This is a genomic window from Streptomyces wedmorensis (assembly GCF_000716445.1).
GTDB classification, from domain to species: domain Bacteria; phylum Actinomycetota; class Actinomycetes; order Streptomycetales; family Streptomycetaceae; genus Streptomyces; species Streptomyces wedmorensis.
The window spans coordinates 1-46784 of sequence record NZ_JNWK01000056.1 but is presented as its reverse complement, the minus strand read 5'-3'; the positions used below and the strand labels follow the sequence as shown (position 1 = coordinate 46784).

The 46784-nt window shown below is 72.7% G+C and carries 47 protein-coding genes and 2 pseudogenes; 23 read left to right on the top strand and 26 right to left on the bottom strand.

The window, feature by feature from the left end; genetic code table 11:
* Positions 1-95: 95 nt before the first annotated feature.
* The 3 genes from OO54_RS32790 to OO54_RS32780 form a co-directional block, all read right to left on the bottom strand.
* Positions 96-584 carry a GNAT family N-acetyltransferase gene (locus OO54_RS32790; protein WP_033209693.1) on the bottom strand — a complete coding sequence of 163 codons (489 nt, stop codon included), beginning with the start codon at positions 582-584 and terminating at the stop codon, positions 96-98.
* A gap of 63 nt (positions 585-647) precedes the next feature.
* Positions 648-938, bottom strand: a complete 291-nt coding sequence (locus OO54_RS41875) for a hypothetical protein (RefSeq protein WP_051787394.1) — start codon at positions 936-938, stop codon at positions 648-650.
* 153 nt (positions 939-1091) lie between these two features.
* Complete coding sequence (locus OO54_RS32780; protein WP_033209691.1) at positions 1092-2453, bottom strand: glutamine synthetase family protein; 1362 nt, start codon at positions 2451-2453, stop codon at positions 1092-1094.
* A gap of 248 nt (positions 2454-2701) precedes the next feature.
* Here OO54_RS32780 and OO54_RS32775 point away from each other — a divergent pair, with 248 nt between their 5' ends.
* The 4 genes from OO54_RS32775 (at position 2702) to OO54_RS32760 (ending at position 5087) form a co-directional block, all read left to right on the top strand.
* Positions 2702-3082 (top strand): hypothetical protein, encoded by a 381-nt coding sequence (locus OO54_RS32775; RefSeq protein ID WP_033209690.1) that lies wholly within the window; start codon positions 2702-2704, stop codon positions 3080-3082.
* Positions 3083-3157: 75 nt separating this feature from the next.
* Positions 3158-3835: a thioredoxin-like domain-containing protein gene (locus OO54_RS32770; RefSeq protein WP_017238938.1), complete on the top strand. Its 678-nt coding sequence runs from the start codon at positions 3158-3160 to the stop codon at positions 3833-3835.
* Positions 3832-4461: a DUF305 domain-containing protein gene (locus tag OO54_RS32765; protein ID WP_033209688.1), complete on the top strand. Its 630-nt coding sequence runs from the start codon at positions 3832-3834 to the stop codon at positions 4459-4461. Before OO54_RS32770 ends, OO54_RS32765 begins: the two co-directional genes overlap by 4 nt.
* 206 nt (positions 4462-4667) lie before the next feature.
* The gene (locus OO54_RS32760; protein ID WP_033209687.1) at positions 4668-5087 is read left to right on the top strand and encodes a CBS domain-containing protein; all 420 of its coding nucleotides are present in this window, start codon (positions 4668-4670) and stop codon (positions 5085-5087) included.
* On the opposite strand, the gene OO54_RS32755 is transcribed toward OO54_RS32760, so the two are convergent.
* The 3 genes from OO54_RS32755 to gadC are packed head-to-tail and all read right to left on the bottom strand — an operon-like array spanning position 5072 to position 8092.
* Positions 5072-5878: an alpha/beta fold hydrolase gene (locus tag OO54_RS32755; RefSeq protein ID WP_033209686.1), complete on the bottom strand. Its 807-nt coding sequence runs from the start codon at positions 5876-5878 to the stop codon at positions 5072-5074. The two genes, OO54_RS32760 and OO54_RS32755, sit on opposite strands and share 16 nt — an antisense overlap.
* Positions 5875-6600 carry a DUF998 domain-containing protein gene (locus OO54_RS32750; protein WP_033209683.1) on the bottom strand — a complete coding sequence of 242 codons (726 nt, stop codon included), beginning with the start codon at positions 6598-6600 and terminating at the stop codon, positions 5875-5877. Before OO54_RS32750 ends, OO54_RS32755 begins: the two co-directional genes overlap by 4 nt.
* A gap of 13 nt (positions 6601-6613) precedes the next feature.
* Positions 6614-8092 carry a glutamate/gamma-aminobutyrate antiporter GadC gene (gene gadC, locus OO54_RS32745; protein WP_033209682.1) on the bottom strand — a complete coding sequence of 493 codons (1479 nt, stop codon included), beginning with the start codon at positions 8090-8092 and terminating at the stop codon, positions 6614-6616.
* 214 nt (positions 8093-8306) lie between these two features.
* Between gadC and OO54_RS32740 the strand changes: the two genes are divergently transcribed.
* Together OO54_RS32740 and OO54_RS32735 are read left to right on the top strand one after the other, a co-directional pair.
* Positions 8307-8894 carry a DUF4352 domain-containing protein gene (locus OO54_RS32740; RefSeq protein ID WP_051787392.1) on the top strand — a complete coding sequence of 196 codons (588 nt, stop codon included), beginning with the start codon at positions 8307-8309 and terminating at the stop codon, positions 8892-8894.
* A 67-nt stretch (positions 8895-8961) separates the two neighbouring features.
* Positions 8962-10722 (top strand): NAD+ synthase, encoded by a 1761-nt coding sequence (locus tag OO54_RS32735; RefSeq protein WP_200146807.1) that lies wholly within the window; start codon positions 8962-8964, stop codon positions 10720-10722.
* Here the strand turns inward: OO54_RS32735 and OO54_RS32730 are convergent.
* The 4 genes from OO54_RS32730 to OO54_RS32715 all read right to left on the bottom strand — a co-directional run bounded on the left by OO54_RS32730 (position 10688) and on the right by OO54_RS32715 (position 15574).
* Positions 10688-11926 (bottom strand): MFS transporter, encoded by a 1239-nt coding sequence (locus OO54_RS32730; RefSeq protein WP_033209681.1) that lies wholly within the window; start codon positions 11924-11926, stop codon positions 10688-10690. The genes OO54_RS32735 and OO54_RS32730 overlap by 35 nt on opposite strands.
* 92 nt (positions 11927-12018) lie before the next feature.
* Positions 12019-13041: an endonuclease/exonuclease/phosphatase family protein gene (locus OO54_RS32725; RefSeq protein ID WP_033209680.1), complete on the bottom strand. Its 1023-nt coding sequence runs from the start codon at positions 13039-13041 to the stop codon at positions 12019-12021.
* A 203-nt stretch (positions 13042-13244) separates the two neighbouring features.
* Entirely contained in the window at positions 13245-13907 is a 663-nt protein-coding gene (locus tag OO54_RS32720) for a TetR/AcrR family transcriptional regulator (protein ID WP_033209678.1), read from the bottom strand.
* Between the two features lie 38 nt (positions 13908-13945).
* Entirely contained in the window at positions 13946-15574 is a 1629-nt protein-coding gene (locus OO54_RS32715) for an MFS transporter (protein ID WP_033209676.1), read from the bottom strand.
* A 193-nt stretch (positions 15575-15767) separates the two neighbouring features.
* Here OO54_RS32715 and panB point away from each other — a divergent pair, with 193 nt between their 5' ends.
* From panB to OO54_RS32700, 3 genes are all read left to right on the top strand, one after another.
* Positions 15768-16631 carry a 3-methyl-2-oxobutanoate hydroxymethyltransferase gene (panB, locus tag OO54_RS32710; RefSeq protein WP_033209674.1) on the top strand — a complete coding sequence of 288 codons (864 nt, stop codon included), beginning with the start codon at positions 15768-15770 and terminating at the stop codon, positions 16629-16631.
* 152 nt (positions 16632-16783) lie between these two features.
* Positions 16784-17776 (top strand): ATP-binding cassette domain-containing protein, encoded by a 993-nt coding sequence (locus tag OO54_RS32705; protein WP_033209672.1) that lies wholly within the window; start codon positions 16784-16786, stop codon positions 17774-17776.
* On the top strand, positions 17773-18642 hold the full coding sequence (locus tag OO54_RS32700; protein ID WP_033209670.1) for an ABC transporter permease: 870 nt from the start codon (positions 17773-17775) through the stop codon (positions 18640-18642). Before OO54_RS32705 ends, OO54_RS32700 begins: the two co-directional genes overlap by 4 nt.
* A gap of 15 nt (positions 18643-18657) precedes the next feature.
* On the opposite strand, the gene OO54_RS32695 is transcribed toward OO54_RS32700, so the two are convergent.
* Entirely contained in the window at positions 18658-22146 is a 3489-nt protein-coding gene (locus OO54_RS32695) for an AfsR/SARP family transcriptional regulator (protein WP_033209669.1), read from the bottom strand.
* 101 nt (positions 22147-22247) lie between these two features.
* On the opposite strand from OO54_RS32695, the gene OO54_RS32690 reads away from it, so the two are divergent.
* Positions 22248-23042, top strand: coding sequence for a site-2 protease family protein (locus OO54_RS32690; RefSeq protein ID WP_033209667.1), 795 nt, complete (start codon positions 22248-22250; stop codon positions 23040-23042).
* A gap of 129 nt (positions 23043-23171) precedes the next feature.
* On the opposite strand, the gene OO54_RS32685 is transcribed toward OO54_RS32690, so the two are convergent.
* Both OO54_RS32685 and npdG read right to left on the bottom strand, forming a co-directional pair.
* Entirely contained in the window at positions 23172-23414 is a 243-nt protein-coding gene (locus OO54_RS32685; RefSeq protein ID WP_078905459.1) for a hypothetical protein, read from the bottom strand.
* A 45-nt stretch (positions 23415-23459) separates the two neighbouring features.
* A complete protein-coding gene (npdG, locus tag OO54_RS32680; RefSeq protein ID WP_017238955.1) occupies positions 23460-24158 on the bottom strand; it encodes an NADPH-dependent F420 reductase in 699 nt (232 codons plus the stop codon).
* 101 nt (positions 24159-24259) lie between these two features.
* On the opposite strand from npdG, the gene OO54_RS32675 reads away from it, so the two are divergent.
* Entirely contained in the window at positions 24260-24862 is a 603-nt protein-coding gene (locus OO54_RS32675; RefSeq protein ID WP_033209661.1) for a hypothetical protein, read from the top strand.
* A 128-nt stretch (positions 24863-24990) separates the two neighbouring features.
* A complete protein-coding gene (locus OO54_RS41870; protein WP_106970139.1) occupies positions 24991-26304 on the top strand; it encodes an MFS transporter in 1314 nt (437 codons plus the stop codon).
* 24 nt (positions 26305-26328) lie between these two features.
* Here OO54_RS41870 and OO54_RS32665 read toward each other — a convergent pair whose 3' ends face one another.
* Entirely contained in the window at positions 26329-26562 is a 234-nt protein-coding gene (locus OO54_RS32665) for a hypothetical protein (protein WP_017238958.1), read from the bottom strand.
* Between the two features lie 61 nt (positions 26563-26623).
* On the opposite strand from OO54_RS32665, the gene map reads away from it, so the two are divergent.
* Both map and OO54_RS32655 read left to right on the top strand, forming a co-directional pair.
* Positions 26624-27481 carry a type I methionyl aminopeptidase gene (map, locus tag OO54_RS32660; protein WP_033209659.1) on the top strand — a complete coding sequence of 286 codons (858 nt, stop codon included), beginning with the start codon at positions 26624-26626 and terminating at the stop codon, positions 27479-27481.
* A 114-nt stretch (positions 27482-27595) separates the two neighbouring features.
* Positions 27596-28246 carry a biliverdin-producing heme oxygenase gene (locus OO54_RS32655; RefSeq protein WP_033209657.1) on the top strand — a complete coding sequence of 217 codons (651 nt, stop codon included), beginning with the start codon at positions 27596-27598 and terminating at the stop codon, positions 28244-28246.
* Positions 28247-28371: 125 nt separating this feature from the next.
* Here OO54_RS32655 and OO54_RS32650 read toward each other — a convergent pair whose 3' ends face one another.
* A complete protein-coding gene (locus OO54_RS32650; protein WP_033209655.1) occupies positions 28372-29040 on the bottom strand; it encodes a PhzF family phenazine biosynthesis protein in 669 nt (222 codons plus the stop codon).
* Positions 29041-29404: 364 nt separating this feature from the next.
* On the opposite strand from OO54_RS32650, the pseudogene OO54_RS44170 reads away from it, so the two are divergent.
* The 6 genes and pseudogenes from OO54_RS44170 to OO54_RS32625 all read left to right on the top strand — a co-directional run.
* Positions 29405-29527: pseudogene (locus tag OO54_RS44170) on the top strand (iron ABC transporter permease); the annotation flags it as partial.
* A pseudogene (locus OO54_RS43110) lies at positions 29524-30075 on the top strand (ATP-binding cassette domain-containing protein). The pseudogenes OO54_RS44170 and OO54_RS43110, both read left to right, overlap by 4 nt.
* Positions 30076-30269: 194 nt before the next feature.
* Positions 30270-31427: an iron uptake system protein EfeO gene (gene efeO / locus OO54_RS32640; RefSeq protein ID WP_033209653.1), complete on the top strand. Its 1158-nt coding sequence runs from the start codon at positions 30270-30272 to the stop codon at positions 31425-31427.
* Between the two features lie 31 nt (positions 31428-31458).
* Positions 31459-32727 (top strand): iron uptake transporter deferrochelatase/peroxidase subunit, encoded by a 1269-nt coding sequence (gene efeB / locus OO54_RS32635; RefSeq protein WP_033209647.1) that lies wholly within the window; start codon positions 31459-31461, stop codon positions 32725-32727.
* Positions 32728-32754: 27 nt separating this feature from the next.
* Positions 32755-33636 carry an iron uptake transporter permease EfeU gene (efeU, locus tag OO54_RS32630; protein WP_017238966.1) on the top strand — a complete coding sequence of 294 codons (882 nt, stop codon included), beginning with the start codon at positions 32755-32757 and terminating at the stop codon, positions 33634-33636.
* Complete coding sequence (locus tag OO54_RS32625) at positions 33593-34603, top strand: SCO2278 family lipoprotein (RefSeq protein ID WP_051787390.1); 1011 nt, start codon at positions 33593-33595, stop codon at positions 34601-34603. The genes efeU and OO54_RS32625 overlap by 44 nt, the downstream gene beginning before the upstream one ends.
* A gap of 60 nt (positions 34604-34663) precedes the next feature.
* On the opposite strand, the gene OO54_RS32620 is transcribed toward OO54_RS32625, so the two are convergent.
* Together OO54_RS32620 and OO54_RS32615 are read right to left on the bottom strand one after the other, a co-directional pair.
* Positions 34664-35443, bottom strand: coding sequence for a bifunctional DNA primase/polymerase (locus OO54_RS32620; RefSeq protein WP_033209646.1), 780 nt, complete (start codon positions 35441-35443; stop codon positions 34664-34666).
* Between the two features lie 113 nt (positions 35444-35556).
* Positions 35557-36189, bottom strand: coding sequence for a TetR/AcrR family transcriptional regulator (locus OO54_RS32615; protein WP_033209645.1), 633 nt, complete (start codon positions 36187-36189; stop codon positions 35557-35559).
* Positions 36190-36353: 164 nt separating this feature from the next.
* Between OO54_RS32615 and ddaH the strand changes: the two genes are divergently transcribed.
* Positions 36354-37184 (top strand): dimethylargininase, encoded by an 831-nt coding sequence (gene ddaH, locus OO54_RS32610; RefSeq protein ID WP_342450941.1) that lies wholly within the window; start codon positions 36354-36356, stop codon positions 37182-37184.
* A gap of 18 nt (positions 37185-37202) precedes the next feature.
* Here ddaH and OO54_RS32605 read toward each other — a convergent pair whose 3' ends face one another.
* The 4 genes from OO54_RS32605 to OO54_RS32590 all read right to left on the bottom strand — a co-directional run bounded on the left by OO54_RS32605 (position 37203) and on the right by OO54_RS32590 (position 41910).
* Positions 37203-38186: a small ribosomal subunit Rsm22 family protein gene (locus OO54_RS32605; RefSeq protein ID WP_033209642.1), complete on the bottom strand. Its 984-nt coding sequence runs from the start codon at positions 38184-38186 to the stop codon at positions 37203-37205.
* Between the two features lie 227 nt (positions 38187-38413).
* Positions 38414-38866 (bottom strand): hemerythrin domain-containing protein, encoded by a 453-nt coding sequence (locus OO54_RS32600; RefSeq protein ID WP_033209640.1) that lies wholly within the window; start codon positions 38864-38866, stop codon positions 38414-38416.
* 65 nt (positions 38867-38931) lie between these two features.
* Positions 38932-40206: a Bcr/CflA family multidrug efflux MFS transporter gene (locus OO54_RS32595; protein WP_033209638.1), complete on the bottom strand. Its 1275-nt coding sequence runs from the start codon at positions 40204-40206 to the stop codon at positions 38932-38934.
* A gap of 69 nt (positions 40207-40275) precedes the next feature.
* Positions 40276-41910: an alkaline phosphatase D family protein gene (locus OO54_RS32590; protein ID WP_033209636.1), complete on the bottom strand. Its 1635-nt coding sequence runs from the start codon at positions 41908-41910 to the stop codon at positions 40276-40278.
* A 102-nt stretch (positions 41911-42012) separates the two neighbouring features.
* Between OO54_RS32590 and OO54_RS32585 the strand changes: the two genes are divergently transcribed.
* The gene (locus tag OO54_RS32585) at positions 42013-42789 is read left to right on the top strand and encodes an SDR family oxidoreductase (RefSeq protein WP_033209634.1); all 777 of its coding nucleotides are present in this window, start codon (positions 42013-42015) and stop codon (positions 42787-42789) included.
* Between the two features lie 140 nt (positions 42790-42929).
* On the opposite strand, the gene OO54_RS32580 is transcribed toward OO54_RS32585, so the two are convergent.
* The gene (locus tag OO54_RS32580; RefSeq protein ID WP_033209701.1) at positions 42930-43253 is read right to left on the bottom strand and encodes a nuclear transport factor 2 family protein; all 324 of its coding nucleotides are present in this window, start codon (positions 43251-43253) and stop codon (positions 42930-42932) included.
* Between the two features lie 176 nt (positions 43254-43429).
* Here OO54_RS32580 and OO54_RS32575 point away from each other — a divergent pair, with 176 nt between their 5' ends.
* The gene (locus OO54_RS32575; RefSeq protein ID WP_033209632.1) at positions 43430-43945 is read left to right on the top strand and encodes a DUF1203 domain-containing protein; all 516 of its coding nucleotides are present in this window, start codon (positions 43430-43432) and stop codon (positions 43943-43945) included.
* A 281-nt stretch (positions 43946-44226) separates the two neighbouring features.
* Here OO54_RS32575 and OO54_RS32570 read toward each other — a convergent pair whose 3' ends face one another.
* The 4 genes from OO54_RS32570 to OO54_RS32560 all read right to left on the bottom strand — a co-directional run bounded on the left by OO54_RS32570 (position 44227) and on the right by OO54_RS32560 (position 46317).
* Positions 44227-44730, bottom strand: coding sequence for a hypothetical protein (locus tag OO54_RS32570; RefSeq protein WP_033209698.1), 504 nt, complete (start codon positions 44728-44730; stop codon positions 44227-44229).
* A gap of 2 nt (positions 44731-44732) precedes the next feature.
* Positions 44733-45266 (bottom strand): hypothetical protein, encoded by a 534-nt coding sequence (locus OO54_RS47715; RefSeq protein ID WP_051787388.1) that lies wholly within the window; start codon positions 45264-45266, stop codon positions 44733-44735.
* A 16-nt stretch (positions 45267-45282) separates the two neighbouring features.
* Complete coding sequence (locus OO54_RS47710) at positions 45283-45717, bottom strand: hypothetical protein (protein ID WP_245236737.1); 435 nt, start codon at positions 45715-45717, stop codon at positions 45283-45285.
* Between the two features lie 333 nt (positions 45718-46050).
* On the bottom strand, positions 46051-46317 hold the full coding sequence (locus OO54_RS32560) for a hypothetical protein (RefSeq protein ID WP_053194489.1): 267 nt from the start codon (positions 46315-46317) through the stop codon (positions 46051-46053).
* Positions 46318-46784 lie beyond the last annotated feature (467 nt).

Sequence of the window (46784 nt, the reverse complement as noted above, 5' to 3'; positions counted from 1 at the left end):
GTTCCTTATCCGACAGGATCAACTCGGCCTTCGGCCGCCCCGTACGTGCCATAGGGCAAGCCTATACATCTGAACAGAATTCCTGACTCAGAAGACTAGAGCGCCAGGTAGAAGTGGCGGAGCTTCTCGTCCTCCGCCACGCAGCGCATCCCGGCGGCCTCCATCACCCGGTGCGAGGCAGGGTTGTCCAGGTCGGCGCCGCCCTTGACCCCGGCGGCGCCGGCCGTGCGGGCCACCTCGATGAGGGCCCGCAGCGCCTCGGAGGCGTAGCCGTTCCCGCGGACGTGGGGCAGCAGCCCGTATCCGACGGTCGCGACCCCGATCTCGTCCGGCGGGCCGTGGAACCCGATGCCGCCGACGGTGACGCCGTCGAGCCGTACCTCGTAGGTGCGGAACACCCCGGGATCGCCCCGCTCGACGACCCCGCGCAGGAAACCGTCGGCCGCGCGGACGTCGCCGGCGCCGGGGTAGCCCTCACCCCACAGGTCGTCAGGACCGGGCTCCCGGCCGATGACGCGTTCGGCCTTCTCGACGGTCAGGGGATGCAGCGTGAGCCGCGCGGTGGCGACGGTATCGATCTTCACCGCCGCAGTCTCGGCCCTGCCCCGCGCCCCGGGCAACGGATTTCTCCGCGGTCCGGCGCGGCGCTACCGGCGCGCCGCCCAGCGCCGCAGCCGCGCCGTCCCCTCCCGCTTGCGCGCTCGGGTCGCGCCGATCTCCCCGGAGGCCGCCGCGAACGCCGTGACCGGCGTCCACCTGCGCCGTCCTCCGGGCGAGGTCCACCGCACGGCCGGGAGGTCCGTGACGCCCGTGACGGCCGTCCGCGGTATCACCCGCGTCCACAGGTACCCGCGGACGACGAGCCGCTCGGCCTCGCAGCGAACCCCCGCGCGGTACCCGCGCCGGGCGAGCGCGGCGCACCCGAGGAGGACGGCCACCGCCGCCGCCCGCTCCCACCCGGTCCCCGCCCCCCGCCCCGTACGCGACACAGCCGAGCCCGGCCGCGAGACCGGGCACCGTGTTGGCCACCCGGTTGACGGGCGCGGGCACGAGTTCCGTACCGGCGGGACGTCGGGGAACGGCCACCTCCCCTACAGCACCGGCAGGTTCTTGCGGAGTTCGAAGGCGGTGACCTCGGAGCGGTACTCCTCCCACTCCTGCTTCTTGTTGCGGAGGAAGAAGTCGAAGACGTGCTCGCCGAGGGTCTCGGCGACCAGTTCGCTCTTCTCCATGAGGGCGATGGCCTCGCCGAGGTTCTGCGGGAGGGGCTCGATGCCCATCGCGCGGCGCTCGGAGTCGGAGAGGGCCCAGACGTCGTCGTCGGCGCCGGCGGGGAGCTCGTAGCCCTCCTCGATGCCCTTGAGGCCGGCGGCGAGGAGGACGGCGTAGGTGAGGTAGGGGTTGGCGCCGGAGTCGATGGAGCGGACCTCGACGCGGGAGGAACCGGTCTTGCCGGGCTTGTACATGGGGACGCGGATGAGGGCGGAGCGGTTGTTGTGGCCCCAGCAGATGTAGGAGGGGGCCTCGCCGCCGGAGCCGGCCGTGCGCGAGGAGCCGCCCCAGATGCGCTTGTACGAGTTGACCCACTGGTTGGTGACGGCGGAGGTCTCGCCGGCGTGCCGGAGGAGGCCCGCGATGAAGGAGCGGCCGACCTTGGAGAGCTGGTACTCGGCGCCCGACTCGTAGAAGGCGTTCCGGTCGCCCTCGAAGAGCGAGAGGTGGGTGTGCATGCCCGAGCCGGGGTAGTCGGAGAACGGCTTCGGCATGAACGTGGCCTGCACGCCCTGCTCCAGGGCCACCTGCTTCATGACCAGGCGGAAGGTCATGATGTTGTCGGCGGTGGAGAGCGCGTCGGCGTAGCGGAGGTCGATCTCCTGCTGGCCGGGCGCGCCCTCGTGGTGGGAGAACTCCACCGAGATGCCCATCGATTCGAGCATGGTGATGGCCTGGCGGCGGAAGTCCATGCCGACGTTCTGCGGGGTGTGGTCGAAGTAGCCCGAGTTGTCGGCCGGGGTGGGCCGGGTGCCGTCGAGCGGCTTGTCCTTCAGGAGGAAGAACTCGATCTCGGGGTGGGTGTAGAAGGTGAAGCCGAGGTCGGAGGTCTTGGCCAGGGCGCGCTTGAGGACGTAGCGCGGGTCGGCGAAGGACGGCGAGCCGTCCGGCATGAGGATGTCGCAGAACATCCGGGCCGTGCCCGGGGCCTCGGCGCGCCAGGGCAGGATCTGGAAGGTGCCCGGGTCCGGCTTGGCGATCATGTCCGATTCGTAGACGCGTGCGAAGCCCTCGATCGCGGAGCCGTCGAAGCCGATGCCCTCGTCGAAGGCCTGCTCCAGCTCGGCGGGGGCCACCGCGACCGACTTCAGGAAGCCGAGCACGTCGGTGAACCACAGGCGCACGAAGCGGATGTCACGCTCCTCGAGCGTACGGAGCACGAATTCCTGCTGCTTGTCCATTTCCACACCCATCCTCGCTGGTCAGGCCGCCTGCTCCCACCGCCTCGGGTACATCGGGGGGCACCTGAGCATCCCACCACATGGTTTCGCGCACGTTGCACACCCATAGTGCCTGCTCGGGTGTGACACAGGTAACGCGGAACGGCTGATTCCGGGTGCTTGTTCGCCCGTCCGGCGCCTGCGCTCCGGCCACCCGGTGGTACCCCGTTCGGCCCATAGGGGCCCCGCGCCCACTACGATCTGCGCCCATGGGGGCCCCACGGCTCGTACGCCTGTCCGGAGACGCGCGTCCCATGGCACTGGCGAGTGCCGTGGCGACGCTCCTCGCCGCGCTCTTCCTCTGTCTGGGCGCGGGGCCGGACCGGCAGGATCCCCATCACGAGCCGGGCGAGAGCCTGCGGGCGGTGACGGTGGTGGGCGAGTACGTCTGCCCGTACGACCGCGGTGGCTGCTCGCTCTTCCCCTCCCTCTCCCCCGCGGTGCTCAGCGCGCCCCCGCTCGACCCGCCGCTGGACGCGGCGGGCGGACCCCCGCGGCTCGCGGCGCCCCCGGGCGACGGCCCGGCGCGCCGCTCCGGCGCCCAGCCGCGCGCTCCGGACCTGCACGTCCTTCAAGTTCTCCGGACGTGACGGCGGCGGGCGCACCGCCCCCGCACGTCCACCCCGAACTCCACCCCACCCCCCCTGAAGAAGGACGACATCACCATGGCCGCCACCCGCTCCGCCAACGCCGACCGCCGCGCCCGAATAGAGGAGATGCGCCGCGCCGAGCAGGCCCGTGAGCGCCGCAACCGTCTGATCACCATCGGCGTCTCCGGGGTCGTCGTCCTGGGCCTCGTCGGCTTCGGCACCGTCGTGCTGATGAAGAAGTCCGACGAGCAGGACGCGAAGGAGGCCGCCGCCAAGGCCCCCATCACGGCCGAGAAGTCCTGGGACGCGAAGAAGCTCGGCCGCAACCACGTCGAGACGGCCGTGAAGTACGACATGAAGCCGCCGGTCGGCGGCGACCACCACCCGGTCTGGATGAACTGCGACGGCGTGGTCTACAAGGAGAAGATCGCCGAGGTGAACGCCGTGCACTCGCTGGAGCACGGCGCCGTCTGGGTGACGTACAACAAGTCGGCCTCCCAGGCCGACGTGAAGCAGTTGGCCGACAAGGTCGGCAAGACGAAGTACACGCTGATGAGCCCCGTGGACGACCAGGCCGGGGCGATCATGCTGTCCGCCTGGGGCAAGCAGGTGACCGTGGACGGCGCCGACGACCCGCGGGTCGACGCGTTCTTCACGAAGTACGTGCAGGGTCCGCAGACCCCGGAGCCGGGCGCCGCCTGCACCGGCGGGATCGGTGCGGACGGCGCGGGCGGTTCGGGGATGGGCCAGTGAGGCTCAACCGTACGCAGGGGGCGGCGGTCACCGCCGTCGCCCTCGCGCTGCTCTTCGCCGGGGGCGCGGTGACCGTCGCCTCCGCCGACCGCGAGGAGGAGTCGCGCACCCCCGACTCCGCCTCGGCGGACGCGGGTTTCGCGCGGGACATGGCGGTCCACCACCAGCAGGCCGTCGAGATGTCGTTCATCGTCCGGGACCGGACGAAGGACGAGGAGGTCCGCAGGCTGGCGTACGACATCGCCAACACGCAGGCCAACCAGCGGGGCATGATGCTCGGCTGGCTGGACATGTGGGGGCTGCCCAAGGTCCAGTCCGGGGTCGAGCCGATGACCTGGATGGGCATGGGCGGTTCCGGTGACACCGGTCCGCTGGACGGGGCGCTGATGCCCGGCATGGCGACCAACGCCCAGCTGGACGAGTTGCGCAAGGCCAGTGGGCGGGAGGCCGAGGTCCTGTACCTGAAGCTCATGACCGAGCACCACCGGGGCGGGGTCCACATGGCCGAGGGCTGCGTCTCGAAGTGCTCGGTGGACATCGAGCGGAACCTCGCGCAGGGCATGGTCGACGCCCAGCAGTCCGAGATCGCCCTGATGGCGGACATGCTGAGGAAGCGCGGGGCCTGACCCCGGGCGGCACCGGACGGCCCGGCAGGGCCTCGCGCGGCCCCGCACGGCCCCCGTGACCCCTGGTGGTCGCGGGGGCCGTGCGTACCCGGGGGCCGCCGCGGTCGGGGGCGTACGCCGACAAGTCGCGGGCGTCGGGCCCCGCGCAGACAATGAGTGGGCTCGGGGAGTTCGTACGACGAAGTTCGACGAAAGGTTCACACCCCATGACCACGGCGAAGGACATCATGCACACCGGGGCCCGCTGGATCCCGGAACACGAGACGCTCGACCGGGCGGCGCAGTTGATGCGGGACCTGAACGTGGGCGCGCTCCCCGTCGCCGACGCGAACGAACGCCTCTGCGGCATCGTCACGGACCGGGACATCGTGGTCCGCTGCGTGGCCATGGGCCACGACCCGTCGAGGATCACCTGTGGTGAGATCACCCAGGGCACGCCGCGCTGGATCGACTCCGGCGCGGACGTGGGCGCCGTCCTCGAGGAGATGCAGAGCCACCAGATCCGGCGCCTGCCCGTCATCGAGGACAAGCGGCTCGTCGGCATGATCAGCGAGGCCGACCTGGCCCAGCACCTGTCGGACGAGGAGCTCAAGGCGTTCTGCGCGAGCGTCTACGCCGCTTCCTGAACCGTCCCGAGGACCGCCCGGGCGACCGCGTCCGGGCGGTCCCGCATGACCAGATGGCCCGAGGGTTCGGCCGCCTCGTAGCGGGCGCCGAGCTCCCGGGCCAGTGCGCGTTGGCGGCGCTCCCAGCGGGCGGAGCCGTCGGGGGCCGCGAGGACGGTGACGGGGACGTCCGGCGGGAGGGGCCGGCTCTCCCTGAGGGCGAGGAGCCCGGCGGCGACGGCGCCGTAGTGGGCGTTCTCCAGGAGGGCGCCGCGCAGCACGCGCGAGGTGCCGTAGACGCGGCGGATCAGCGCGGTGGGCGTCGGGTCCCGGCGGACGGCCAGCCGGCGGACGGCCGGGCCGAGCGCGGCGGGGACCCCGGCGGCGCAGAGGACGGCGCCGACGGCTCGGGACACGGCGGCCGTACGGGAGGGGCGGGGGTGTTCCTCCACCGAGGCGTCGACGAGGACGACGGCGGCCGTGCGGTCCGGGTGGAGCCGGGCGAAGGCCTCCGCGTGGAACCCGGCGATGGAGTGGCCGACGACGGTGACGGGGCCGGGGTGGCCGAGGCCGTCGAGGACCGCCGCGATCCGGTGCGCCTCGCCCGCGGCGGTCGGCGGGTCCGTCGCCGGGGCGGAGAGGCCGTGGCCGGGGCGGTCGAAGCGGACGACGGTGCGGTGCGGGGCGAGGAGCGGGACGACCGGGTCCCAGTCGAACCAGCTCAGGCCGAGGCCGGCGCTCAGGACGCAGACGGGGCCGGAGCCCTCGACGACGACGTGGTGGGCCGCTCCCCCGATCCGTACGAAGGTCATCGTTCCTCCCGGGCGAGGGAGTACGCGAGGACGGCGAGCCAGACGGCCACCAGGAGGACCTGGAGCCGCTGGCCGGCGCCGAGCGACCAGACGCCCTTGCCGGCCTCGAAGGCGGCGACGGCGGCGAGCGTCCACGCGGTGGCGGCCAGCTCCAGGACGACGAGGGCGGGACCGGTGCGGGCCAGCGGCCGCCAGTGGCCGTAGCGGCGGGCGGCCACGGTCAGGGCGACCATCGCGGCGAGGGCGCCGGTCATGGCGAGGCTCGAACTGACGGCATGGGCCGTATGGGTGGCGGGCACGAGCCCGGCGGTCTCGCGGGCCGCGCACTCCGGGTCCGCGGTGGGGGTGCAGCTGAGCGGCAGCCGCGAGTCGGCGACGGTCGCGGCCCCGAAGACGGCGAGCGCGACCCAGCCGCCGAGGGCCCAGCGGCCCCGCGCGCGGGGCCGCCGGCCGGGCCGGGTCCCCTCCGGGGCGGGGGCGGGTCCGCGCCTGACCGCGGCGGCGAGTCCGGTGGCCGCCCCCGCCAGGACCAGGAGGCCGGCCGTCAGGTCGGTGGCGCGGAAGAGGCCGCCGAGCGGCTGGTCGGCGGCGGCGAGTTCGGAGACGTACGTGCGGACCGGGTCGAGCCCGGTCCGCACGAGGACTTCGAGGACCCAGGCGGTGTACGCGAGCGCGCCGAGGGCCAGCAGGACGGCGGCCGCGCGCGTGACACTCCGGGGCATGGTGGGTCGAACGCTAGGGCGTGGAGGAAGGTTCCCGGTGGTCGGGGTGGACCCAGCCGGGTTTGCGGTACTTGAGGAACGCCGCCGGGATCACGATGCCGAGGAGCAGCAGGCCGCCGCCGACGATCAGCAGGTAGCGCCAGAGCGGCTGGTCGCCGAACTGGTCCGGCGGGACGAAGCCGATGACGAGGGCGGCGACCGAGGCGACGAAGCCGATGCCGGCGACCCACTCGACGGCGGGGACGCGGAAGCCGCGTTCGACGTCCGGCCGGGTCCTGCGGAGCTTGACGACGGCCACGAACATCAGCAGGTAGGCGATCAGGTAGATCTGCACGGTGATGACGGAGAACATCCAGTACGCGCTGGAGACGTCGTCGCTGAAGGCGTAGAGGACGCCGATCAGGGTGGTGATGACGCCCTGCGCGATCATGATGTTCTGCGGGGCGCCGTCCTTGTTGAACTTCTGCAGCGAGGGCGGCAGATAGCCCTCCTGCCGGGAGAGCAGGACGAGGCCCTTGGCGGGTCCGGCGAGCCAGGTGAGCATGCCGCCGAGGGCGGCGCAGACCAGCATGAGGCCGACGACCTTGGTCATCCAGCCGATGGAGAAGTGGTCGAAGAAGGCCTGGAAGGCCTGCATCAGACCGGCGGTGAGGCTGAGCTGCTCCGCGGGCATGACCCAGGCGATGGCGAGGGCCGGAAGGATGAAGATCAGCAGGACCAGGCCGGTCGCCAGGAACATCGACTTGGGGTATTCGCGCCGGGGCTCGCGCAGCGAGGAGACGTGGACGCCGTTCATCTCCATGCCCGCGTAGGACAGGAAGTTGTTGACGATGAGGACCAGGCTCGCGAGGCCGGTCCACGGCGGCAGCCAGTGGTCGGCGCTCATGGGCTGCGCGGACGGGTTGCCCTGGGCGAGGAAGGCGATGCCGAGGGCGACGAGCAGCACGCCGGGGATGAGGGTGCCGATGATCAGGCCGAAGGAGGAGAGGCCGGCGATCGTCCTGGTGCCGCGCGAGGAGATCCAGACGCCGCTCCAGTAGATGACGACGATGACGATCGCGACGTACAGGCCGTTCTCGGCGAGGGAGGGGTCGATGACGTACGCGAACGTCGAGGCGACGTACGCGAGCAGGCTCGGGTAGTACGCGATGGTCATGGCGAACTGGCACCAGACCGCGAGGAAGCCCAGCGGCTTGCCGAGCGCCTCGCTGACCCAGCGGTAGATGCCGCCGCTCCAGCCCGAGGCGAGTTCGGCGCCGACCAGGGCGGTCGGCAGCAGGAACACGAGGGCGGGGAGCAGGTAGAGGAAGATCGCGGCGAGTCCGTAGATGGCCATGGACGGCGAGGGCCGCAGGCTCGCGACGGACGCGGTGGTCATGAAGGCGAGGGTCAGCCAGGAGATGAACTGGCGCTTCGTGCCGTCGTCCTGGACGACTCCCCCGTCGGTCGTGGTGGAGGGTGCCGACTCTGCCGGGTCGTCAGTGGTCGTCATGGGCCCATGATCAACGGGGCCCGGCGGCCCCGCATGTCGGCGGAGTCGACCGCCGGTCTGACGTCGATGTCCCGTATCGACTCGAAGGACCTCGCATGACCACGCCCACGGACGCACCCGACTCGAACCCCTGGGGTCCGCCGCGGCCGGGCCTGCCCGACGGGGCGGGGCGACCGACCGGGGGCAGGCGGTCGCCGGGATCGCGCTCGGTGCCGTGACGATCGCCGTGTCGGTGACGTGGCTGGTCGTCCTCGTGGTGGCGGCGCGGGTGGTCGAGCGCACGGACGAGGCGACGCGCGATCAGGAGGCGGTCTCCGCCGCACCGGACGAGCCGGGCGCCACGGCCGGCGGCGAGACCCCGCCCGGGATCCCGCCGGAGCCGGAGCCGACGGAGGCCGAACCGGCGGTCCTGGCGTTCGGCGCGACCCACACGTACGAGGACGGGGTGAAGGTCACCGTCTCCAAGCCCGCGCCCTACCGGCCCGACGCGTTCGCCGCGGGGTACGAGAAGGGCGACACGGCGGTGCGGGTGACGATCACGATCGTCAACGGCAGCGGGAAGGCCATCGACGTCACCACCGCGCTTCCGGACGTGCGCGACGCGGAGGGCGCGCAGGCGAGCGCGGTCTTCGACGGCAGCAGGGCGACCGAGATGTTCCGGGGGAAGGTGCTGCCGGGCAAGCGGGTCAAGGCCGGTTTCGCCTTCGCCCTGTCGGCCGGCGCGGACGGCGAGGTGCGGCTGGAACTGGCGCCGCAGCTCCTCGTGTACGAGCCGACGATCTGGACCGGTCCGGTGAAGTAGTCCCGGATCGGCCCGGCCCGGGCCGGATCCCAGGACATAGCGTCGGTCTGACGATTACACTGGGCGGGTGCCTCAACTACGCCTCGCCCTGAATCAGATCGACTCGACTGTCGGAGACCTCGCCGGGAACGCCGAGGCGATCGTGCACTGGACCCGGCACGCCGCCGGGCAGGGCGCGCATCTCGTGGCGTTCCCCGAGATGGCGCTGACCGGATACCCCGTGGAGGACCTCGCGCTGCGCTCCTCCTTCGTGGAGGCGTCCCGGGAGGCCCTGCGCGGGCTGGCCCGGCGCCTCGCCGACGAGGGGTTCGGGGAGCTGCCGGTGGTGGTCGGCTACCTGGACCGCTCGGAGCGGGCCCAGCCGCGGCTGGGCCGGCCGGCCGGGTCGCCGGAGAACGCCGCCGCCGTGCTGTACCGCGGCGAGGTGGCGCTGCGGTTCGCCAAGCACCACCTGCCGAACTACGGCGTCTTCGACGAGTACCGCTACTTCGTGCCGGGCGACACCCTGCCGGTCGTCCGCGTCCACGGCGTCGACGTGGCCCTGGCGATCTGCGAGGACCTCTGGCAGGAGGGCGGCCGGGTGCCGGCGGCGCGCTCGGCGCGGGCCGGGCTGCTGCTGTCGGTGAACGCCTCGCCGTACGAGCGGGACAAGGACGACACCCGGCTCGAACTGGTCCGCAAGCGGGCCCAGGAGGCCGGGTGCGTCACCGCGTACCTGGCGATGACCGGCGGCCAGGACGAGCTGGTGTTCGACGGCGACTCGATCGTCGTGGACGCTGCCGGGGAGGTGATCGCGCGGGCCCCGCAGTTCGTCGAGGGCAGCGTGATCCTCGACCTGGAGCTGCCGGCGGCCGAGGCCGACGCGCCCGAGGGGCTGGTGGACGACGGGCTGCGGATCGACCGGGTGGTGCTGTCCGACGAGCCGCTCCCGGCGTACGAGCCGGAGTTGACGGGCGGGTACGCGCACCGGCTCGAGGACGACGAGGAGGTGTACTCGGCGCTGGTCATCGGGGTCCGCGCGTACGCCGCGAAGAACGGTTTCCGTTCCGTCCTGATCGGCCTGTCCGGCGGCATCGACTCGGCGCTCGTGGCCGCGATCGCCTGCGACGCGCTCGGCGCGGAGAACGTGTACGGGGTGTCGATGCCCTCGAAGTACTCCTCCGACCACTCGCGCGGCGACGCGGCCGAGCTGGCCCGCCGCACCGGGCTCAACTACCGGACGGTGTCGATCGAGCCGATGTTCGACGCGTACATGGGGTCGCTCGGCCTCACCGGCCTCGCGGAGGAGAACCTCCAGTCCCGGCTGCGCGGCACGACCCTGATGGCGCTCTCCAACCAGGAGGGCCACATCGTCCTCGCGCCCGGCAACAAGTCCGAGCTGGCGGTGGGTTACTCGACGCTGTACGGCGACTCGGTCGGCGCGTTCGGGCCCATCAAGGACGTGTACAAGTCGGACGTCTTCCGGCTGGCGCGCTGGCGCAACCGGGCGGCCGAGGACCGCGGCCAGACGCCGCCGATCCCGGAGAGCTCGATCACCAAGCCGCCCAGCGCCGAGCTGCGCCCCGGCCAGGTCGACACGGACTCGCTGCCGGACTACGAGGTCCTCGACGCGATCCTCGCGCTGTACGTGGACCGGGACCGGGGCAGGGACGAGATCGTGGCCGCCGGGTTCGACGAGGAGCTGGTGACGCGGACGCTGCGGCTGGTGGACACGGCGGAGTACAAGCGGCGCCAGTACCCGCCGGGCACCAAGATCTCGGCGAAGGGCTTCGGCAAGGACCGCCGGCTGCCCATCACGAACCGCTGGCGGGAGACGACGACCGGCTGACCGCCGGCCCGTCCGCCGTGAGGGGGCTTCCCGCGACGACGCGGGAGGCCCCCTTCCCCGTACCTGTGCGGTCGAGGAGGCCCGCCACCGCCGCGATCACCAGGCCGACGACGGTGAGGCCCGCGCCGACCAGGGCGGGCGAGGTCCAGCCCCATCCGGCGGCGACCGCGGCCCCGCCCGCCCAGGCGCCGCCCGCGTTGGCGAGGTTGAAGGCGGAGTGGTTGGACGCGGAGGCGAGCGTCGGGGCGTCCTTCGCCTTGTTCATGACCAGCATCTGGAGCGGGGTGGTGGTCATGAAGCCGACCGCGCCGAGCACGACGACGGTGACCAGCGCCAGCCAGGGCACGTGGACGGTGAAGCGGAAGGCGACCAGGGCGAGGACGAGGGCCGTGAGCGAGCCGTACAGCGTCGGGCGGAGCGCCCGGTCGGTCAGCGGGCCAGCGGCGAGCGCGCCGCCGGTCATGCCCAGGCCGAAGAGGGCGAGGACGACCGTGACGGTGGAGTCGCCGAAGCCCATCACCTCGGTCGTCATCGACGCCAGGTAGGAGTAGACGGCGAAGACGCCCGCGAAGCCGAAGACGGCGGTGAGCAGGCCGAGCAGCACCTGCGGCCGGCCGAGGGCGCGCAGTTCACGGCCGAGGCCCTGCCGTTCGTCGACGGGTACGTGCGGGACGAGGCGGGCGAGTGCGGCCATGGCGAGCAGGCCGATCACGGAGACCACGAGGAAGGTGGCCCGCCAGCCGAGGTGCTGGCCGAGCAGCGTCGCGGCCGGTACGCCGAGGATGTTGGCGACGGTGAGGCCGAGGAACATCGTGGCGACGGCACGCGCCTGCCGGTCCTCGCGCACGAGCCGGGCGGCGACGACCGCGCCGAGGCCGAAGAACGCGCCGTGCGGGAGCCCGGCGAGGGCCCTGCCGGCGACGAGCCAGCCGAAGCCGGGGGCGAGCGCGGAGGCCAGGTTGCCGACGGTGAAGAGGGCCATCAGCAGGAGCAGCATCCGCTTGCGGGGGATCCGCGAGCCGAGCGCGGTGAGCAGCGGGGCGCCGACGACGACCCCGATCGCGTAGGCCGAGACGAGGTGTCCGGCGGTGGGGACGGAGGTGCCGAGGTCGTCGGCGACCTGCGGGAGCAGGCCCATCATCACGAATTCGGTGGTGCCGATGCCGAAGGCGGAGACGGCGAGCGCGAGCAGCGCCAGGGGCATGGGGAAGGCCTTTCCGGAAGATAGTTCTTCGACGGAACAAAGCCTCTCAGATGGTTTCTTCCCGTCGGCGTCCGGAACGTGAAGCGGAGGTTTCAGAGCTTCACGCGGGCGGCGATCGGCAGGTGGTCGCTCATCGTCCGCGGCAGGGCCCAGGAGGACACCGGCTCGACGCCCTTGACCATGATCTGGTCGATCCGGGCCATCGGGAACGAGGCCGGCCAGCTGAAGCCGAAGCCGTCGCCGGCCGCGCCCTGGGTGGAGCGCAGCTGCGAGGTGACGGCGTTGAGGGCGCGGTCGTTCATGGTGCCGTTGAGGTCGCCGAGGAGGACGATCCGCTCGTGCCGGTCGTCGGCGATGGCCTCGCCGAGCGCGTTGGCGCTGCTGTCGCGCTGGTTGGCGGTGAAGCCGGCGTTCATCTTGACCCGCACGGACGGCAGGTGGGCGACGTACACGGCGACCTCGCCCTGCGGGGTGACGACGGTGGCCCGCATCGCGCGGGTCCAGCCCATCCGGATGTCGACGGGCTGCGCGGCGCGCAGCGGCAGCTTGCTCCAGAGCCCGACCGTGCCCTGCACGGAGTGGTACGGGTACGCCTCCGCGAGGCCGCGCTCGTACGTCGGGACCATGTCGCCCTTGAGTTCCTCCAGGGCCAGCACGTCGGCGCCGGAGCCGGCGAGCTCGCGGGCGGTGCCCTCGGGGTCCGGGTTGTCGGCGTTCACGTTGTGGGTGGCGACGGTCAGGTCGCCACCGGGGGTCGACTTGTCGGCGACGAGGCCGCCGAAGAGGTTGAGCCACACCACGGCCGGCAGCAGCAGGGCGATCAGGGCGGTGGCGGAGCGGCGTACCAGGGCGAGGACGAGCAGCAGCGGCAGGAAGAGGCCGAGCCAGGGCAGGAAGGTCTCGGTGAGGCTGCCCAGGTTGCCGATCTTGTTGGGGATGTCGGAGTGGAACACCATCAGGAGGGTGAGGGCCACCGCCGCGAGGGCGAGCAGGATGCCGCGGCGCCAGATGCCGGGATCGCGGCGCAGCCGGTCGAACGCGGCCCCGAAGCGGGACCCGGAGCGCCCGTTCCCGGCGTCGCCGTGCTCGGTCTCCGTCATGTCCACCCGCGCCATCGCACTGTCCTCACTGCTGCCTTGCCGTCTTGCGTGACCCGTGTCGACACTAGGCGATCCCGGGTCCGTCGTACTCCCCCAGGGACGACACAGGGGCGTGGCGGGTTCCTGCAGGTGGCGCGGGCGCCGCCCCTGTGACAGAACGCGCACATTCGCGCGGCTCGGCACCTTCGCGCCGGTCGGCACCTTCGTACCGCTTCTGATCAGGCACGGGGGCGCAGGCCCTCCATCACCGCGTCGACGACGCGTTCGGCGAGGTCCGGGTCCAGGGTGGCGCCGGGGCGGATGACGGTGCGCAGCAGCAGGGGGCCGGTGAGGAGGTCGTTGACGAACTCGACGTCGAGGTCGTCGCGGATCTCCCCCTGCTCCATGCCGCGCCGCACGGCGTCCAGGCCGAGCTTGCGGCGCGGTTCGATGACGGTGTTCTGGTACGCGTCCCAGAGCTTGGGGTAGCCCTGCATCTGCGAGAACACGCGGTGCAGGACGGCGGAGCTCCGCTTGGCGAGGCCGCGCTGCCGCAGCGACTCCAGGAGCGCGACGAGGTCGTCCCGCACCGAGGTGCCGGGCAGCACCGGGTCCGGGGGCTCCACCGAGCGGACCAGGTCGACGAAGAGCTCCTCCTTGCCGGCCCACCGGCGGTAGATGGTGGCCTTGCCGACGCCGGCGGTGCGGGCGATCCGCTCGACGGACAGGTCGGCGAGCGGAACGCCCTCGTCCAGGAGTCCGGCCGCCGCGTCGAAGATGGCCTGCTCCACCGCCTCGCTCCGGGGCCGCCCCCGGCGGGCGGGCCCGGGCTCGGCGGAGGCGGGCGCGGGCGGCTGCCCCTCGTCGCGGGGGTCCTGGGTCCCGCCGTCCTGCAGCGACACGTGCGCTCCGCCTCTCGTCCGGGGTGGTGGCCCGGTGGTTACCGTCGGGCCGATTCTCCCGCCTCGCCGCCGGGCCCGGATACCGAGGCCCGCCCGGTGTCGCCGGCTCCGGGCGTCGTGGCGGAGCCCGTCGGCTTACGGCCCGGGAGGAAGGCGGCGACCACGGCGGCGCCGGCCAGGGCGATCACGGTCGAGGCGATCGCGGTGACGTGCATGGCGTCGAGGAAGGCGTCGTACGCGGGGGCGACCAGGTCACGGCCCGCCGGGCCGAGCTTCTCCGCGACGGCGAGCGTGGCCTCGACGGACTCGCCGGCCGTGGCGCGCAGGGCGGCCGGGACGGCGCCGAGGTGCCCCTCGATCTCGCCTCGGTAGGTGGAGGAGAGCACCGAGCCGAGGACGGCCACGCCGAGCGCGCCGCCGACCTGCCGGAAGGTGTTGTTGATCGCCGAGCCGGAGCCCGCCTTCTCGCGGGGCAGCGCCTGCATGATCGAGACGGTGACCGGCGGCATGATGTGGGCCATGCCCGCGCCCTGGAGGAAGAACACGACCTCCAGGACCCAGACCGGAGTCGAGGCGTCGAAGACGGCGAAGGCGGCGAGGCCGAGGGCGACGAGCAGCATGCCTCCGGTGCACACCGCCTTGGCGCCGAAGCGTTCGACGACGAGCCGGGCCCGGGGCGCGAAGACCATCTGCGCGACGGCGAGCGGCAGGATGAGCAGCCCGGACTGCAGGGCGCTGTAGCCGCGGACGCTCTGCAGGTAGAAGGCGGAGAAGAAAGTGACGCCCATGAGGGCGAAGAAGACGAGCGCGATCGCGGCGACGGCCGCGGAGAACGCGGGCTTCCGGAAGTGGCTCATGTCGATGGCCGGGTGGTCGCTGCGCTTCTCGTACAGCACGAACCCGGCGAGGACCGCGAGGCCGCCGAGGGCCGGGGCGAGGACGGTGACGTCGGTGAAGTCGGCCAGCTCGCCGCCGCGGATGATGCCGTACACCAGGAGGACGAGGCCGACGACGGAGAGCAGCACGCCCGGTATGTCGATCCGGCCGGGCGCGGGGTCCCGGGAGTCGGGGACGAGCCAGAGCATCAGCGCGAGGGCCAGGACGACGACGGGCACGTTGACGAGGAAGATCGATCCCCACCAGAAGTGTTCGAGGAGGACGCCGCCGGTGATGGGGCCGATCGCGATGGCGAGGCCGACGCTGCCGGCCCAGATGCCGATGGCCTTGGGCTGCTCGTCGCGCTCGAAGACGTTCATGAGGACGGCGAGGGTGGCCGGCATGACGAACGCGGCGCCGAGGCCCATCACGGCCCGGTAGGCGACGAGCTCGCCCGGGGTGCCCGAGAAGGCGGCGAGGGCGGAGCCGATGCCGAAGACGGTGATGCCGAAGAGCAGCACCTTCTTGCGGCCGAGGCGGTCGCCGAGCAGGCCGGAGGTGAAGAGGAGTCCGGCGAAGACCAGCGTGTAGGAGTTGATCGACCACTCCAGCTCGCTCTGGGTGGCGCCGATGCCGGTGGGCGCGGGGGCGGCGATCGTCCTGACCGCCACGTTCAGGATCGAGTTGTCGAGGACGACGATGAGCAGGCTGAGCATGAGGACGCCGAGGACGGCCCAGCGGCGCCGGTGGACGGCCTCGGGCACGCGGGACGGGGCGGGCTGCGGTGACATGCCCACCACCCTAGGGTAATTTCGATACGAGACCGTCTCGTATCGAAATTCCTGACCGAGGCTTTACGTTGCGCCGGTGTGAACAGCGCCACTCGCGCCCACTTCCCCGGCCGCCCGGCGAGGTGCCACCATGGATGTGGTCCGGGGACGCCGTGAGGGCGCCTCGAGATGACACAACAAGGAGCCGTTCACCATGACGCTTCAGGCTGCCCAGAAGACGCCCGCCGACAGCAGCAAGGCGCTGTACGGCGGCAAGGGCTCGCGCCGCATCACCGTCCACGACATCGCCGCCGCCAAGGTCCGCGGCGAGAAGTGGCCCATGCTCACCGCCTACGACGCCATGACCGCCTCCGTCTTCGACGAGGCCGGCATCCCGGTGATCCTCGTCGGGGACTCCATGGGCAACTGTCACCTCGGCTACGACACCACCGTGCCCGTCACGATGGACGAGATGACGATCCTCTCCGCGGCCGTCGTCCGGGGCACCAAGCGCGCCCTCGTCGTCGGCGACCTCCCCTTCGGCTCGTACCAGGAAGGGCCCGTCCAGGCCCTGCGCAGCGCCACCCGGCTGATCAAGGACGCGGGCGTCCACGCGGTCAAGCTGGAGGGCGGCGAGCGCTCGCTGGCCCAGACCGAGCTGCTCGTCCAGGCCGGCATCCCCGTCATGTCCCACCTGGGCCTGACCCCGCAGTCCGTGAACACCATGGGCTACCGGGTGCAGGGCCGCAGCGACGAGGCCGCCCACCGGCTGCTCAGCGACGCCAAGGCGGCGCAGGACGCGGGCGCGTTCGCCGTCGTCCTGGAGCTCGTACCGGCCGAACTGGCCGCCGAGGTCACCCGCTCGCTGCACATCCCGACCATCGGGATCGGCGCCGGCTCCGGCACCGACGCCCAGGTCCTCGTCTGGACCGACATGGCCGGCCTGACCGGCGGCAAGGTCCCGCGCTTCACCAAGCAGTACGCGAACCTCCGCGAGACGCTCGGCGACGCCGCGCGCGCCTTCGCCGAGGACGTCTCCGGCGGGGCGTTCCCCGCCGAGGAGCACACCTTCCACTAGCACTCCCCCGGTCCGTCCGGTCCGGTAGCGCGCGTCCGGACGGACCGGCCCGAGCCATCGCGGCACCACCTACAGCCCGCCGACATCCCCCATCGGCGGGCTGTAGGCCTTCTGTAGGAAGACTGTCGGTGGCACCTGGTCTAGTAACGACCATGACGCGATCACACACCAACGCCGTCGAGGTCCGGGGCCTCGTGAAGCACTTCGGCGAGACGAAGGCCCTCGACGGGGTCGACCTCGACGTACGGGAGGGTACGGTCCTCGGCGTCCTCGGCCCGAACGGCGCGGGGAAGACCACCCTCGTCCGCTGCCTGTCGACCCTGCTCGCCCCCGACTCCGGGACCGCCACCGTCGCCGGCTACGACGTGGTGCGGCAGCCCCGCCAGCTCCGCCGCACCATCGGCCTCACCGGCCAGTACGCCTCGGTCGACGAGAAGCTGTCCGGCTTCGAGAACCTCTACATGATCGGGCGGCTGCTCGACCTCTCCCGCAAGGACGCCCGGAGCCGCGCCGACGAGCTCCTGGAGCGCTTCTCCCTCACCGAGGCCGCCAAGCGGGCCGCGATGACCTACTCCGGCGGCATGCGGCGCCGGCTCGACCTCGCCGCGTCGATGATCGGGAAGCCCGCCGTCCTCTACCTGGACGAGCCGACGACCGGCCTCGACCCGCGGACCCGCAACGAGGTCTGGGACGAGGTCCAGCGGATGGTCTCCGAGGGCGTCACCGTCCTCCTCACCACCCAGTACATGGAGGAGGCGGAGCAGCTCGCGAACGAGCTGACCGTCATCGACCGCGGCCGGGTCATCGCCAACGGCAAGGTCGACGAGCTGAAGGCCAAGGTCGGCGGCCGCACCCTGAAGATCCGCGCCGTGGACCCGGCCGACCTCGGCTCCATGGCGGCCGCGCTGCGCGAGACCGGGCTCGACGGCGTCGCCGGTTCGACCGTGGTGCCCGACGAGGAGGCGCTGTACGTGCCGATCCTCACCGACCAGCAGCTGACCGCCGTCGTGGGCCTGCTCGGCGCGCGCGGCTTCGGCATCGCCCACATCGGCACCCACCTGCCCAGCCTGGACGAGGTGTTCCTCGCGATCACCGGCCAGAAGTCGACCGTGTCCGACGCGCTTCCCGAGGAGGTCGCCGCATGAGCGCCACCACGACCACCACCCAGCTGTCCAAGTCCCCCGTCGGCACCCCCGGGCCCGGCCCGGCCCCGGCGCGCAAGACCTCCGGCGAGGGCCGGATCGGCCTGCGGGCCAACCTCCGCCACATCGGCGCGCTGGCCCGGCGCAACGCCCTCCAGATCAAGCAGGACCCGGAGTCGATGTTCGACGCCGTCCTGATGCCGATCATCTTCATCCTGCTGTTCGTGTACGTCTTCGGCGGCGCGATCGCCGGCAAGGGCAACAACGACGCGTACGTGAACTACGTGACCCCGGGCCTGATGGCGATGATGGGCATGAACATCGCCATGGGCGTCGGAGTCGGCATCAACGACGACTTCAAGAAGGGGGTGATGGACCGGTTCCGGACGATGCCGATCGCCCGCTCCTCCGTCCTCATCGCCAAGATCGTCGTAGAGGTCGGCCGGATGATGATCGCCACCGCGATCCTGCTCGGCACCGGCTTCCTGCTCGGCCTGGAGATCAAGACCTCGTTCGTCGAGCTGCTCGCCGCGATCGGCCTGTCGGTGGTGTTCGGCGCCTCGCTGATGTGGATCTTCATCCTGCTCGGCCTCACCATGAAGACGGCCCAGGCCGTCCAGGGCATGGCCATGCTCGTCCTGATGCCGCTCCAGTTCGGCTCCTCGATCTTCGCCCCGCCGACCTCGATGCCCGGCTGGCTGGAGACCTTCACCGACTACAACCCGCTGTCCAACCTGGCCGACGCCGCCCGTGGCCTCATGAACGGCGGCCCGGTCGCCCACTCGGTGTGGATGACCCTCGGCTGGGCCCTGGCCATCACCGTCGTCACGGCGCCGCTGGCGGTCTCCAAGTTCCGCAAGAAGACCTGACACCGGAGCGGGGGCTCAGGACTCGGCGCGCTCTCTGATCGCGTCGGCGGCGCGACCGAGCAGGGCGGCGGCCTCCTCCAAGGAGAGGCCGCCGCCTTCGGCGTGCGCCACGGCGAACTCGGCCTCGCCGATCACGGACCTGACCAGTTCGGTCGCCTGCTCCAGGTTCTCCCGCTCCAGCGGCGGCGGCAGGTGCTCCGGCGGCACCAGACCGTCCCGGGCGCCGAGCAGCACCGCCCCGGTCCGCGCCGTCCCCGGCTCGCCCAGCCCCGCCAGCGCCCAGGCGGCGCTGACCAGATGGACCGCCGGCATCTGCGGGGCGACCATCATCGACAGCGGACTGAGGGAACGCTCGTACGCCCGCGCGGCGAGGTCGAGCCCCGGCCCGTACCGCCCGTCCAGGTTGTCCAGCCAGCCCAGGCCGCCGATCGCGAAGCCCTCGAAGATGGCGAGGGTCGCGGAGTCGAACTCGCGCCGCAGCAGGTGGAGGTGCTCCCGGGCCTCGGCGGTCCGGCCGGTGCGGCCGAGCGCCAGGGCGAGGAACAACCGGGCACCCAGCACGGGTTCGTGGCCCCATCCGTGGCTGCCGTCCAGGATCCCGCGCAGGATCGCCTCGCCCTCCTCGAGCCGCCCGGTCTCGACGAGGGTGCCCGCGTACCGGGCCCGCAGCAGCGCCATCTGCGACTGGGCGCCGATCCGCTCCGCGTAGCCGATGGCGGCGGCGAAGTCCTCGGCCGCGCCCGCGAATTCGAGCCGTCGCTCGCGGGCCTCGGCGCGGGAGGACAGCGCCTCGGCCGCGCCCCAGGCGTCGCCGAGACGGACGAAGATCTCCAGGCTCTCCTCGGCGTCGGCGCCCGCCTTGTCGGCCCAGTCGGACCGGTTGGCGAACATGTTGGCGCGCATCTGGAGGGCGTTGGCCAGCTCCCAGTCGTAGCCGTGCCGGCGGCAGGCGTCGACGGTCGCGTCGAGGAGCTCCCGCAACCGGCCGGCCTCGCCGATGATGAGGACCGCGAAGACCCCGAAGGAACCGGGCAGCCGACAGGTCTGGGGCAGGCCCGGCTCGTAGACGGCGGTCATCTCCCGCAGCCGCCGCACCCCTTCGGGGGTGGTCCAGCGCCCGGTCTCGTGGTCCATGTTGAGGAGTTCCACCAGCCGCACCCCGCGCCTCGCCTCCCAGCGCTGCTCGTCGGAGAGCGGCGGCGGCAGGGCCGTGCACGGCTCGTGCAGGGGTACGACGGCGGCGGCGGGCGGCGCGAACGGGTCGGGCCCCATTGCGGCGGCGGCCCGCGCCCAGTGCAGGGCGTCGGCGCGCAGGTCGCGCATCTGCCAGTACCAGAGCAGCGCGTGGACGAGGACGAGCGCCTCGTCCTCGTCGTGGGCGGCGACGGCGCGACACAGCGCGGTGCGGATGTTGCCGTACTCGGCCCCGAAGCGGGCGATGGCCTCGACCTGTCCGGCACCGCGCAGTTCAGGGTCGGTACGGCGGGCCAGCTCGCGGTAGTACGTGAGGTGGCGGTGCTCGGTCGCGGCCCGCTCCCCCGCCTCGTCGAGCCGCTCCCCGGCGTACTCCGCGACGGTCTCCAGGAGCCGGTACCGCATGCCGGCCTCACCCGGCACGGCGACCACGAGCGACTTGTCGACGAGGGAGCCGAGCAGGTCGAGGACGTCGGCGGGGGCGGGGAGGGAGGTACGGGCATGGGCGCCGGTTTCGGTGCGGGCGCCGGCGCCCGCCGCTGCGGCTTCGGCTTCGGCTTCGGCTTCGGCTTCGGCACCGGCGTCGGGGGCTCCGCAGACCGCTTCCGCGGCCTCCAGTTCGCTGCCGCCGGTGAACACCGACAGGCGGCGCAGGACGGCCCGTTCGGGCGCGTCGAGGAGGTCCCAGGACCAGTCGACGACCGCGCGCAGGGTCTGCTGGCGGGGCAGCACGGTCCGGGCGCCGGAGGTCAGCAGCCGGAAGCGGTCGTCGAGCCGGTCAGCGATCTGGCGCAGGGTCAGCATCCGCAGCCGGGCCGCGGCCAGCTCGATCGCCAGCGGCAGCCCGTCGAGACGCCGGACGATCTCGGCCGCCGCCTCCGGGTCCTCCTCGGTCCGGAAGCCGGCGCGGACCGCCGCGCCCCGCTCCCCGAACAGTCGCAGCGCGGTCTCGGCCGGCAGCGGCCCCAGCGGGCGCAGCACCTCCCCCGGCACCCCCAGCGGCTCCCGACTCGTCGCCAGGACCCGGAGTCCGGGGCAGCGGGCGAGCAGGGTCTCGGCCAGGCCGGCGGCGGCCCCGACGAGATGCTCGCAGTTGTCGAGGAGCAGCAGCATCCGGCGCCCGGCGCAGTGCTCGACGAGCCGGGCGAGCGGGTCGTCCCCGGCGCGCAGTTCCTCGGCTCCGGCGCCGCGCAGGACGGTCTCGCGGGCGCCCACGGCCGCGAGGACGGCCTCGGGCACGGCCTCCGGATCGCGGACGGCCGCGAGTTCGGCCACCCAGATCCCGTCCGGCCACGCCTCGGCCCCCCGTTCGGCCGCCTCCTGCGACAGCCGCGTCTTCCCGGCCCCGCCGGTCCCGAGCAGGGTGACGAGCCGCGCTCCGCGCAGGTCCTCCCGGAGCGCGGCGATCTCCTCGTCGCGCCCGACGAAGCTGGTCAGCCGGGCCCGGAGGTTCCCGGGACGGCCGGCGGCCCGCGGGCCCGCGGGGGCGGAAGCGGCGCCGGAACCGGACGGTCCGGGGGCGTGGGCGGCGGCCTGCCGCGCCGGACCCGCCTCGGGGGCCGGCGCGGTCTCCGGTGCCGGGTGCGGCACCGGGGCCAACAGTTCCGCGTGGAGGGCGCGCAGGGCCGGCGAGGGGTCCGTGCCGAGGCGGGTGGCGAGGGCGCGGCGGACCGACTCGTACGCGGCGAGCGCCTCGGCGGCCCGCCCGGTGTCCCTGAGGGCGCGGATCCGCAGGGCCTGGAGGAGCTCGTCCAGGGGGTGGGCCGTGCACAGGGCGGTCAGTTCGGGAAGGGCGGCGGACGCCCCGCCGAGGGCGAGGGCCGCGTCGAGCCGGGCGCGGCGGGCGTCGAGCCTGCGGGCCTCCCAGCGGGTGGCCTCGGCCTCGCGGTCCGGCAGGTCGGCGAAGGCGGGCCCGCGCCAGAGCCCCAGGGCCTCGTCGAGGACGGTGGCGGCCCGGGCCGGGTCGCCGGCGCCGAGTGCGGCGACGCCTTCGGCGGCGAGGCGTTCGAAGCGGCGGGCGTCCACGTCCTCGGGGCGGGCGTCGAGCCGGTAGCCGCCCTCGGCGGAGACCACGCCGTCCCGGCCGACGGCCTTGCGCAGCCGCCCGACGAGGGCCTGGAGCGCGGCGACGGCGTCGGCGGGCGGCTCGTCGCCGTGCCACACCTCGTCGACGAGGTCCGGCACGGGCACCGTCCGGCCGGCCCGCAGGACGAGGACGGTCAGCAACGCGCGGACCCGCGGGCCGCCGACGGTGACGTCGGCGCCGTCGGGCGCGTGGGCGAGGGTGGGGCCGAGCACGGAGTAGCGCACGGGCCCCATTCTCCGTGAGACGGTCCCCGGCCGAGGAACTCGCCCCGTCACCCGGTACGTTTCCCCCGCAGACCAGCCCTCCGTCCCTGGGAGTTCCCGCGATGACCACGGCCACCACCCGGCGCCACGAACGGCGGATCAGCCCCGTCTTCCTGGCGATCCTCGCCGTCATGGCCGTGACCGGCTGGGCGGTGTGGACGGACTTCGCCGCCTTGCCCGGCCTGGCGGTCTTCCTCTTCGTGACCTCGGCGTGGGTGGTGTCCCTCTGTCTCCACGAGTACGCGCACGCCCGCACGGCGCTGCACGGCGGGGACATCACGGTGGGCGCGAAGGGCTACCTGACGCTCAACCCGCTCGCCTACACGCACGCGGTGCTGAGCGTCGTCCTGCCGGTGCTTTTCGTGATCATGGGCGGCATCGGTCTGCCGGGCGGGGCGGTCTTCATCGAGCAGGGCCGGATCAAGGGCCGCTGGAAGCACAGCCTGATCTCGGCGGCGGGCCCGCTCGCGAACGTGCTGTTCGCGCTGGTGTGCACGGCCCCGTTCTGGCTGGACGCCCTCGACGGCGTCCCGCTCGCGTTCCGGTTCGCGCTGGCCTTCCTGGCGTTCCTCCAGGTGACCGCGGCGCTCCTGAACCTGCTGCCGGTGCCGGGGCTCGACGGCTACGGGGTGCTGGAGCCCTGGCTGTCGTACAAGGTGAAGCGGCAGATCGAGCCGTACGCCCCGTACGGCTTCTTCATCGTGATCGCGCTGCTGTTCGTGCCGGCGGTCAACGACGCGTTCTTCGACGCGATCGACGCGCTGATGCGCTCGCTCGGGGTGCCGGAGCTGAGCCGCTACTGCGGTTCGCAGCTCTTCCGGTTCTGGGAGGAGACCCCGGAGTCCTGCCAGGTCTGAGCCGGGTCCGGGCCGGGTCCGGTCGTGAACCACAGCCGGCTCCGGCCGTGGTTCACGACCGGTTCGAAGCCGCGTCCTGGGCCCGGTCCGGGGTCCACCGGACCGCTCGTCCGGGATCCGCCGGACCGCCTAGGCGTCGGTGGCCTCGGCGGCCTTCTCGGCCTTGGCGCGGCGGATGTAGTACCAGGCCATGTTGGAGGACAGGCCCGCGAGGAGGACCCAGATCACGCCCAGGAAGTTGCCCTGGACGAAGGAGACGACGGCCGCGGCGACGGCCAGGGCGCAGACCACGAGGGCGTAGAGGGCGAGGCGGGGCATGGGGGACGGCTCCTGTCCGGGTACGGCTGATGGTGCCCGTCCAGTGTCCCCCATGCCCGGAAGCGTCCGGTCTCCGGCTCCGCGCCCGGCGGGGGCGGCTCAGATGTCGGTGACCCGCAGCCCGGCGTGGGCCTTGTAGCGGCGGTTGACCGAGATGAGGTTCGCGACGAGCGACTCGACCTGGTGGGCGTTGCGCAGCCGCCCGGCGAAGACGCCGCGCATGCCGGCGATGCGGCCGGCGAGGGCCTGGACGATCTCGACGTCGGCGCGCTCCTCGCCGAGGACCATCACGTCCGTGTCGATCTCCTCCAGGGAGGCGTCCTGGAGGAGGACGGCGGAGAGGTGGTGGAAGGCGGCGGTGACCCGGGAGTCCGGGAGCAGCGCGGCGGCCTGCTCGGCGGCGGAGCCCTCCTCGGGCTTCAGGGCGTAGGCGCCCTTCTTGTCGAAGCCGAGCGGGTTGACGCAGTCGACGACGAGCTTGCCGACGAGCTCCTCGCGCAGGGACTCCAGGGTCTTGGCGTGCCCGTCCCACGGCACGGCGACGATCACGACGTCGCTGCGGCGGGCGACCTCCGCGTTGTCGGCGCCCTCGACGCCGTGGCCGATCTCCGCGGCCACGTCGCGGGCCCGGTCGGCGGCCCGGGAGCCGATGAGCACCCGCTGGCCGGCCTTGGCGAGCCGGTAGGCGAGGCCGCGGCCCTGGTCGCCGGTGCCGCCGAGCACGCCGACGACGAGACCGGAGACGTCGGGGAGGTCCCAGGGGTCCTTCGGGGCGGGCTTGCTGTCAGTCGTAGTCATGGCCTCGACATTACCGACCGGTCGGGTCCGGGGGCTCCCGTACGGGTGGAACGTCGGCAACCGGCCGCGCGCCGGGCGTGGCTGGGGCAGGATGCGGGCCCATGGATGCCGTACGGGTCGCGTTGCTGCGGGAAGTGCTCGCCGGGACGGAGTGGCCGGGGGCGGCCCGCCGGTTCGCGGGGTCGCTCCGGTCGTCGCTCGTCCCGCACCGGGGCGGGCTGCTCCTGGTGGGCACGGAGGAGTACGAGCCCTGGCACCTGGCGGCGCACCTGGTCGACGAGGCCGCCTGGTCGGGGCTCCCCGAGCTGGCGCCGACTCTGGTGCGGCACCGGGTGCGGCCCGGCGATCCGGCGCACCTGGCGGTCGGGCTCGGTCGTCTGGAGGCGGCGGGCCGCGGGGCGACGCTGCTGATGGTGGCGCCGGAACGGCCGGACGCGGGCCTGCTCCAGCGGGTGCACGACGCCCGTCGGGCGGGGGCGACGGTGCTCTCCCTCGACGGCGGCGACGCGGAGGTGCGGGGGCTCGCCCACGAGGCGCTCACGGTGGCGGAGGACGCGGGTGTGGACCTGGACACGGTGCAGCACCTGGTGAGCGCCGCGGCCGGTGAGAACAGCCTGCCGTCGCCCCGTGGCGGCCGCCGCCTCCGTGACCGCCTCTCCGACCTCGCGGACCGCCTGACGGCCCCGCCGCCGGCCCGCTGGTAGCGCCGGCACGCCCGCGGGCCGGACCGGGTGCCCGCGCTGCCGGCGGGCTCGCGGCGGCTGCCGGCGGGCCGGCGGCGGGGCCGTAATTCGGTTGCCCCCGGCAGGCGGCGGCCGGAGCATGGCCCCTCGTGTCCTCCCCCGTGTTCTCCAAGCTCTCCGGCCTGCTGCCCGATCTGGCGCCGTGGCGGTCGTCCCCCGACTTCCGGCTGCTGTGGGTGCAGGGGCTCGTGACGTACTTCAGCAGCGCGATGGCGATGATCGCCCTGCCGCTGCAGATCAAGGAGCTGACGGGTTCGCCGCTCGCGGTCGGCGCGATGGGCGCGGTCGAGCTGGTGCCGCTGGTGGTGTTCGGCCTGTACGGCGGGGCGCTCGCGGACGCGGTGGACCGGCGGAAGGTGATCCTGGGGACGGAGGCGGGGCTCGGTGTCCTGGCCGGTCTGCTGCTGGTCAACGCGCTGCTGCCGGAGCCGATGCTGTGGCCGCTGTACGTGGTGGCCGCCGGGGTCTCGGCACTCGCGGGGCTCCAGCGTCCGGCGCTGGACTCGCTGCTCGCCCGGATCGTGCCGCACGAGCAGCAGACGGCGGCGGCCGCGCTGAACTCGCTGCGCTGGCAGATGGGCTCGATCGCGGGTCCGGCGATCGCGGGGCTCGTCGTGGCGTACGCGGGGCACGCGCCCGCGTACGGGGTGACGATCGCCGGCTTCGCGGTCTCGGTCCTGCTGTGCCGCCGTCTGACCCCCGCGCCCGCCGCGCACGACGCGGAGAAGCCCTCGCTGCGGGGCATCGCGGAGGGGGCACGGTACGCCTGGTCGCGGCCGGTGCTGCTCGGCACGTACGCGATCGACCTGGCGGCGATGTTCTTCGCCTTCCCGAACACGATCTTCCCGTTCCTCACGGACGAGCTGGACGCCGACTGGTCCCTCGGTCTGATGTACGCGGCGGGCTCGGTCGGCTCGCTGGTGCTCGGGCTGACCAGCGGCTGGACCTCGAAGGTGCGGCGGCACGGGCTGCTCGTGGTCGGGGGCGCGGCCGGCTGGGGTCTGGCGATCGCGGCGGCCGGCTGGTTCGGCAACGTCTGGCTGGTGCTGCTCTGCCTGGCCTTCGCCGGCGCGGGCGACATGCTGAGCGGGCTCGGCCGGGCCACGATCTGGAACCAGACGATCCCCGAGGAGCTGCGCGGCCGGCTCGCCGGCATCGAGGTGCTCTCCTACAGCGTCGGCCCGCAGCTGGGTCAGGTCAGGGCGGGCGTGATGGCCGGCTGGACCGGCACCCGTGCGGCGGTCTGGACGGGCGGCGTGGCCTGCGTCGCCTCGGTGGGGCTGCTCTGCCTGGCGCTGCCGAAGCTGCTGACGTACGACTCCGACACGGACGAGGACTCGCTGCGCCGCAAGGCCCAGCAGGAACAGGAAGAGGCCCGGCAGGGGGCCGCCGGGACCGTCTGAGCGGTCCCGGCGGCCCGGGCGCGGTCACTCGTCCGGCGTCCGGTCCTTCCCGGCCTCGTCGTGCCAGCGCGGGTCGGTCTCCCACTCCAGGTTCCGCTCGCGGGCGGTCTCCATGGCGTGGGCGGCCTCCTCACGGCTGGCGTACGGGCCGAACCGGTTCTTGGCGGGGCACTCGGGGCCCTCCTCGACCTTCTTGTGCTCCAGGCAGTAGTACCACTCGCCCGGCTTGCCCACGGTGCGCTTCTTGAACAGGGCCATCGTCGTCGGCTCCTTCCTCCGAGACCATGCTGCCCCACACCCGGTCGTTAGACTCGCTGGCATGTCTGGCCAGTCGCTTCTCGTACCGGGGGAGCTCTCCCCCCACCGCTCCGTTCCGGGCTCCATCCGCCGCCCCGAGTACGTCGGGAAGCCCGCACCCGCGCCGTACACCGGGCCCGAGGTGCAGGATTCCGACACCATCGAACGGATGCGGATCGCCGGCCGCATCGCCGCCCAGGCGATGGAGGAGGCCGCCAAGCACATCGCTCCGGGTGTCACCACCGACGAGCTCGACCGGGTCGCCCACGAGTACATGTGCGACCACGGCGCCTACCCCTCGACCCTCGGCTACCGCGGCTTCCCGAAGTCGCTGTGCGCCTCGATCAACGAGGTCATCTGTCACGGCATCCCGGACTCCACGGTGCTGCGGGACGGCGACATCGTGAACCTCGACGTGACGGCGTACATCAACGGCGTCCACGGCGACAACAACGCCACCTACCTGTGCGGTGACGTCGACGAGGAGTCGCGGCTGCTCGTCGAGCGGACCCGGGAGTCCCTGAACCGGGCGATCAAGGCGGTCAAGCCGGGCCGTCAGATCAACATCATCGGGCGGGTGATCGAGTCGTACGCCAAGCGCTTCGGCTACGGCGTCGTCCGTGACTTCACCGGGCACGGCATCAACTCGTCGTTCCACTCCGGCCTGATCGTCCCGCACTACGACTCCCCCCACCACACCACCGAGATCAAGACCGGCATGACCTTCACGATCGAGCCGATGCTGACGCTCGGCACCCACGACTACGACATGTGGGACGACGGCTGGACCGTGGTGACCAAGGACCGGAAGCGGACCGCGCAGTTCGAGCACACGCTCGTCGTGACCGAGAACGGGGCCGAAATCCTTACGTTGCCCTGACCGCGCGAAGGGGTACGTTTTTACCGACAGGACGTCGGGAACCAGTTGACTTAGGTAAGCCTAACTCGGCAGGATCGTCACTGGTTCCCGTCCCATCGGTCTCGGAGGCACGCCTTGGACACGCCCTTCTCCACCCTGATCCGTACGGCCTCGCACGAGCAGCACACGGAGGCGGAGACGTCGTCCTTCATGGGAGACCTGCTGGGCGGACGCCTGGCGGTCGACGCCTACGCGCGGTACACCGAGCAGCTCTGGTTCGTGTACCAGGCCCTGGAGGAGGGGGCGGAGGCGCTCCGCGACGACCCGGTCGCCGGGCCCTTCATACAGCCCGAGCTGTTCCGCACGGCCGCCCTGGAGCAGGACCTCGCCCATCTGCGCGGCCCCGAGTGGCGTGCCGGGCTCACCGCGCTGCCCGCCACCGTGGCGTACGCCGAGCGGGTCGCCGAGTGCGCCCGTGACTGGCCGGCCGGTTACGTGGCCCACCACTACACGCGCTACCTGGGCGACCTGTCGGGCGGTCAGATCATCCGTGACAAGGCGGAGCGGACCTGGGGCTTCGCGCGCAAGGGCGACGGCGTGCGGTTCTACGTCTTCGAGGAGATCTCCAACCCGGCCGCGTTCAAGCGGACGTACCGGGAGCTGCTCGACGGGGTGAACGCCGACGACCTGGAGAAGCAGCGGATCGTCGACGAGTGCAAGCGCGCCTTCGACTTCAACAGCGCGGTCTTCCACCAGCTGGGCGGCGAGTTCCCGCTCAGCGCCTGACACGACTCGGCGCCCTGACCGTTCGGCGCGGGCGGTCGGTTCGCGCCGGCGCGCGGCGGGCCGCGCCCTCGGCGCGAGCGGTCGGCGCATGAGCGGTCGGCGGCCGGGCGCCGGCCGCCCGGCGTTCAGCGCGTGAGCGTTCCCTCCAGGCGGACCCGTCCGCCCAACTCCACGATGCCGTCAGGGCCGGGCGCGGTGAGCAGCTGCGAACCCCGGCCCTGCGTGATGTTCAGGGCCCGTCCCAGCTCGGCCGTGAGGAGCAGCGCGGCCGCGCCGGTCGCCTCGTCCTCGTCGATGCCGTCGCCGCGCCCAGGGAAGCCCCGCGCCCTGATCCGGCCCGCGGCCTCCTCCTCCCAGGCCCAGGCGTAGATCCACTCGCCCGGCTCGGGCACGTCGAGCGCCTCCACCTCGGCGGCGGAGCCGTACTGGCGCAGCGTCCGGGGCGGTGCCCAGTCGGCGCGCGCCTCGATCCAGGTGAACTCCCCGTCCCCGCGCACCCACACCTCGCCGGCCGACGGGCGGACGACCTCCAGGTCGAGCAGCCAGGCGGCGCCGATGAGCGGGTATCCGGCGAACGGCAACCGCACGCTGGGCGTGTAGATGTCGACGATCCCGCGCTCCGGGTCGTCGACGAACACCGTCTCGCTGAAGCCGAGTTCCTTGGCGAGCGCCTGCCGGGCGGCCTCGTCGGGGTGGGTGCGGGCGTCCCGTACGACTCCGAGGGCGTTGCCGTGCCGGCCGTCGCCCGTACAGAAGACGCGGAGGACGTCGATGTCAGTGGCGGTCGTGTTCATGGCGGAATTCAACCACCCGCGGGTACGGCGGCAGGGCCGCATCCGGTGATCGGGGGCGGCCCTGTCTGCGGGAGGGTGGCTGGTCAGGAGCCCAGGGCGTGGCGGCGTACGGCGGTGACGACGGCCGCGCCCGCACCGGCGGTCAGGCCGGAGGCGGCGAGGAGGAGGCCGGTCGGGGCGTCGGAGCCGGTGGCGGCGAGGGCGGCGGCGCCGTCGGGCGAGCCGACCGATCCGGCACCGCCGAAGGTCCCGCCGAAGGTCCCGCCGAAGGTCCCGCCGAAGGTCCCGCCGAAGGTCCCGCCGAAGGTCCCGTCGAAGGTCCCGTCGCCCGCCGTGGCGCCGTTCGACGTGGTGCCGCCCGCGAGTGGCGGCCCGTACGGTCGCGGCCCCGGCCGAACTCCCCCCGGGCGTCCTCACCGCCCTCCTCGGCCGCCCCTTCTTCTGGCTGCCGCGCAGGACCCGTCGCAGGCAAGGTGGTTGGGCATGACGTCCGTACGGTTCGGTCGACTGCTCGCGCACCGGCGCGCGCGGACGCTCCCCTCCCCCGCCGCGCCCCGCGCGCTCGTCGCCGAGGCCGTCGGGCTGCGGATCGCCCGTGGCGGCCGGACGGTGCTCGACGGGGTGGGGATCGGGGGCCGGGGGCCGGGGGGCCGGTGACTGGTCGGCCGGCGAACTCGTCCTGCGGCGTGCGGTGCTGCCGCAGGCCGCCGCGCTCTCCTTCCCGTTCCCGTGGCCGAGGTGGTGCGGATGGGCCGGGAACGCGCGACGGCCGGTGACGCGGTGGTGGTCCTGCACGGCCTGGGGCTCGCCGCCGCCCACGCGGACCGGGTCGCGGTGCTGCACGACGGGCGGATCGCGGCGGACGGCCCTCCTTCGGAGGTGCTCGGCGCGGAGTTGCCGAGCCGGGTCCACCGGCAGCCGGTGGAGGTGTTCCCGCATCCGCGGACGGGCGTTCCGCTGGTGGTCCCGGAGCGCACCGGCGCCGCCGCACCGGACCGTGCCCGGCCGGTGATGCCGGAGCGTACCGAGGAGTAGGGCAAATCGAGGCAATTCCCCCCGCTTGACCTGTCCTTGACCAAGTGTTGAAAGCCCCGTGAGGACCCTGTGACCCGGCTGTGTCCAGTTCACCGGGCCTGAGAGCTGAATCACTGGACGGGTGGGTATCGCTGAGGTAAGCCTCGGTTAAGTTAGGTCCGCCTCACCCACGTCCCCCCGTTCCTGGAGCCCTCATGCGAGCCGTTCGCCTCTCCGTCGTCACCGCCGCCGCGACGGCGGCCGCTCTGACCGCCGTCACGGGCTGCGCCGAGAAAAGCGACTCCAAGGCCGACGACGGCACCGTCACCGTCGTCGCCAAGGACGACTCCTGCGAGGTCTCCAAGAAGGAGTTCCCCGCCGGTCACGTGAAGCTGGCCGTCGAGAACCGCGGCTCCAAGGTCACCGAGGTCTACGTCCTCTTCCCGGACGACCGGATCGTCACCGAGCGCGAGAACATCGGCCCCGGCACCAAGGCGACCATCACCGCCGAGATCAAGGCCGGCGACTACGCCATCGCCTGCAAGCCCGGCATGAAGGGCGACGGCATCCGCCAGCAGGTCAAGGCGACCGGCAAGGACACCACGACCGCCAAGCGCTCCCCCGAGATGGACGCGGCCGTCGCCGCCTACCGCCAGTACGTCCAGGCGCAGGCCGACGCCACCCTCCCCAAGGTGAAGGTCTTCACCGACGCCGTCCGCGCCGGTGACGTCGAGGCCGCGAAGAAGGCGTACGCCGAGTCCCGCATCGGCTGGGAGCGCACCGAGCCGGTCGCCGAGTCCTTCGGCGACATCGACCCGAAGGTCGACGTCCGCGAGGACGGCCTGGAGGAGGGCCAGGACCCGGCCAAGGACTGGACCGGCTGGCACCGCCTGGAGAAGGCCCTCTGGCAGGACAAGAAGATCGGCGCGACCGAGAAGACCCTCGCCGACACCCTCGACAAGGACCTCGCGGACTGGGTGAAGCGCGTCGGCAAGGCCGAGATCACCCCGACCTCGATGGCCAACGGCGCCAAGGAGCTCCTCGACGAGGTCGCCAGCGGCAAGGTCACCGGCGAGGAGGAGCGCTACTCGCACACCGACCTCGTCGACTTCAAGGCGAACGTCGAGGGCGCGCAGAAGTCCTTCGAGCTGCTCAAGCCGGTCGCCGCGAAGAACGACCCGAAGCTCGTCGCCGAACTCGACAAGCAGTTCGCCGCGCTGAACACGCTGCTCGACAAGTACCGCGCGGACAAGAACAGCTACGTCTTCACCTCGTACGACAAGGTCGGCAAGGCCGAGCGCAAGGAGCTCTCCGACGGCGTCAACGCGCTGGCCGAGCCGCTCTCCAAGCTCGCCGCCGCGGTCGTCAAGTAGTCGTCGGACCAAGAGGGACGGGAACAGGGACATGTCCGAGGAAACCCAGGAGCAGACGGCGGCCGAGCCCGCCGCGCCCTCCCGCCGCAAGGTCATCGGCTGGGGCGGTGCCGGGCTCGCGCTCGGTGCCGCCGCGGCCGGCGGCGCCGTCGCGCTGACCCGTGACGGCGACACCGCCGTGCCCGTCGCCGAGAGCGGCGCGGCCGTCCCGTTCCACGGCGCGCACCAGGCCGGCATCGCCACCGCCGTACAGGACCGGCTGCACTTCGCCTCCTTCGACGTGAAGACGAAGGACCGCGCCGAGCTGGTCCAGCTCCTGAAGGACTGGACGCGGGCCGCCGAGCGGATGACGGCCGGCGCCGAGGTAGGCGAGGGCGCGTACGGCGGTCTGCCGGAGGCGCCGCCGGACGACACGGGCGAGGCCCTCGGTCTCAAGCCCTCCCGCCTCACGCTCACGATCGGCTTCGGCCCCTCGCTCTTCGACGGGCGTTTCGGGCTGAAGGACAAGCGGCCCGGGGCCTTGGTGGAGCTTCCCAAGTTCCCGGGCGACAACCTGGACCCGGCGCGCAGCGGCGGCGACATCTGCGTGCAGGCCTGCGCGGACGACCCCCAGGTCGCCGTGCACGCCATCCGGAACCTCGCGCGGATCGGCTTCGGCAAGGTCGCGGTGCGCTGGTCGCAGCTCGGCTTCGGCAAGACGTCCTCGACGACCCCGGACGCCCAGACACCGCGCAACCTCTTCGGCTTCAAGGACGGCACCCGCAACATCGCCGGCACCGACACCGAGCGGCTCGCCAAGCACGTGTGGGTCTCCGGCAGGGACGCCGAGGGCGGCGCCGCCTGGATGGACGGCGGCTCGTACCTCGTCGCCCGCCGCATCCGCATGAACGTCGAGACCTGGGACCGCACCCCGCTCGCCGAGCAGGAGGACATCTTCGGCCGCGACAAGCGCGAGGGCGCCCCGGTCGGCAAGGCCAAGGAGCACGACGAGCCGTTCCTGAAGGCGATGAAGCCGGACTCGCACGTCCGGCTCGCGCACCCGGACAGCAACAACGGGGCGACGCTGCTGCGCCGCGGCTACTCGTTCACGGACGGCACGGACGGCCTCGGCCGTCTGGAGGCGGGCCTGTTCTTCCTGGCGTACCAGAAGGACGTCCGCACCGGCTTCATCCCGGTGCAGACCTCGCTCGCCTCCGACGTCCTCAACGAATACATCCAGCACGTGGGTTCGGCGCTGTTCGCGATCCCGCCGGGCGTCCGCGACAAGGACGACTGGTGGGGCCGGACGTTGTTCTCCTGACGGAGCTGACGGAGAAGGAGCACCGACGTGTTCGGTAACTATCTGATCGGCCTGCGCGAGGGCCTCGAGGCCAGCCTGGTCGTCTGCATCCTCATCGCGTACCTGGTGAAGACCGGTCGCCGTGACGCGCTGAAGCCGATCTGGATCGGCATCGGCGTGGCCGTCACCGTCGCCCTGGCCTTCGGCGCCGGGCTCGAGTTCGGCTCCCAGGAGCTGACCTTCGAGGCGCAGGAGCTGCTCGGCGGCTCGCTGTCCATCGTCGCCGTGATCCTGGTGACCTGGATGGTCTTCTGGATGCGGCGCACGGCCCGGCACCTCAAGGCCGAGCTGCACGGCAAGCTGGACGCGGCCCTGCAGATGGGCACGGGCGCGCTGGTGGCCACCGCGTTCCTGGCGGTGGGCCGCGAGGGCCTGGAGACGGCGCTCTTCGTGTGGGCGTCGGTCCGGGCCTCGTCGGACGGCACGTACGAGCCGCTGGCCGGCGTCGTCCTCGGCCTGCTGACCGCGGTCCTCCTCGGCTGGCTGTTCTACCGGGGCGCGCTGCGGATCAACCTGGCGAAGTTCTTCACCTGGACCGGCGGCATGCTGGTCGTGGTGGCGGCGGGCGTCCTCGCGTACGGCGTGCACGACCTCCAGGAGGCGCGCTTCCTCGGCGGCCTCGCGGACAAGGCCTTCGACGTCTCGGCGACGGTCCCGCCGGACAGCTGGTACGGCACCCTCCTGAAGGGCGTCTTCAACTTCCAGCCGGATCCGACGGTCCTTCAGGTCACGGTGTGGGCGCTGTATCTGATCCCGACGCTCGCGCTGTTCCTGGCCCCGATAGGGTCGGGTCCGTCCGTGCGGGTGAAGAAGCAGAAGGCGACCGATGAGAAGGCTGAGGCTGCGGCGAGCGCCGAGACGGCCGGTTGAGCTACTGACGGCGACGGCGGCGGCGACCGTCCTGGCGCTGACCGCGAGCGGCTGTGTGACGGTGCACGGCGAGACGGCACTGCTGCCGCCGGCGACGAAGGCCGAGGCGGCGCAGGCCGTCGCGGACTTCACCGCCGCGTACAACCGCGCCGACAAGGCGTACGACCCGGCCCTGGACGCGGGCCGGGTCACCGGTCCGCTCGGGGAGATCAACCAGGCGGGTCTGCGCGCGCGGTCGATCAACACCCCGGGCGGCAACAAGGAGCACAAGCCCCTCGAACTCACGGACACCCGGTTCGTGCTGCCCCGGAAGGCCGGCTGGCCGCGCTGGTTCGTCGCGGACACCGACTCCAACCGGGACGTCGACGGGGGCTCCGCCGACCAGCGCTGGCTCCTGGTCTTCGTGCGCAACGGGCCCCAGCAGCTGTGGGAGGTCGCCTACCTCGGCATCCTCGGCGAGGACGCGGTGCCCGAGTTCGCGGAGGAGGCCGGGTACGCGGTGCCGGTCGCCGCGGACGACGCCGCGCTCGCGGTCGCGCCCCGCGGCCTCGGCAAGGAGTACGTCTCCTACCTGAAGGACGGGCAGGGCCCGTTCGCGCCGGGCGCGCACACCACGGAGTGGCGGGCGCAGCGGGAGAAGGCCGCCAAGCGGCCGGGGCTCGCCACCCAGTACGTCGACCGGACCACCGACCAGGGCGACTTCGCGCCGCTGGGGCTGCGGACGCGGGACGGCGGCGCGCTCGTCTTCTTCGCGACGCGGTACTTCGAGCGGCAGACGACGGCGCAGGGCTACCGGCCCAAGGTCGGCCCCGACGTCAAGGCGCTGCTGACCGGCGAGATCAAGAACACGGTCACCCGGGAGTGGGTGTCCAGTCAGACGGTCCTGGTGAAGCCGGCGGGCACGGACCGGGACACCGTCACGGTCACGAGCCGGCTCCAGGGCGTGGTGGGCGCGGTGGGCTCGTAGCCCCCCGCCCCGGCCGGGGCTCAGCGGCTCAGCGGGTCAGCGGGTCAGCGGGTCAGCGGGTCAGCGGGTCAGCGGCCAGGCGATCTCGTGGGCGGTGTGCTCGCCGTCCCCGTCCGCCTCGCGCTCGGCCGCGTGGCGGGCGCAGGCGTCCTGGAGGGTCTCCAGGAGGTTCAGCGGGTCGGGCAGCGGGTGCTCGGGGCCGCGGACCCAGGCGACGACCGGATGGGCGTCCTCGTCCCCGGGGAGCCGGGCCGGCGGTACGAGCACGTAGCTGCCGCGGCAGTGCCAGCGCAGCCCCGGGTGCTCGTCCATGGTCTCCGGGTGGCAGTCGAGCTCACACGGCCACCACTCGTCCTCGTCCTCGGGGGTGCCGCGGGTGGCGGTGAAGAAGAGCATGCGTCCGCCGACGGTGTCGACGTCGGCGGACTCGGCGACCGGGCCGACCTCGACGCCCTCCGCGAGGAGGCGCTCCAGGGCGGCGCGGCCGGCGGCCAGCGGCACGTCGAGGACGTCGTGGACCATGCCGGTGGCGGTGACGAAGTTCGCCTCGGGCTCGTTCCTGGCCCAGCGCTCGATCTGGGCGCGGTCGGTGGTCGACTGCGTCTGCCAGGCGAAGGAGACGGGATGCCGGGCCGGGGTCGGACAGCCGATCCGCTCACAGGAACAGCTGTAGCCCACGGGGTACGCGGCGGGGGCCAGGGGCAGCCCGGCGGCGGCGGTGGCCAGGAGCAGCTTCTCGCGGCCGTTCTCGTCGTCGGCCGCGGTGCGTTTGGGGCGCCTGCGCAGCCACTGTGCGAGTCTGCTCTCCGTGCCGCGGTAGCGGCCGATGCCGTCGCCCATCTATCCCCTCACACCTCATGCTCGCCCGTTCGGCTCTGCCCATGGTCCCACCATCCTGCGCCCCGGGTGACCGGAGTGCGGAACCGGGGTGCCCGCGGGATGTCCCGGAGGCGTCAGGCCCGCGGTGCGAGGCCGCGCAGGACCAGGTCGACGAGGTCGTCGGCGTAGGCGTGGGTGAGCGGCAGGGTGCGGTGCAGCCAGCGGTGGTGGAGGGGGCCGACGAGGAGTTCGAGGGCGAGGCGGGGATCGGCGTCGGGATCGACGTCGCCCGCGGCCTGGGCGGCCTGGATGCGGCGGACGTAGTAGCCGAGCTGCGGTTCGAGCAGGGCCTCGGTGAAGCGGGCGCCGAGTTCGGGGTCGACGATCCCCTCGGCGGCGAGGGCGCGGGTGGGGGCGTCGAAGGCGGGGTCGTTCATCTCGTCGACGGTGGCGCGCAGGACGTACTTGAGGTCGGCGGCGAGGTCCCCGGTGTCGGGGATCTCACTCCGGGCGTCCCCGCCGAGGGCCTCGTTGGCGCGGGCGGCGAGGTCGAGGAAGGCGTCGAGGAGGACGGCCGCCTTGGAGGGCCACCAGCGGTAGATGGTCTGCTTGCCGACTCCGGCGCGGGCTGCGATGCCCTCGATCGTGGTCTTCGCGTAGCCGGTCTCGGAGACGAGGGCGAGGGCGGCGTCGAAGATGGCGCGGCGGGAGCGTTCGCTGCGCCGGGAGGCGTCGGGGGCGGCCTTGGTGGGCCTGGGCTCGGACATGGCCCCAATCTAGCAGCGTACGAGACGAGACGTCTCGCCGGGAATCGTACGCGTGGACGGTGCCGAACCACCCGAACGGTCCACTGCGCGAAGGGCGCCGAGGGCGGACCATGGGGTCCACCGATCTTCGGTTCTTCCGTCCACCCGTCCGTGAGGAGCCCTCATTGCGCCCCACTCCGCGCACGTCCTCGCCCCGCCGTTATCTGATGTGCCCACCCGCGCACTTCACGGTGACGTACTCCATCAACCCATGGATGGACCCCACCAAACCGGTCGACCTGCCGCTCGCCCTCGCCCAGTGGGAGGACCTGCGCGACCGCTACCGCTCGCTCGGCCACACGGTGGAGCTCCTGGAGCCCGACCCGGCGCTGCCGGACATGGTCTTCGCCGCGAACGGCGCCACGGTGGTCGAAGGCCGGGTCCTCGGCGCCAAGTTCGCCCATCCGGAGCGGGCGCGCGAGGCCGACGCGCACGTGGCGTGGTTCCGCAGGAACGGTTGGGCGGACGACGCCGTCCGGGTGCCGGAGCACGTGAACGAGGGCGAGGGCGACTTCGCCGTCACCGCCTCCTGGATCCTGGCCGGCCGCGGCTTCCGCTCCAGCCCGCTCTCCCACGACGAGGCGCAGGAGTTCTTCGGCCGCCCGGTGATCGGCCTGGAACTGGTGGACCCGCGCTACTACCACCTGGACACGGCGCTGTGCGTCCTGGACGACGCGCGCGACGAGATCATGTACCACCCGGACGCCTTCTCCCCCGGCAGTCGCGCGGTGCTCGCCCGGCTCTTCCCCGACGCCCTGATCGCGACGGCCGAGGACGCGGCGGCCCTCGGCCTCAACGCCGTCAGCGACGGCCGCCACGTCCTCCTGCCGCAGGCGGCGGTCGGCCTCTTCGAACCGCTGCGCCGGCGCGGCTTCGAACCGGTCGGCATGGACCTGGGCGAACTCCTCAAGGGCGGCGGCAGCGTGAAGTGCTGCACCCAGGAGCTGCGCCCCTAGGGCCGGTCCGGAGAGTCCCTAGCCGGCGTCCTCCGGCGGCCACGGGTCGCCCCACTCGGCGTCACGGGCCTGCTTGTACAGGGGCCCGTGCCGCTTGGTGACGGTGTCCCGGACCAGCCCGTCGGGGCCGCAGAGGTCGAGCAGCACCTGGCCCTTGCGGATCTGGGGCCTGCGGGTGACGCGGGAGACGGCCGGGGTCACCGGGAACCTGGTCGCGGCGACGTAGCTGTACTTCTCGTCCTCGTACGGCAGCGAGCCGCCCTTCACCCGCCGGTGCAGCGAGGAGCGGCTGACCCGGGCGGAGAAGTGGCACCAGTCCGTGCCCGGCACGATCGGACAGGCCCCGCTGTGCGGGCAGGGCGCGGCGACGGTGAACCCGGCGTCGACGAGCAGGGTGCGGGCCGCGATGATCCGCTCGTAGCCGTCGGGGGTGCCGGGCTCGACGATCACGACGGTCCGCGCCGCCCGCGCCGCCTCGGTCACGAGCGCCGTCCGGTCGGCTTCGGTCAGCTCCTTGAGGACGTACGAGACGGTGACCAGGTCCGAGTCGGGGAGGCGCAGGGCCGAGCCGATCCGCTCCCCTCGCCATTCGGCGTCCAGCACTCCGGCCGCCAGCTCCCGTCCGAGGGCGAGGGCGGGCTCCGCCCAGTCGAGGACGGTGGTGCGGGGCGGCTGCTCCTGCCACGCCTCGGCGACGGCCCAGCTCGCCGCCCCGGTGCCGCCGCCCACGTCGGTGTGCGTACGCGGCTCCCAGTCGGGCGCCGCCTCCCGCAGGGCGTCCAGGGCGCCCCGTACCGCCTCGAACGTCGCCGGCATCCGGTACGCGGCGTACGCGGCGACGTCGGAGCGGTCGCGGAGCACGGGGGTGTCCGTCGGGGTGGTCCCCCGGTAGTTGGCGATCAGCCGCTCGACGGCCTTGGCCGCCTGGCTGGGCGGCAGCCCGTCGAGGAGCCCGGCGAGGGCGGCGCGCAGGGACTCGGCGGAGGGAGCGGAGACGTTCACCGAGACAGTCTAGGGGCTGCCATTCGGGCCAGGCCGGATCAGGGAGCGGGGCCCGGTGCGTGCGATCGCAGGGCGGAGGAGGGAGGCAACGCGGAGCGTTGTGGACCGACGACAACGCGGCGAGCGTGCGCACCGGGCCCCGCGAGCCCGGCATGATCCGAAAGGCAGCCCCTGGGCGGCGGGACCCGGTGGGCCTTCCGGCCCCGGCGGCTCCCCGCGGCCCGGGGTCAGCCGGCGTGAACCGCCTTCCAGGCGTCGATGGAGCGGTCCCACTGCTCGCCGGTGAGTTCGGTCAGGGAGGCCGGGAAGAGGCCGTCCTCCTCCTTGGCGATGTGGTCGTGGAGCTCGTCGACGGCACGGAGGAACCGGGCCCGCTGGTCGGCCGAGTCGAGGTCGAGGGCGGCGAGGAAGGCGGCGAGCTCCCGGTGCTCGCGGGCGAGGGCGTCGACGTACGCCGTGTACTCGTCGTTCTCGCGCATGACGGCGAACAGGCCGCGCTCCTCGCCGGCCCAGTGGGCCAGGAGCAGCACGGCCATCCGTTCCACGAGCGTCCGCGCCCGCTCCGGGTCCCCCGCGTCGAGCGCGCGGACCGCGTCCCCGGCGAGGTCGGTGATCGCCTCGTGCTCGGCGATGAACTCCTTGATCAGGGGGATCTCACGGCATCCGCAGTAGTGGCACATGCCGCAGATCGTCACATCACGGACGGGCGCGCGGCCGGTGCCACACCGCCCGCGCCGGTCCTCGGTCAGCCCTCCGCGCGGGAGGTCCGCCACGGGCGGCAGAGGCCCAGGAAGCAGGCCAGTGCCAGGGTGCCGCAGGCGACCTGGACGACGGCCATGGGGACGGCGGTGTGCTCGCCGGCGATGCCGACGAGGGGGGAGGCGACGGCGCCGACGAGGAACGAGGTGGTGCCGAGGAGGGCGGAGGCCGATCCGGCGGCGTGCGGGGTGCGCATCAGGGCCAGCGCGTTGGTGTTCGGCAGGGCGACGCCCATCGCGGACATCAGGACGAACAGGCCGGCGGCGATCGGGAAGAGGCCGACCTCGCCGAAGACGCCGCTGGTCATGAGGAGCAGCGCGAGCGAGGAGAGGAGGATCGTCCCGAGGCCCCAGGCGAGCACCTTGTCGAGGCTGACGCGGCCGACGAGGAGCTTGCCGTTGATCTGGCCGAGGACGACGAGGCCGACGGAGTTGAGGCCGAAGAGCAGGCTGAAGGTCTGCGGCGAGGCGCCGTAGATCTCCTGGACGACGAACGGCGACGCCGAGATGTACGCGAAGAGCGTCGCGAAGCCGAAGCCGCCGGCCAGCATGTACCCGGCGAAGACCCGGTCGGCGACGAGGCCGCGCATGGTGCGCAGGGCCGCGCCGACGCCGCCCTGCTGCCGACGCCCGGGCGGCAGCGTCTCCTCGAGGGACCGCCAGACGACGACGGTGAGCAGGAGGCCGATCACGGCGAGGACGTGGAAGACGCCCCGCCAGTCGGTGATCCGCAGGATCTGGCCGCCGATGAGCGGGGCGACGATCGGCGCGGCGCCGGAGACCAGCATGAGGGTGGAGAAGAAGCGGGCCATCTCGACGCCGTCGTACAGGTCGCGGACGACGGCGCGGGCGATGACGATGCCGGCGGCGCCGGCGAGGCCCTGGAGCAGCCGGAATCCGATGAGGAGTTCGGCGGTGGGCGCGAAGGCGCAGACGGCGGTGGCCAGGACGTACACGACCATGCCGGCGAGCAGCGGGCGGCGGCGTCCCCACTTGTCGCTCATGGGGCCGACGACGAGCTGGCCGAGGGCCATGCCGGCGAGGCAGGCGGTCAGGGTGAGCTGGACGGTGGCGGCGGGCGCGTGCAGCGCGCCGGTGACCTCCGGCAGAGCCGGCAGGTACATGTCCATGGAGAGCGGGGGCAGGGCGGTGAGGCCGCCCAGGACGAGCACGAGGAGCAGCCCCGCGCGCCGGGCGGCCGGGGCGGCGGGGACCGCTCCGGTTATGTGCCCTTCTGTCGTCCTCTGTCCGCTCTCAGGCATCGCCTGCTCCCTCTCGTTCGAAACCCTGCCTATGCTCTCAGCTCGCCCGGCATGGTCGAGACCTCCGGGCTACGCGGGCGTGAGGCCCGGGCGGCCCGCCTCCGTGACGTAGGAGGCGGCGGTCGTGACGGGCGCGCCCGGCTTCGTCACGTACGGCACCGTGCGGAAGTCGGCGCGGGCGCTCTCCCTGCCCAGCGCGACCGTCACGTAGCCGCGCCGCCCGTTGACGAACCTCAGGTGCGGGTTGGCCGCCGTCAGCCGGTCGTGGTTCGACGGCCGGTCGGCGCCGTCCTTGCCGCTCGCGATCGAGGTGGCCACGATCTCGGTGCCGACGGTCCGGGAGGACGGGTCGCGGAAGTCGGCCTTCAGGTCGAAGCCGTAGCCGACGTGGACGTCCCCGGTGAGCACCATCAGGTTCTCCACCCCCGCGGCCTCCGCCCCCGCGAGGATCCGCGCCCGGGAGGCCGGGTAGCCGTCCCAGGAGTCCATCGAGAGCTTGAAGTCGGCGGTGGCGCGGTCGCGCCGCTCGGCGAAGACGACCTGCTGCGGCAGGACGTTCCACCGGGCGGCGCGGGAGGCCTGCCAGCCGTCGAGCAGCCAGCGCTCCTGCGCCGCGCCGGTCAGGGTGCGCGCCGGGTCCTCCGACTCGGGCCCCGGGACCTGCCAGCCGTCGCCGTACGCCTGGTCGGAGCGGTACTGGCGGGTGTCGAGGATGTCGAACTGGGCGAGGCTCCCGAAGCGCAGCCGCCGGTACAGCCTCATGTCCGGGCCGTCGGGCCGCTGGGGCGCGCGCAGCGGCTGGTGCTCCCAGTAGGCGCGGTAGGCGGCGGCCCGTCGGAGCAGGAACTCCTCCGGCGGGACGCCGTTCTCCGGGACGCCGCCCGCGTAGTTGTTCTCGGTCTCGTGGTCGTCCCAGGTGACGACGAACGGGTGGGCGGCGTGCGCGGCGCGCAGGTCGGGGTCCGACTTGTAGAGCGCGTAGCGGAGCCGGTAGTCCTCCAGCGTGAGCGTCTCGCGGGCGAACACCGCCGGGAGGGTGCGGTCGGTGTAGGCGCGTGCGCCGCCCGTGGCGTTGACGGCGTACTCGTACAGGTAGTCCCCGAGGTGGAAGACGACGTCGACGTCCTCGTCCGCCAGGTGCCGGTAGGCCGTGAAGTAGCCGTCGTGGTACGCCTGGCAGGAGACGGCCGCGAGCTTGAGCGCCGCGTTGTGGGCGTGGGCCGCGGGGGCGGTGCGGGTGCGGCCGACGGGGCTGGTCCAGTCGCCGACGCGGAAGCGGTAGTAGAGGACCCGGTCGGGGTCGAGGTGGTCGACCGCGACGTGGACGGTGTGCCGGAACTCGGGGTGCGCGGTGGCCGTGCCGCGCCGCACGGTCCGGGTGAAGCGGTCGTCGCGGGCGAGCTCCCAGTGGACGGGGACGCGCCGCGCGGGCAGTCCGCCGTCGGGTTCGAAGGGGCGGGGCGCGAGCCGGGTCCACAGCAGTACGGAGCCGGGCAGCGGATCTCCCGACGCCACCCCCAGGGTGAACGGGTCCTCGGTGACACGCCGGCCGTCGAGCTCGGCGGCGGCCGCGGCGCCGGCCGCCGGCAGCTGGGTGGCGAAGGCCAGCGCGGCGGCCGCGCCGGTGGTGGTGAGGAACCGGCGGCGGCCGAAGTGGCGTGCGGCGGCGCGGAGTTCCTCGGAATGTCCGTGTACGTGGTCCATGTGCCCCTCCCCAGACGGATGCTGTCCGTCCGTCATTCGAGGGGGGCGGGGCGACGCGCCCTTGTCGAGTACAGAACATCCACGTGTCGGACGGATGAGTTCATGGGGCACACGTCTCGCGTACGCTGCGCGCCCATGAGCATCGCAGTGGTGACGGGAGCGGGATCGGGCATCGGCCGGAGCGTGGCGCTGGCCCTCGCGGAAGCCGGCTGGTCGGTGGCCCTCGCGGGCCGCCGCGCGGACGCCCTGGCGGAGACGGCCGCGGCCCTGCCGTCCGGCGACTTCCTGCCCGTCCCCACGGACGTGACCTCGGCCGATGAGGTCACAGCCCTCTTCGCGGCGGTACGGGACCGCTACGGCCGCGTCGACCTGCTCTTCAACAACGCCGGCACGTTCGCGGGCGGCGGTGTGCCCGTCGAGGACCTGGACCCCGACACCTGGCGCGCGGTCGTCGACGTCAACCTCACCGGCGCGTTCCTCTGCGCCCAGGCCGCCTTCCGGGCCATGAAGGACCAGACCCCGCAGGGCGGCCGCATCATCAACAACGGCTCCGTCTCCGCCCACGTGCCGCGCCCGCACTCCATCGCGTACACGGCGACGAAGCACGCCATGACGGGCCTGACCAAGTCCCTGTCCCTCGACGGACGCCCGTACCGCATCGCCTGCGGCCAGCTCGACATCGGCAACGCGGCGACCGAGATGACGGCCCGCATGCAGACCGGCATCCTCCAGGCCAACGGGCAGCTCGCGACGGAACCGGTGATGGACGCGGCGGACGTGGCGACGACCGTGGTGCACATGGCGGCGCTCCCCCTGGAGGCCAACGTCCAGTTCGCGACGGTCATGGCGACGGCCATGCCCTACATCGGCCGGGGTTAGGGACCGACCCGACGGCCCGGCTCAGGCCCCCGGATCGACGCCCCCGGCGCCTGCCCGGCCCCGATCCGAGGGAAGGCCTCGGCTCCCGCCCGCCGTGCTCGGCGCCGGCCGGGACCGTCCCCGGCCGGCGCTCCGGGCCGTTACGCCTGGCCGGTCTCGAAGCGGGAGACCTTGCCGCCGTCGACGGTGAACTGCCACTTGGTGCGCATCTCGCCCCAGGTGTCGTTGCGGTAGCGGGCGACGAGCACGCGTCCGTCGCCCTTCTCGGACTCGATCTCCATGTGCCCCCGCGAGGAGAACACCTCCTTCTCCGTCCACGCGTCCAGGTCCCGCTCGGACCCGTCGTCGGACATCGTCGCGCCGGGCGCGAGCGCGTCCCGGAAGGCCTCCTGGTCGTTGGCGTTGAGGGCAGTGACGAAGGCGCGCACGGCGGGGTCACTGAGCTGGTTCACGGGAATCGTCATGCTCCACCCGTACACCCGCGGGGCCTTCCGGCCCGTACGCCCCGGCCGGGAGGTCCCCCCGACAGCCGTCCAGGACCCGGGCCGGCCGGGCCTCTCCCCCGCGCGGTCGCGTCCCGCGGGAACGCGCCGTCCGAATGCCGCCAGCGCCGCGGCCGCTCCCCCACGACGCTGGCCGTATGAACACCGACACGGCGACCTACACCGCACTCCCCATCGCGCCCGACGCCCTCGCCCAGCTGCGCCTCGCCGACGACGCCGGCCGGGCCCTGGTGCCGCACCCCGCCACCGGAGACGGCGAACCCCTCCGCTGCTGCCTGCGCCAGGCCGTCCCCGGCGAACGGATCGCCCTCGTGTCGTACGCGCCGCTGCGCCGCTGGGCGGCTGCGGGCGGGGCCGAGCCGGGCGCGTACGACGAACAGGGCCCCGTCTTCATCCACGCCGAGGACTGCGGCGGCCCCTCGCCCTCGGAGACGTACCCCTTCGCCCGCCCCGGCGCCCTGCGCGCCCTGCGCCGCTACGACGCGGCCGGCCGCATCGTCGGCGGCCGTCTCCTGGAGCTCCCCGAGGCGGCCGGCGAAGCCCTCGACCTCGCCTTCGCGGACGCCTTCGCCGACCCCGCCGTCGCCCTCGTGCACGTCCGCGCCGTCGAGTACGGCTGCTTCCAGTTCGAGGTCAGGCGCCCCCGCCCCTGACGACGGCACGAGGAAGGGCCCCCGACCAGGCGGTACCTGTGCGAGGGCCCTTCTCACTTCGATGGCTGCATAACAAGACGTCCGTCGCGCGGGCTTCGCCGAGTGGCTCGCCACTCAGGAATGCGCCGACTGCCGGCGCGCTTCCAAAGAGGTCAACGCGCAGGACAAGGCCGCCTGGTTGAAGGCCAAGCGGGCCGAGGAACAGGCCGAGTCCGACGTCTGGTCCCAGCAGTACCGGACGCCTCCGCCGGCGCGCCGAGTGCCGCGGGCCGGGAGGGCGATCAGAAGGCGTGGAGGTACACCCGGGCCTTGCCGCCTGCCATGTCGTACACGTAGACGTCGATCCACTGGACGTTGCCACGGCGGTGGTCCTTCACGCACGGCGGGCACACTCCTGCCCACCGGGCACCCTTCAGCGTTTGCGGCTCCGGCAGTCCCAAGTGCCCGAAGAGTTCCTGGTCGGGAGGGAGGTCGACCGCCCTGGTGCGGAGCGGCTTCTCGGAGCGAAGGTCTTCCGCGATCTGAACAGCCTGCTCCGCTCCTGTGACGAAGGAGAGGAGGTAGACATCTTCCTGCGGGTTGGCCTGAACCGCGCCCTTCACCTCCGTCGCGCCCGCCGGCACGTCGACCTTCATGAAGTCGGCGACCTCGGGTGCGCCGGCTCCCTTCTCCCAGTACGGGTAGGGATCGCGCGTGCCGCGGTCCCCGTCTGATGCGGAGCAGGAACTCGCGAGCAACGAGGCGGCCAACACCATCAGCAGACGTCGAGTGATCTTGTGCGGCATGGTCACCTGTTCTCTTCATCGCCCCGCGAGACGTCCCCGCGACCGCCGTCGCGTCCGGGGTCCGAGGGGTTCACCGCAGGCGGTGTGTCGCTGTTCATATCGTGGTTGAAAGTCGAGCTACTGCCTCGCATGTCGAACTCCTGAGCGAAGCCCACCTTGTGCAGTCGGCCCATCTCGTCGTCCGGGATCACGATGCCGCCGGGGAAGGGCGTCGACTTGCCCTTGTCCCAGTTGTAGCGGTCCCAGACGTTGACCTGGTAGTCGAGGGAGACCATGGGCTTGCCGTCCGCGCCTGGGCTGACCGTGACCATGCCGGAGATGTTCTGTTCGTGTGCGCCGACCGCGTGGTACCACTCGTCGTTCTTGAAGTCCTTTCCCTCGTGGTCACTCTCCACCGGGATGACGACCGTCTTGTCGCCCCCGGCCTTCGCGAACGCGTCGAGCGCCTGCTTGCGCCACGCCTCCTGGTTGTCGGCGATGTGGTTCGCTTCGATCTCAGCCCTGAAGCGGGGGTCGTCGTGCAGGATTCGGTCCACGTCGAGGTTCAGTGGTTCACCAGAGGCGTGTAGGTAGTGCAGCATGTTGCGGGAGGCCGCGTTCTCTCCGGCAGCGCTCCAGCAGGATGCCGCGGGTGACCGGGTCGAGGCTCTGCCACCAGGCGGGGACGTCCTTGCGGTCCTTGGGCATGTCGGCGGCCTTGCCGGCCTCCTCCAGGGACGGGTAGGGACTGGCCTGGGGGTTCCGGTTGAAGCCGTTGAAGGTCCCGTCCATGGGGTCGGAGTCGAGAACGACGGCATCGAGGGCCATGCGGATGCCGTCGTCGGCGTCGGTGACCGCCTTGACCGCTTGGACGAGCTTTTCGGCCCACTCGTTCGCCCGGGTGCGGGCGGTCTGCTGGAAGTCGGGGTCGTGGACATAGGCCGTGCGCTCGTCCTGGGTGAGCCGCTCCGTGTCGAAGGCGACCGCGCCCTGGTCGGAGACACGCATGCCCGCCTTGACGGCGTCGTCACGAATCGCCTTGAGCCGGCCCTGCAGGTCGGTGAGCTGGGTGTGCGCGTCACGCAGGATGCGTGCGACGGCCTTCGCCTCCTTCTGCGCTCCCTGGAGCTCCTTGAGCGTGACGGTGAAGCGAGGCGGGCAGGACCCTCCGAGATCGCGTCGGCGCAGCGGTCGCCGCGAGCGGCATGTCCAGCGAGGCGCAGGAGCACTTCCGCACAACGTTCATCGTGCCCCTCCTCAAGAGCATCGCGATCGAAGGCAGTGACGCCATGAGGGCGGGGCGGCAGTGGAGTAAGGCCGCAGGGCCACTGCTCGTCGTCCTCACCCCCGCTGCCTGACCGGCCGCGAACGCGCACCCCCGGCCCCCTGGCTCTCACCGGCCGGGGGGCCGCTCGCCTCCCGGTCGGCGGAGAGGTACGTGAGCGCCATGAGGCCGAGGGTGGCGAAGCCGATGAAGCCCCCGCCTCCCCACGCAACACTGGTCGGTACGCCTACCCCCAGAAAGGCCGCGACGACTCCGGAGACGAAACCCGCGATGACGGAGACCATGAAACACATGACGATGGCGACCGGACGACTGACGTTCACCTACTCAAACCCCTCTTCAGAGGGTGGCCGGTGAATCACGACAGACTCGACCAACCACCCAAGCAACAACAGGTGGTGAGAGGCATCCCGCCCAGTGGCGGACTGGGCGGACACCTCGGTCGAGCCTGTCTCGTAGCCATGACAGGACTCGGTGTGGCGGCTTCGGTCGCCCCTTACGGGGCTCCAGTTCTGCTGTCGGACCAGACGCGCCGGCTACGATCGCGCGCCCTACGACCCTCCAGAGGAGTCAGTCGTGCAGGGCTTCACGGTAACACGGCGCGACGAGGCAAATACAAACTGCCGACATGACGAAGCCCCCGGCCAACGCCAGGGACACGTCGTCGAGTTGAGGCGGTTACGGGTGAGCGACTAGGTCCTGTCCGGCCGATCAAGGCCGGCCCTAGGGGTTCTGCAAGGATGCTGGGATGCAGCACCTGCCGGATGACCCGTCGCTCCTGCCCGCCCCG

What these genes read in the sequence shown, in the direction of transcription:
- OO54_RS32780 (WP_033209691.1), bottom strand. Translation starts at nt 2,453, where the DNA reads ATGGACAAGCAGCAGGAATTCGTGCTCCGTACGCTCGAGGAGCGTGAC.
- OO54_RS32775 (WP_033209690.1), top strand. Translation starts at nt 2,702, where the DNA reads ATGGGGGCCCCACGGCTCGTACGCCTGTCCGGAGACGCGCGTCCCATG.
- OO54_RS32770 (WP_017238938.1), top strand. Translation starts at nt 3,158, where the DNA reads ATGGCCGCCACCCGCTCCGCCAACGCCGACCGCCGCGCCCGAATAGAG.
- OO54_RS32760 (WP_033209687.1), top strand. Translation starts at nt 4,668, where the DNA reads ATGACCACGGCGAAGGACATCATGCACACCGGGGCCCGCTGGATCCCG.
- OO54_RS32755 (WP_033209686.1), bottom strand. Translation starts at nt 5,878, where the DNA reads ATGACCTTCGTACGGATCGGGGGAGCGGCCCACCACGTCGTCGTCGAG.
- OO54_RS32750 (WP_033209683.1), bottom strand. Translation starts at nt 6,600, where the DNA reads ATGCCCCGGAGTGTCACGCGCGCGGCCGCCGTCCTGCTGGCCCTCGGC.
- gadC (WP_033209682.1), bottom strand. Translation starts at nt 8,092, where the DNA reads ATGACGACCACTGACGACCCGGCAGAGTCGGCACCCTCCACCACGACC.
- OO54_RS32730 (WP_033209681.1), bottom strand. Translation starts at nt 11,926, where the DNA reads ATGCCCCTGGCGCTGCTCGCGCTCGCCGTCTCCGCCTTCGGCATCGGC.
- OO54_RS32725 (WP_033209680.1), bottom strand. Translation starts at nt 13,041, where the DNA reads ATGGCGCGGGTGGACATGACGGAGACCGAGCACGGCGACGCCGGGAAC.
- OO54_RS32715 (WP_033209676.1), bottom strand. Translation starts at nt 15,574, where the DNA reads ATGTCACCGCAGCCCGCCCCGTCCCGCGTGCCCGAGGCCGTCCACCGG.
- panB (WP_033209674.1), top strand. Translation starts at nt 15,768, where the DNA reads ATGACGCTTCAGGCTGCCCAGAAGACGCCCGCCGACAGCAGCAAGGCG.
- OO54_RS32705 (WP_033209672.1), top strand. Translation starts at nt 16,784, where the DNA reads ATGACGCGATCACACACCAACGCCGTCGAGGTCCGGGGCCTCGTGAAG.
- OO54_RS32700 (WP_033209670.1), top strand. Translation starts at nt 17,773, where the DNA reads ATGAGCGCCACCACGACCACCACCCAGCTGTCCAAGTCCCCCGTCGGC.
- OO54_RS32690 (WP_033209667.1), top strand. Translation starts at nt 22,248, where the DNA reads ATGACCACGGCCACCACCCGGCGCCACGAACGGCGGATCAGCCCCGTC.
- OO54_RS32685 (WP_078905459.1), bottom strand. Translation starts at nt 23,414, where the DNA reads ATGGGGGACACTGGACGGGCACCATCAGCCGTACCCGGACAGGAGCCG.
- npdG (WP_017238955.1), bottom strand. Translation starts at nt 24,158, where the DNA reads ATGACTACGACTGACAGCAAGCCCGCCCCGAAGGACCCCTGGGACCTC.
- OO54_RS32675 (WP_033209661.1), top strand. Translation starts at nt 24,260, where the DNA reads ATGGATGCCGTACGGGTCGCGTTGCTGCGGGAAGTGCTCGCCGGGACG.
- OO54_RS32665 (WP_017238958.1), bottom strand. Translation starts at nt 26,562, where the DNA reads ATGGCCCTGTTCAAGAAGCGCACCGTGGGCAAGCCGGGCGAGTGGTAC.
- map (WP_033209659.1), top strand. Translation starts at nt 26,624, where the DNA reads ATGTCTGGCCAGTCGCTTCTCGTACCGGGGGAGCTCTCCCCCCACCGC.
- OO54_RS32650 (WP_033209655.1), bottom strand. Translation starts at nt 29,040, where the DNA reads ATGAACACGACCGCCACTGACATCGACGTCCTCCGCGTCTTCTGTACG.
- efeO (WP_033209653.1), top strand. Translation starts at nt 30,270, where the DNA reads ATGCGAGCCGTTCGCCTCTCCGTCGTCACCGCCGCCGCGACGGCGGCC.
- efeB (WP_033209647.1), top strand. Translation starts at nt 31,459, where the DNA reads ATGTCCGAGGAAACCCAGGAGCAGACGGCGGCCGAGCCCGCCGCGCCC.
- OO54_RS32625 (WP_051787390.1), top strand. Translation starts at nt 33,593, where the DNA reads ATGAGAAGGCTGAGGCTGCGGCGAGCGCCGAGACGGCCGGTTGAGCTA.
- OO54_RS32620 (WP_033209646.1), bottom strand. Translation starts at nt 35,443, where the DNA reads ATGGGCGACGGCATCGGCCGCTACCGCGGCACGGAGAGCAGACTCGCA.
- OO54_RS32615 (WP_033209645.1), bottom strand. Translation starts at nt 36,189, where the DNA reads ATGTCCGAGCCCAGGCCCACCAAGGCCGCCCCCGACGCCTCCCGGCGC.
- OO54_RS32600 (WP_033209640.1), bottom strand. Translation starts at nt 38,866, where the DNA reads ATGTGCCACTACTGCGGATGCCGTGAGATCCCCCTGATCAAGGAGTTC.
- OO54_RS32595 (WP_033209638.1), bottom strand. Translation starts at nt 40,206, where the DNA reads ATGCCTGAGAGCGGACAGAGGACGACAGAAGGGCACATAACCGGAGCG.
- OO54_RS32590 (WP_033209636.1), bottom strand. Translation starts at nt 41,910, where the DNA reads ATGGACCACGTACACGGACATTCCGAGGAACTCCGCGCCGCCGCACGC.
- OO54_RS32585 (WP_033209634.1), top strand. Translation starts at nt 42,013, where the DNA reads ATGGGGCACACGTCTCGCGTACGCTGCGCGCCCATGAGCATCGCAGTG.
- OO54_RS32580 (WP_033209701.1), bottom strand. Translation starts at nt 43,253, where the DNA reads ATGACGATTCCCGTGAACCAGCTCAGTGACCCCGCCGTGCGCGCCTTC.
- OO54_RS32575 (WP_033209632.1), top strand. Translation starts at nt 43,430, where the DNA reads ATGAACACCGACACGGCGACCTACACCGCACTCCCCATCGCGCCCGAC.
- OO54_RS32570 (WP_033209698.1), bottom strand. Translation starts at nt 44,730, where the DNA reads ATGCCGCACAAGATCACTCGACGTCTGCTGATGGTGTTGGCCGCCTCG.
- OO54_RS47710 (WP_245236737.1), bottom strand. Translation starts at nt 45,717, where the DNA reads ATGCGTGTCTCCGACCAGGGCGCGGTCGCCTTCGACACGGAGCGGCTC.